This window comes from Pseudoneobacillus rhizosphaerae (genome assembly GCF_917563885.1).
GTDB classification, from domain to species: Bacteria; Bacillota; Bacilli; order Bacillales; family Cytobacillaceae; genus Pseudoneobacillus; species Pseudoneobacillus rhizosphaerae.
Map to the genome: position 1 here is coordinate 57,672 of NZ_CAKJTG010000011.1, position 57,348 is coordinate 115,019.

66 protein-coding genes (1 of these 66 cut by a window edge) are annotated in these 57,348 nt (G+C 35.1%); 48 read left to right on the forward strand and 18 right to left on the reverse strand.

Annotation, left to right across the window (positions count from 1 at the left end; genetic code table 11):
- Positions 1-279: 279 nt before the first annotated feature.
- The 5 genes from LRP83_RS11570 to LRP83_RS11590 all read left to right on the forward strand — a co-directional run bounded on the left by LRP83_RS11570 (position 280) and on the right by LRP83_RS11590 (position 3,054).
- Complete coding sequence (locus LRP83_RS11570) at positions 280-873, forward strand: cell wall hydrolase (protein ID WP_230496847.1); 594 nt, start codon at positions 280-282, stop codon at positions 871-873.
- A gap of 117 nt (positions 874-990) precedes the next feature.
- Entirely contained in the window at positions 991-1,356 is a 366-nt protein-coding gene (locus LRP83_RS11575; protein WP_230496931.1) for a cytochrome-c oxidase, read from the forward strand.
- Between the two features lie 120 nt (positions 1,357-1,476).
- Positions 1,477-1,743, forward strand: coding sequence for a phosphocarrier protein HPr (locus LRP83_RS11580; RefSeq protein WP_230496848.1), 267 nt, complete (start codon positions 1,477-1,479; stop codon positions 1,741-1,743).
- A gap of 165 nt (positions 1,744-1,908) precedes the next feature.
- Positions 1,909-2,781 carry an NAD(P)-dependent oxidoreductase gene (locus LRP83_RS11585; protein ID WP_230496849.1) on the forward strand — a complete coding sequence of 291 codons (873 nt, stop codon included), beginning with the start codon at positions 1,909-1,911 and terminating at the stop codon, positions 2,779-2,781.
- 96 nt (positions 2,782-2,877) lie between these two features.
- The gene (locus LRP83_RS11590; protein WP_230496850.1) at positions 2,878-3,054 is read left to right on the forward strand and encodes a hypothetical protein; all 177 of its coding nucleotides are present in this window, start codon (positions 2,878-2,880) and stop codon (positions 3,052-3,054) included.
- Between the two features lie 46 nt (positions 3,055-3,100).
- Here the strand turns inward: LRP83_RS11590 and LRP83_RS11595 are convergent, their stop codons facing one another.
- Complete coding sequence (locus tag LRP83_RS11595) at positions 3,101-4,252, reverse strand: aminotransferase A (protein ID WP_230496851.1); 1,152 nt, start codon at positions 4,250-4,252, stop codon at positions 3,101-3,103.
- 105 nt (positions 4,253-4,357) lie between these two features.
- Between LRP83_RS11595 and LRP83_RS11600 the strand changes: the two genes are divergently transcribed.
- Both LRP83_RS11600 and LRP83_RS11605 read left to right on the forward strand, forming a co-directional pair.
- Entirely contained in the window at positions 4,358-4,891 is a 534-nt protein-coding gene (locus tag LRP83_RS11600) for an RDD family protein (protein WP_230496852.1), read from the forward strand.
- Between the two features lie 87 nt (positions 4,892-4,978).
- Positions 4,979-5,443, forward strand: coding sequence for a DinB family protein (locus LRP83_RS11605; RefSeq protein WP_230496853.1), 465 nt, complete (start codon positions 4,979-4,981; stop codon positions 5,441-5,443).
- 57 nt (positions 5,444-5,500) lie between these two features.
- On the opposite strand, the gene LRP83_RS11610 is transcribed toward LRP83_RS11605, so the two are convergent.
- Together LRP83_RS11610 and LRP83_RS11615 are read right to left on the reverse strand one after the other, a co-directional pair.
- Complete coding sequence (locus LRP83_RS11610) at positions 5,501-5,680, reverse strand: H-type small acid-soluble spore protein (RefSeq protein WP_230496854.1); 180 nt, start codon at positions 5,678-5,680, stop codon at positions 5,501-5,503.
- Between the two features lie 105 nt (positions 5,681-5,785).
- Entirely contained in the window at positions 5,786-6,268 is a 483-nt protein-coding gene (locus tag LRP83_RS11615; RefSeq protein WP_230496855.1) for a YkyB family protein, read from the reverse strand.
- Between the two features lie 213 nt (positions 6,269-6,481).
- On the opposite strand from LRP83_RS11615, the gene LRP83_RS11620 reads away from it, so the two are divergent.
- Positions 6,482-8,584: a putative bifunctional diguanylate cyclase/phosphodiesterase gene (locus LRP83_RS11620; RefSeq protein ID WP_230496856.1), complete on the forward strand. Its 2,103-nt coding sequence runs from the start codon at positions 6,482-6,484 to the stop codon at positions 8,582-8,584.
- Positions 8,585-8,647: 63 nt separating this feature from the next.
- Here the strand turns inward: LRP83_RS11620 and LRP83_RS11625 are convergent, their stop codons facing one another.
- Positions 8,648-9,523, reverse strand: a complete 876-nt coding sequence (locus LRP83_RS11625; protein WP_230496857.1) for a metallophosphoesterase — start codon at positions 9,521-9,523, stop codon at positions 8,648-8,650.
- Between the two features lie 187 nt (positions 9,524-9,710).
- Between LRP83_RS11625 and fadH the strand changes: the two genes are divergently transcribed.
- Entirely contained in the window at positions 9,711-10,475 is a 765-nt protein-coding gene (gene fadH / locus LRP83_RS11630; protein ID WP_230496858.1) for a 2,4-dienoyl-CoA reductase, read from the forward strand.
- A 57-nt stretch (positions 10,476-10,532) separates the two neighbouring features.
- On the opposite strand, the gene LRP83_RS11635 is transcribed toward fadH, so the two are convergent.
- Entirely contained in the window at positions 10,533-11,333 is an 801-nt protein-coding gene (locus tag LRP83_RS11635) for a C39 family peptidase (RefSeq protein WP_230496859.1), read from the reverse strand.
- A 132-nt stretch (positions 11,334-11,465) separates the two neighbouring features.
- Here LRP83_RS11635 and LRP83_RS11640 point away from each other — a divergent pair, with 132 nt between their 5' ends.
- The 13 genes from LRP83_RS11640 (at position 11,466) to LRP83_RS11700 (ending at position 24,214) form a co-directional block, all read left to right on the forward strand.
- Positions 11,466-12,677: an EAL domain-containing protein gene (locus tag LRP83_RS11640; RefSeq protein WP_230496860.1), complete on the forward strand. Its 1,212-nt coding sequence runs from the start codon at positions 11,466-11,468 to the stop codon at positions 12,675-12,677.
- Between the two features lie 138 nt (positions 12,678-12,815).
- On the forward strand, positions 12,816-13,346 hold the full coding sequence (locus tag LRP83_RS11645; RefSeq protein WP_230496861.1) for a DUF3993 domain-containing protein: 531 nt from the start codon (positions 12,816-12,818) through the stop codon (positions 13,344-13,346).
- 178 nt (positions 13,347-13,524) lie between these two features.
- On the forward strand, positions 13,525-13,761 hold the full coding sequence (locus tag LRP83_RS11650) for a YkuJ family protein (protein WP_230496862.1): 237 nt from the start codon (positions 13,525-13,527) through the stop codon (positions 13,759-13,761).
- 150 nt (positions 13,762-13,911) lie between these two features.
- Complete coding sequence (gene cbpB, locus LRP83_RS11655; RefSeq protein WP_230496863.1) at positions 13,912-14,340, forward strand: cyclic-di-AMP-binding protein CbpB; 429 nt, start codon at positions 13,912-13,914, stop codon at positions 14,338-14,340.
- Between the two features lie 130 nt (positions 14,341-14,470).
- Positions 14,471-15,355: a transcriptional regulator CcpC gene (ccpC, locus tag LRP83_RS11660; RefSeq protein WP_230496864.1), complete on the forward strand. Its 885-nt coding sequence runs from the start codon at positions 14,471-14,473 to the stop codon at positions 15,353-15,355.
- A gap of 77 nt (positions 15,356-15,432) precedes the next feature.
- On the forward strand, positions 15,433-16,143 hold the full coding sequence (gene dapD, locus LRP83_RS11665) for a 2,3,4,5-tetrahydropyridine-2,6-dicarboxylate N-acetyltransferase (RefSeq protein WP_230496865.1): 711 nt from the start codon (positions 15,433-15,435) through the stop codon (positions 16,141-16,143).
- 59 nt (positions 16,144-16,202) lie between these two features.
- Positions 16,203-17,324, forward strand: a complete 1,122-nt coding sequence (locus LRP83_RS11670; protein WP_230496866.1) for an N-acetyldiaminopimelate deacetylase — start codon at positions 16,203-16,205, stop codon at positions 17,322-17,324.
- 262 nt (positions 17,325-17,586) lie between these two features.
- On the forward strand, positions 17,587-18,129 hold the full coding sequence (locus LRP83_RS11675; RefSeq protein WP_230496867.1) for a peroxiredoxin: 543 nt from the start codon (positions 17,587-17,589) through the stop codon (positions 18,127-18,129).
- Positions 18,130-18,201: 72 nt separating this feature from the next.
- The gene (locus tag LRP83_RS11680; protein ID WP_230496868.1) at positions 18,202-18,657 is read left to right on the forward strand and encodes a redoxin domain-containing protein; all 456 of its coding nucleotides are present in this window, start codon (positions 18,202-18,204) and stop codon (positions 18,655-18,657) included.
- Between the two features lie 151 nt (positions 18,658-18,808).
- A complete protein-coding gene (locus LRP83_RS11685; protein WP_230496869.1) occupies positions 18,809-20,563 on the forward strand; it encodes an ABC transporter ATP-binding protein in 1,755 nt (584 codons plus the stop codon).
- Positions 20,564-20,580: 17 nt separating this feature from the next.
- Positions 20,581-22,401 (forward strand): ABC transporter ATP-binding protein, encoded by a 1,821-nt coding sequence (locus LRP83_RS11690; RefSeq protein WP_230496870.1) that lies wholly within the window; start codon positions 20,581-20,583, stop codon positions 22,399-22,401.
- Positions 22,402-22,528: 127 nt separating this feature from the next.
- Positions 22,529-23,431 carry a DUF4349 domain-containing protein gene (locus LRP83_RS11695; RefSeq protein WP_230496871.1) on the forward strand — a complete coding sequence of 301 codons (903 nt, stop codon included), beginning with the start codon at positions 22,529-22,531 and terminating at the stop codon, positions 23,429-23,431.
- Positions 23,432-23,554: 123 nt separating this feature from the next.
- Complete coding sequence (locus LRP83_RS11700; RefSeq protein ID WP_230496872.1) at positions 23,555-24,214, forward strand: potassium channel family protein; 660 nt, start codon at positions 23,555-23,557, stop codon at positions 24,212-24,214.
- Between the two features lie 72 nt (positions 24,215-24,286).
- On the opposite strand, the gene rnjA is transcribed toward LRP83_RS11700, so the two are convergent.
- The 3 genes from rnjA to def form a co-directional block, all read right to left on the reverse strand.
- Entirely contained in the window at positions 24,287-25,957 is a 1,671-nt protein-coding gene (gene rnjA / locus LRP83_RS11705; RefSeq protein WP_230496873.1) for a ribonuclease J1, read from the reverse strand.
- A 3-nt stretch (positions 25,958-25,960) separates the two neighbouring features.
- On the reverse strand, positions 25,961-26,173 hold the full coding sequence (locus LRP83_RS11710; RefSeq protein ID WP_230496874.1) for a DNA-dependent RNA polymerase subunit epsilon: 213 nt from the start codon (positions 26,171-26,173) through the stop codon (positions 25,961-25,963).
- Between the two features lie 503 nt (positions 26,174-26,676).
- Positions 26,677-27,231, reverse strand: coding sequence for a peptide deformylase (gene def / locus LRP83_RS11715; protein ID WP_230496932.1), 555 nt, complete (start codon positions 27,229-27,231; stop codon positions 26,677-26,679).
- Between the two features lie 254 nt (positions 27,232-27,485).
- Between def and LRP83_RS11720 the strand changes: the two genes are divergently transcribed.
- The 5 genes from LRP83_RS11720 to lpdA all read left to right on the forward strand — a co-directional run bounded on the left by LRP83_RS11720 (position 27,486) and on the right by lpdA (position 33,494).
- Positions 27,486-28,154: a YkyA family protein gene (locus LRP83_RS11720; protein WP_230496875.1), complete on the forward strand. Its 669-nt coding sequence runs from the start codon at positions 27,486-27,488 to the stop codon at positions 28,152-28,154.
- Positions 28,155-28,556: 402 nt separating this feature from the next.
- Positions 28,557-29,672 (forward strand): pyruvate dehydrogenase (acetyl-transferring) E1 component subunit alpha, encoded by a 1,116-nt coding sequence (gene pdhA / locus LRP83_RS11725; RefSeq protein ID WP_230496876.1) that lies wholly within the window; start codon positions 28,557-28,559, stop codon positions 29,670-29,672.
- Positions 29,673-29,675: 3 nt separating this feature from the next.
- Positions 29,676-30,653: an alpha-ketoacid dehydrogenase subunit beta gene (locus LRP83_RS11730; protein WP_230496877.1), complete on the forward strand. Its 978-nt coding sequence runs from the start codon at positions 29,676-29,678 to the stop codon at positions 30,651-30,653.
- A gap of 82 nt (positions 30,654-30,735) precedes the next feature.
- The gene (locus LRP83_RS11735; RefSeq protein WP_230496878.1) at positions 30,736-32,079 is read left to right on the forward strand and encodes a dihydrolipoamide acetyltransferase family protein; all 1,344 of its coding nucleotides are present in this window, start codon (positions 30,736-30,738) and stop codon (positions 32,077-32,079) included.
- 5 nt (positions 32,080-32,084) lie between these two features.
- Positions 32,085-33,494, forward strand: coding sequence for a dihydrolipoyl dehydrogenase (gene lpdA, locus LRP83_RS11740; protein ID WP_230496879.1), 1,410 nt, complete (start codon positions 32,085-32,087; stop codon positions 33,492-33,494).
- A 44-nt stretch (positions 33,495-33,538) separates the two neighbouring features.
- On the opposite strand, the gene LRP83_RS11745 is transcribed toward lpdA, so the two are convergent.
- A complete protein-coding gene (locus LRP83_RS11745; protein ID WP_230496880.1) occupies positions 33,539-33,913 on the reverse strand; it encodes a small peptidoglycan-associated lipoprotein in 375 nt (124 codons plus the stop codon).
- Between the two features lie 176 nt (positions 33,914-34,089).
- Between LRP83_RS11745 and LRP83_RS11750 the strand changes: the two genes are divergently transcribed.
- The gene (locus tag LRP83_RS11750) at positions 34,090-34,329 is read left to right on the forward strand and encodes a hypothetical protein (protein WP_230496881.1); all 240 of its coding nucleotides are present in this window, start codon (positions 34,090-34,092) and stop codon (positions 34,327-34,329) included.
- Between the two features lie 28 nt (positions 34,330-34,357).
- Here LRP83_RS11750 and LRP83_RS11755 read toward each other — a convergent pair whose 3' ends face one another.
- Positions 34,358-34,792, reverse strand: a complete 435-nt coding sequence (locus tag LRP83_RS11755) for a DUF1885 family protein (protein ID WP_230496882.1) — start codon at positions 34,790-34,792, stop codon at positions 34,358-34,360.
- A gap of 162 nt (positions 34,793-34,954) precedes the next feature.
- On the opposite strand from LRP83_RS11755, the gene LRP83_RS11760 reads away from it, so the two are divergent.
- Both LRP83_RS11760 and LRP83_RS11765 read left to right on the forward strand, forming a co-directional pair.
- Positions 34,955-35,254 carry a DUF3055 domain-containing protein gene (locus LRP83_RS11760; RefSeq protein ID WP_230496883.1) on the forward strand — a complete coding sequence of 100 codons (300 nt, stop codon included), beginning with the start codon at positions 34,955-34,957 and terminating at the stop codon, positions 35,252-35,254.
- A gap of 222 nt (positions 35,255-35,476) precedes the next feature.
- Positions 35,477-35,599, forward strand: coding sequence for a GapA-binding peptide SR1P (locus LRP83_RS11765; protein WP_230496884.1), 123 nt, complete (start codon positions 35,477-35,479; stop codon positions 35,597-35,599).
- A 55-nt stretch (positions 35,600-35,654) separates the two neighbouring features.
- Here the strand turns inward: LRP83_RS11765 and LRP83_RS11770 are convergent, their stop codons facing one another.
- Positions 35,655-37,124: an aminotransferase class I/II-fold pyridoxal phosphate-dependent enzyme gene (locus LRP83_RS11770; RefSeq protein ID WP_230496885.1), complete on the reverse strand. Its 1,470-nt coding sequence runs from the start codon at positions 37,122-37,124 to the stop codon at positions 35,655-35,657.
- Between the two features lie 207 nt (positions 37,125-37,331).
- Here LRP83_RS11770 and LRP83_RS11775 point away from each other — a divergent pair, with 207 nt between their 5' ends.
- Positions 37,332-38,294: an NAD(P)H-dependent flavin oxidoreductase gene (locus tag LRP83_RS11775; protein ID WP_230496886.1), complete on the forward strand. Its 963-nt coding sequence runs from the start codon at positions 37,332-37,334 to the stop codon at positions 38,292-38,294.
- Positions 38,295-38,332: 38 nt separating this feature from the next.
- The gene (locus LRP83_RS11780) at positions 38,333-38,608 is read left to right on the forward strand and encodes a UPF0223 family protein (RefSeq protein ID WP_230496887.1); all 276 of its coding nucleotides are present in this window, start codon (positions 38,333-38,335) and stop codon (positions 38,606-38,608) included.
- A 69-nt stretch (positions 38,609-38,677) separates the two neighbouring features.
- Here the strand turns inward: LRP83_RS11780 and LRP83_RS11785 are convergent, their stop codons facing one another.
- A complete protein-coding gene (locus LRP83_RS11785; protein ID WP_230496888.1) occupies positions 38,678-39,298 on the reverse strand; it encodes a YktB family protein in 621 nt (206 codons plus the stop codon).
- A gap of 196 nt (positions 39,299-39,494) precedes the next feature.
- Here LRP83_RS11785 and LRP83_RS11790 point away from each other — a divergent pair, with 196 nt between their 5' ends.
- Both LRP83_RS11790 and LRP83_RS11795 read left to right on the forward strand, forming a co-directional pair.
- Positions 39,495-39,689 (forward strand): YkzI domain-containing protein, encoded by a 195-nt coding sequence (locus tag LRP83_RS11790; protein WP_230496889.1) that lies wholly within the window; start codon positions 39,495-39,497, stop codon positions 39,687-39,689.
- Positions 39,690-39,854: 165 nt separating this feature from the next.
- Entirely contained in the window at positions 39,855-40,643 is a 789-nt protein-coding gene (locus tag LRP83_RS11795) for an inositol monophosphatase family protein (RefSeq protein ID WP_230496890.1), read from the forward strand.
- 47 nt (positions 40,644-40,690) lie between these two features.
- Here the strand turns inward: LRP83_RS11795 and LRP83_RS11800 are convergent, their stop codons facing one another.
- Positions 40,691-40,876, reverse strand: a complete 186-nt coding sequence (locus LRP83_RS11800) for a YlaF family protein (RefSeq protein ID WP_230496891.1) — start codon at positions 40,874-40,876, stop codon at positions 40,691-40,693.
- A 164-nt stretch (positions 40,877-41,040) separates the two neighbouring features.
- Here LRP83_RS11800 and typA point away from each other — a divergent pair, with 164 nt between their 5' ends.
- From typA to LRP83_RS11815, 3 genes are read left to right on the forward strand one after another with little or no spacing between them, the layout of a single operon-like run.
- Positions 41,041-42,879 (forward strand): translational GTPase TypA, encoded by a 1,839-nt coding sequence (gene typA, locus LRP83_RS11805; protein WP_230496892.1) that lies wholly within the window; start codon positions 41,041-41,043, stop codon positions 42,877-42,879.
- Positions 42,880-42,900: 21 nt separating this feature from the next.
- On the forward strand, positions 42,901-43,233 hold the full coding sequence (locus tag LRP83_RS11810) for a YlaH-like family protein (RefSeq protein ID WP_435531349.1): 333 nt from the start codon (positions 42,901-42,903) through the stop codon (positions 43,231-43,233).
- Entirely contained in the window at positions 43,230-43,523 is a 294-nt protein-coding gene (locus LRP83_RS11815; RefSeq protein ID WP_230496894.1) for a hypothetical protein, read from the forward strand. The genes LRP83_RS11810 and LRP83_RS11815 overlap by 4 nt, the downstream gene beginning before the upstream one ends.
- A gap of 161 nt (positions 43,524-43,684) precedes the next feature.
- On the opposite strand, the gene LRP83_RS11820 is transcribed toward LRP83_RS11815, so the two are convergent.
- Positions 43,685-43,885, reverse strand: coding sequence for a YlaI family protein (locus LRP83_RS11820; protein ID WP_230496895.1), 201 nt, complete (start codon positions 43,883-43,885; stop codon positions 43,685-43,687).
- A gap of 187 nt (positions 43,886-44,072) precedes the next feature.
- On the opposite strand from LRP83_RS11820, the gene LRP83_RS11825 reads away from it, so the two are divergent.
- Positions 44,073-44,528 carry a pyridoxamine 5'-phosphate oxidase family protein gene (locus LRP83_RS11825; RefSeq protein WP_230496896.1) on the forward strand — a complete coding sequence of 152 codons (456 nt, stop codon included), beginning with the start codon at positions 44,073-44,075 and terminating at the stop codon, positions 44,526-44,528.
- 31 nt (positions 44,529-44,559) lie between these two features.
- Here the strand turns inward: LRP83_RS11825 and LRP83_RS11830 are convergent, their stop codons facing one another.
- A complete protein-coding gene (locus tag LRP83_RS11830; protein WP_230496897.1) occupies positions 44,560-45,153 on the reverse strand; it encodes a YhcN/YlaJ family sporulation lipoprotein in 594 nt (197 codons plus the stop codon).
- Positions 45,154-45,360: 207 nt separating this feature from the next.
- Here LRP83_RS11830 and LRP83_RS11835 point away from each other — a divergent pair, with 207 nt between their 5' ends.
- Positions 45,361-46,689: a PhoH family protein gene (locus LRP83_RS11835; protein ID WP_230496898.1), complete on the forward strand. Its 1,329-nt coding sequence runs from the start codon at positions 45,361-45,363 to the stop codon at positions 46,687-46,689.
- 45 nt (positions 46,690-46,734) lie between these two features.
- Here the strand turns inward: LRP83_RS11835 and LRP83_RS11840 are convergent, their stop codons facing one another.
- Positions 46,735-47,232, reverse strand: a complete 498-nt coding sequence (locus LRP83_RS11840; protein WP_230496899.1) for a peptidyl-prolyl cis-trans isomerase — start codon at positions 47,230-47,232, stop codon at positions 46,735-46,737.
- 154 nt (positions 47,233-47,386) lie between these two features.
- On the opposite strand from LRP83_RS11840, the gene LRP83_RS11845 reads away from it, so the two are divergent.
- Both LRP83_RS11845 and LRP83_RS11850 read left to right on the forward strand, forming a co-directional pair.
- Entirely contained in the window at positions 47,387-47,668 is a 282-nt protein-coding gene (locus LRP83_RS11845; RefSeq protein WP_230496900.1) for an Fpa/YlaN family protein, read from the forward strand.
- A gap of 124 nt (positions 47,669-47,792) precedes the next feature.
- Positions 47,793-49,001 (forward strand): FtsW/RodA/SpoVE family cell cycle protein, encoded by a 1,209-nt coding sequence (locus LRP83_RS11850; RefSeq protein ID WP_435531350.1) that lies wholly within the window; start codon positions 47,793-47,795, stop codon positions 48,999-49,001.
- A 41-nt stretch (positions 49,002-49,042) separates the two neighbouring features.
- Here the strand turns inward: LRP83_RS11850 and LRP83_RS11855 are convergent, their stop codons facing one another.
- Positions 49,043-49,948, reverse strand: a complete 906-nt coding sequence (locus LRP83_RS11855) for a COX15/CtaA family protein (protein WP_230496902.1) — start codon at positions 49,946-49,948, stop codon at positions 49,043-49,045.
- Positions 49,949-50,553: 605 nt separating this feature from the next.
- On the opposite strand from LRP83_RS11855, the gene cyoE reads away from it, so the two are divergent.
- From cyoE to LRP83_RS11890, 7 genes are all read left to right on the forward strand, one after another.
- Positions 50,554-51,492, forward strand: coding sequence for a heme o synthase (cyoE, locus tag LRP83_RS11860; protein ID WP_230496903.1), 939 nt, complete (start codon positions 50,554-50,556; stop codon positions 51,490-51,492).
- 143 nt (positions 51,493-51,635) lie between these two features.
- Positions 51,636-52,703, forward strand: coding sequence for a cytochrome c oxidase subunit II (coxB, locus tag LRP83_RS11865; RefSeq protein WP_230496904.1), 1,068 nt, complete (start codon positions 51,636-51,638; stop codon positions 52,701-52,703).
- Positions 52,704-52,736: 33 nt separating this feature from the next.
- The gene (gene ctaD / locus LRP83_RS11870) at positions 52,737-54,608 is read left to right on the forward strand and encodes a cytochrome c oxidase subunit I (protein WP_230496905.1); all 1,872 of its coding nucleotides are present in this window, start codon (positions 52,737-52,739) and stop codon (positions 54,606-54,608) included.
- Complete coding sequence (locus LRP83_RS11875) at positions 54,608-55,237, forward strand: cytochrome (ubi)quinol oxidase subunit III (RefSeq protein WP_230496906.1); 630 nt, start codon at positions 54,608-54,610, stop codon at positions 55,235-55,237. Before ctaD ends, LRP83_RS11875 begins: the two co-directional genes overlap by 1 nt.
- A 4-nt stretch (positions 55,238-55,241) precedes the next feature.
- Positions 55,242-55,574: a cytochrome c oxidase subunit IVB gene (gene ctaF / locus LRP83_RS11880; RefSeq protein WP_230496907.1), complete on the forward strand. Its 333-nt coding sequence runs from the start codon at positions 55,242-55,244 to the stop codon at positions 55,572-55,574.
- Between the two features lie 156 nt (positions 55,575-55,730).
- Positions 55,731-56,636, forward strand: coding sequence for a cytochrome c oxidase assembly factor CtaG (ctaG, locus tag LRP83_RS11885; protein ID WP_230496908.1), 906 nt, complete (start codon positions 55,731-55,733; stop codon positions 56,634-56,636).
- Between the two features lie 126 nt (positions 56,637-56,762).
- A complete protein-coding gene (locus LRP83_RS11890) occupies positions 56,763-57,224 on the forward strand; it encodes a DUF420 domain-containing protein (protein WP_230496909.1) in 462 nt (153 codons plus the stop codon).
- A 47-nt stretch (positions 57,225-57,271) separates the two neighbouring features.
- On the opposite strand, the gene ytvI is transcribed toward LRP83_RS11890, so the two are convergent.
- A protein-coding gene (gene ytvI / locus LRP83_RS11895; protein WP_230496910.1) for a sporulation integral membrane protein YtvI crosses the window boundary here: on the reverse strand, positions 57,272-57,348 show its 3' end. The gene runs 982 nt beyond the window's last position; the window shows 77 of its 1,059 coding nt (coding positions 983-1,059); its start codon lies beyond the right edge, outside the window; its stop codon occupies positions 57,272-57,274.

A 57,348-nucleotide genomic window follows, 5' to 3' on the forward strand; every position in this document is an offset into this window, starting at 1 on the left:
CTATTAGCAGTTTTTTTCTCCGGCTCTGGCAACCTAATCAAGGCGCTGCTTGAGCTTTTTTTGTTACATAAATGTAATATATCTGTTATACAATCCCCATCAAATGTCATTTTTTTGATGAAATTGGAAAGGGTTTCAAATGGATAATTTTTCCATTTGATAGATTAAACGTTTAATAGCCTGCTATTAGAAAGTATGCCATATTTTGGCTAGTGAAATGGAATATTACAACTGTTAGCCTTATAGTATAGCCAAAACGGCAGAATGGAGGCAATAAACATGAAAAAGCTTAAGAAAATGATTATTGGATCTGTACTTTCACTATCTTTATTTGGGTTTCATTCTCATGCAGATGCAGCAACAAACTATCAAGTGAAATCTGGTGATACTTTTTGGAAGATTGCTAGTAGGTTTGGTGTTACAGTAGGTACTTTGAAAAATACTAATGATCGTACTAGCAACATGCTTTATGCTGGAGAATCGATTTCAATTCCAGCAAGCACGATATCTTTCGCAGATAAGGATCTTATGGCCCGTCTTGTACAAGCAGAAGCAAAAGGCGAATCTTATGCTGGAAAGGTAGCAGTTGCGACAGTTATTTTAAATCGAATGGACCATCCTGATTTTCCTAATACAGTTAAAGGTGTTATTTATCAAATAGATGGAGGCTATTACGCTTTCACACCCGTTAAAAATGGTACGATTTATAACCCAGCCGGTTCAGAAGCAAAGCGTGCCGTAAATGAGGCGCTTGCATTAAGAGGAGTTGGTAAAGGTTCGATTTACTTTTATAACCCCAAAACAGCTGTAAGCAGTTGGATATTTTCTCGTCCTGTAACAACAAAAATTGGAAATCATGTCTTTGCAAGATAAAATGGATGCCGATTTTGTTCCTTTTTATTTCTACTTACCTGAGATAAAAGTTCTAGGTAGAAGGATATGTTCATATATTGTGAAAGAATGATGAACTTTATCCAAAGGAGTGATGAAATGGGAATCCGTTTATTAAAAATTTCCGTTGTCTATTTTGCCATTGGAATTTTGTTAGGATACTACATGTCGATTTCACATGCAGTTGAACTAACTGGTGTACACGTTCACGTCAATCTTTTAGGATGGGTATCTCTAGCTTTAGCTGGCCTTTTCTATCATCTATTTCCTACTTTAAGTTCAAACCGTTTAGCGACTGCTCATTTTTGGCTTCATAATATTGGACTTCCGATCATGATGATTGCTCTGGCATTATTTTTAAAAGGAAATGAAGGCGTTGTTCCAGGGATAGCAGTTGGCGGAACGCTTACAGTGTTAGGTATATTGCTTTTTGTTTGGAATGTCCTAACAAATTTAAAAGAATAACTTGAGAGAGTGACTGTTTTTACAGTCACTCTTTTTCTTTTAAATACATGAATAATGGAAAATGTGGAAAAAATAAAAACGTTAATAAAAATGCTTTTTCATAAAGGAGTTTTGTATACCATGGTAGAAAAACAATTTAAAGTGACAGCTGAAACAGGAATCCATGCTAGACCAGCAACATTGATAGTTCAAACAGCTAGTAGATTTGACTCTGAAATCCATTTAGAGTTTAAAGATAAAAAAGTTAATCTTAAATCCATTATGGGTGTTATGTCTCTTGGGGTTGGCCAAGGGGCAGATATTAAGATTTCTGCTGAAGGCTCTGATGAATCGGATGCCTTAAAAAGTCTTGAAGAAACATTGAAAAAAGAAGGACTGGCTGAATAATGGCGTTTTTTTATTAAGTAGGTTTAATTGAAAATCGATTAGGGTAATCTATACATACGCGTAAAATTGTGGGATGGAAAAGGGATTAGGTATAAAACCTAGTCTCTTTTTTTTTGTTTAGTGATAAAATAGGAGGGGAACTAGAAAAATATTGAGGTGAATAAAATGCAATCAAATAATGAAAAAGTGATTGGTTTCATCGGTTTAGGTGTAATGGGAAAAAGTATGGCGAGAAATCTTATTAATGAAGGTTTTAACTTAGTAATTTATACGAGAACGAAAGAAAAAGCTGCTGATTTAGTTGAAATGGGAGCGAAGTGGGTTGATTCACCTAGATATGTAGCACAAAAAGCCAATACCGTAATAACAATGGTAGGTTACCCTTCGGATGTGGAGGAAATTTATTTAGGTGAGGAAGGTTTAATTAATCATTGTAATAAAAATACATACTTAATCGATATGACAACCTCTACGCCAACGTTGGCGAAAAGAATTTTTGAAGTAGCAAATGAAAAGGGCTTACATGCATTGGATGCACCAGTTTCAGGTGGTGATATTGGGGCAAGGGAAGGCAAGCTAGCTATAATGGTTGGAGGTAACCCTCAAGCATTTGAAGCGTGTTCACCCGTTTTTGAGGCACTAGGTAAGAATATTGTCTATCAAGGAGAGGCAGGGTCAGGACAGCATACTAAAATGTGTAATCAAATTGCGATTGCTTCCAATATGGTTGGCATTTGTGAAGCTATTGTCTATGCAGAAAAGGCAGGTTTAAACCCTGAAACCGTCTTGCAATCTATTTCGACTGGTGCGGCTGGTAGTTGGTCATTATCTAATTTAGCACCGAGGATTCTTAAAGGTGATTTTGCGCCTGGCTTTTATATCAAGCATTTTATTAAGGATATGAAAATCGCACTTGAAGAAGCGGAAAACTTAGGGATCGAGGTTCCAGGATTATTCCTTGCTAAAAAGATGTATGAAAAGCTAGCTGAAAATGGTGAAGAAAATAGCGGAACACAAGCATTATATAAATATTGGTAAATAGTCATATTCTCACCATTTATGTAAAGTTTGTTCTAGCATATATAGTCGCCAATCTTTTCATAATAAGTTTGTAATGAAAAGGAGGGTAATACATTGGCAAAGAAAACAAAAAAACATGGGGCAGATCAAAAGAATAAACAAGGATTCGACTCTGCCGTTTTAAACGAAGAATTCGCGCATGAATTTGGCAGTGCTGCTACAAATAAAATAAAAAAGGATAAGGCTAAAAAAGAAAAAGCTTCAAAAAATAATGGTGAATTTAAAGGCTAGATTATATGGATAAAAAAATGCCCTTACTCAAAAGGGCATTTTTTCTTTATAAGTTTATGTAAGCCTCTAATCTATTTAGCCCTTCTTCTAATGTTTCCATTGAATAAGCATATGACAAACGGAAATAACCTTCCCCATAGGTAGAAAATGCACTTCCAGGTACAACAGCCAATTTTACTTTTTCAACAAGCTGAAGGCAAAACTCAAATGAGTTCAGTTCTTCGGTTAAAGCTGGTATTTTAACAAAAAAATAAAAGGCTCCATCAGGTTTAACTACTTCAAGACCCATCCTTTCTAGACGAGAATAGACAAAATCACGTCTATTTTTATATTCTTGTTTCATCGGGACCGCATCATCTAATCCATTTGTTAGAGCTTCTAAAGCTGCAGCCTGTGAGATTGTGGTAGCACAAGTGACATTATATTGGTGAACCTTCAAAATGTGCTGAGTTATTTCTTTCGGTGCAAATAACAGTCCTATTCTCCAACCAGTCATAGAATGTGACTTAGAAAGTCCATTAATAACAATCGTTTGTTCACGGATATTGGATGCAATTGAATAATGTTCCTGCTCAAAATTCAGCTCACTATATATTTCGTCAGCCATTATGAATATGCTACGTCCTCGAACAAGGTCTGCAATCTCCTCCAATTCTTTTTTTGTAAGGCTTACCCCAGTCGGATTTGATGGGTACGGTAATACAATACAGCGAGTGTTTTCGGTAATATAAGGTTTTATCACATCAGCTGTAAACCTAAATTGGGTTGGGCGAATATCAACATAAACGGGCTTGGCTCCGCATAGGCGGATAATCGGTTCGTAGCCGGGATAAACGGGGCCAGGGAGAATCACCTCAACATCCTCATTAAGAATGGTTCGAAAAGTAATATCTATAGCTTCACTAGCGCCTGTTGTCACAATAACCTCAGTTTCAGGATCAAAAGTAACCTGATATTTTTTATTAACAAAATCAGCAGCTGCACTTCTTAGTTCAATGGTTCCCGCATTATGCGTGTAAGATGTAAAATTTTCATCTATTGCCTTTTTTCCAGCTTCCTTTATATGTAGGGGGGTAGGAAAATCAGGTTGTCCAATCGTAAGGGAGACCATATTCTCTGTTCCTGCAACAAGGTTGAAAAATTTACGAATGCCTGAAATTTCAATATCTTTTACTCGCGGATTTATTAAATGTTCCACTTTATTAACTTCATCCTTCCGAAATATAATATCCCTATTCTAACATGACCAGTAATAAAATTTCATATAATTAACGTAAAAATGAATTGTTTAGGGGGAGAAAACATGGAGACAAATGGTGGTCCACATACAACTGAACAAGAGCTAAAATATGCTGGATTTTGGATAAGGTTTGTTGCCTATGTGTTAGATAGTTTTATCATAGGAATTCCAGCAACATTTCTCATCTTTGTTCTTTTGTTTTATTCGGTAGGCTCCACAATTGGTATGGAAGCATTAACTGATCCAGCCTTTTTAGATTCAACCTATGTTGAAGCAGAAATATCTGACCAAGAAGCACTTTCATTCCTAGTGGCATATCTTCTATCAATATTAATTAGTTTAATTTTAACGGTCATCTATTTTGCAGGAATGCATGCGTCTAAATGGCAGGCAACCATTGGTAAAAAAGCTCTTGGTCTTATCGTAACTGATTTAAAGGGGAACAGAATAACTTTTTGGAGAGGGCTAGGTCGTTACCTTGCAATGATTTTCCTTTCATCGATATTTATGATTGGATATATTATTACAGCCATTTCTGAAAAGAAACAATCTCTACATGATCTTATTGCTGGAACCTATGTTCTCCGGAAGTACTAACGTAGTTAATTGAAAACAGCATAAAATTAAAAGGGAAATGGAGGAATTTGTTGAATATTTATGTAGAAAACTAGGGGGTGAAAAAATTTGAAGAAAGATGAAATAAGAGAACATTATGTTAATTTTCAAGAATGGCTCTTTTCCCTACATGAATTAGACGATAAAGTTTGGTTTGCACCAATTGCAGAGGGGAAATGGTCGACAGCAGCTATCATATCGCATTTATTGTTTTGGGATAGATATTCGTTTAATGAACGATTCCCAGCATTCCAACAGGATGCACTTTTAGAGGGATTTCCAGATTTTCAAGAAGTAAATAAGGCTGCAAAAGAATATGCTCATAGTGGGGTTTCTAAAGAACAATTAATCGCAGAAATTTTGAGGGATAGGGAACAGTACTTTCATATAATTGAAAAGTTAAATGAAAAAGGTTTAGATATTTCCTTTTCAATTGGAACACATCGTTTAACTGTAGTTGAATATTTCAATGACTTTATCGGACATGACCTACATCATCAAAAGCAAATAATGGAAGTAATAAAAAAACAATAAAGTCAAAAATGACGTGTTTGAAACAAACACGTCATTTTTGACTTTACATGAACGATACTATTCCTCTACTAATTCAGCAACCTCGACAATTGTTCGTTCTTCTAATGGTCCTCTTAGATGAACCGTTGCAGTTCGTCCATCTTCATTTAGTTGATCAATCCATACTGATGTCCCATTATATTTAACCTCGATATCGGCAGTTGAAGATATGATCTGCTTTACACGTCTAATATCCATGAATATCACCTCAATTTTAATTTCAATTTTAGTTTGTTATTTCTTTCTCTTTTTATACTCTTGGATTTGCTTGAACAAAAAAGGCGTACCGGATTGGTACACCTTTTAATAGCTTTCCCCTAGCTTTTTAAAAACGGGTTTAGTGTAACTTTTTTGAGCATTAGTTAATGGAGATGTATGCTCTTTTAATCCAGTGTAGGACTGTAACAACAGCTTAGCTTGATTTAAAGAAAGCGTTGCTTTTGGATTTCGAATTTGATCATCTAACTTTCCTAGGTGAGGAAGTTCAGCGAAATCTGCTTTTGTAGGAGGAATGTGAAAGGTATATTGATCACATGCTACTAATACATCTGATCTTTGTTGACTTTTTCCTGGATTTTGAGAAAAATGTAATCCTACTTTTTTTGCTTTTCCCTCAACTAGCATTTTTTTTAATGCTTCATGCTTAAGTGTATACAGCTGTTTTGGATTTGGAGCAGTTTTGGCATGACGATTTACAGTGAAGATAGCCTGAGCGAGGTTACTTACAGTTGGTTCGATTACTTGAGGAGCTTTAGTTTTCCTATCCACAATGGTAACTCCTTTCATATGCAATGGTTATTTAGTTTATCTATCAATTCTATTATATCTTTAATATTGAAAAACCAAAACCTAAAACTAAAACATTTTTCTTTTCAATTACTAAAGAAAAGGTAAAATAGAGTTAGGAACTAATACAAATAAAAAATGATATAAAAGAAATGATACTTCTATCAATAAATATTTGTTAATAGATATCAAGATCTATTTGAGGATGGTTTAATGGATAAGAATGACATTATAATCGAATCTGAATTTATTAATACTTTTTCAAGTAATCATACTGAAAAGATAATTATTGATATAATTATTCGTCATGTAAAAGATATGGTATTTATTATGAAGGTAGAAAAGGGTCCTAAATTCAGATACGTATTCGCGAATGATTCAGGTTTAAAGAGAGCAGGAATTACTAGAGATTCAATCGGTATGTTAATTGAAGAGGTCATGCCTGAAGAAATTGCAATCTACTTGCAAAGAGAATATGAGAGCCTACTAAGCACAGGTGAAATGACCGTTTTTGAAGATGAATTATCATTAGAAAATAAAATGATTGCCTATGGTGAAACAATCTTAACACCAGTAAAAGATAAAGTAGGAGTCATCCAATATGTAGTAGCGGTAACGCGTGATGTAACCGATAATCTTAAGGAAAAAAATCGACTAGTCGAAAGTGAGCAACATTATCGTTCCATTATCGAACATAATATGGATGCGATATTGTCGATTAACATGGATGGAAAAATAGTAGAAACAAACCCAGCAACACACCTTTTAACTGGCTTTTCCGCAACACAAATGAAAGATAAGTTGATTTTTGAGTTTATTGCTAACAGTGATTTATACCATTTTAAAAAATTGTTAGAGCAATCGAAAGCGGGAATAGCATTAGAGTCATTAGAATGTCGGTTCGTTCATTACAATGGAAATGCCCTTACTTTACATATAAAGACTGTCCCAATTGTCATTTTTGAAGAAATCAAAGGGATATATGTTATATTACGGGATCTTTCTGAGCAGGCAAAGCATGCGGAAACTTTGAAATATATGGCCTTTCATGACCAATTAACGGGATTACTTAACCGTCGAGCATTAATCGATGATATGGAGGCAGCAATTAAAAATGCAAAAAAATTCAATGATGAGTTTGCCCTCATTTCAATTGATTTAGATCGGTTTAAATATTTAAATGATACTTTAGGTCATATTTCCGGAGATGAAATTCTAAAGAAGGTTGCTGAGAGGCTTTCTGAAATTCAAACAAGTAACATTCAAGTCTACCGCCAAGGCGGGGATGAATTTATGATATTGATATTTGACACAAGTCGTCATAAGGTTACTCGCTTTGCTGAAAGGATTCTATCCAAATTTACAAACACTTTTTATTTAAATTCAAAAGAATATTATATATCCCCTAGTATAGGAATTAGTATGTTTCCAACTGATGGACAGGATTCTGAAACGTTAATAAAAAATGCTGATGAAGCACTGTTTAGAGTTAAAGATAGAGGAAAAGCGCATTATCAGTTTTATCGACCTGAAATGAACTCCGAAATTCAAAACGTTGTATCATTGGAAATGCATTTACGTAAAGCTATAGAAAAGCAGGAGTTAATTCTCTTATTCCAACCGCAGATTGAATTATCAACTGTTAAGGTGAAAAGTTTTGAGGCATTAATACGTTGGAATTGCTCTGATCTTGGGATGATATCGCCTAGCGACTTTATCCCTTTAGCGGAAGAAACAGGTTTAATTATTCCTATTGGTAACTGGGTTATTGAAACCGCTTGCAAACAAATTAGGAATTGGAACGATAAAGGTTATGAAGACATTCGTATTGCGATAAATATTTCTCCAAAGCAGTTTCAACAAACGAATCTTGTGAATAAAATTAAAACTATGCTTGAGAAATTCCACATCGAACCATCTTCCTTAGAAATAGAAATAACAGAAGGAGCTATGGGTGATAAACAAGAAACCATTCCGATTCTTAAAAGTTTAAAGGAAATCGGTGTAACCATTTCAGTAGATGATTTTGGAACAGGATATTCTTCTTTAAGTTATTTGAAGCAATTTCCTATTGATGTCTTAAAAATTGACCAATCCTTTGTAAAAGATGTTTTGAATAATGAAAAGGATGCAGCCATTACAACAACGATTATTCATTTAGGGAGAAGTTTAGGATTAGAAGTTATAGCCGAAGGTGTAGAAAAGGCTGAACAAGCAGAGTTTCTACTAAATGCACAATGTCAAAAGGCACAGGGTTATTACTTTGCACGACCTTTGGTGGTAGAAGAAATAGAAAAACGTTTTTTACTTAAGTAAAATTATGATTAAAAGCTAATAAAAAGGGAGGTTGTTATGGATTTCGATAACAGACCTTCCTTTTTATTGTGAGGAGTTTAAAGTAAATAAAGTTATTTCTGGCTTTGAAAGGAACCGAAAGGGTAACCGGGTTGTACCGATTCCCCGATTAACATAAAGTGTTAATGGTGTCTCAGTTACATTTATTTCATAAAAACCTTCTCGATAGTTTTTTGCAAATGGTGGTGTGATTAAAGCACCAACAAATGGAATTTGAATTTGCCCCCCATGACTATGTCCACTTAACTGCAGTTGAATCCCGTAATCGACTGCATTGTCAGCAAGATCGGGAGCATGAGATAGCAATATTTTATAGTGGTTTTTAGGTACATTTTCTATAGCTGATTCAAAATTAGGTCTACCTAACATGGCATCATCAATCCCTAATACATAAATACTACTTCCATCTAAAAGCTGAATTTGATCAGAGGCATTTAATAATAATCTAAAATCTGCTAACTCCATAATGTTTTTATAAATATCCGAGCCATAGCCACCATGATCATGATTTCCGTAAATAGAATATTTTCCAAACGGTGCTTGTAAGTTCTTAAGAAGTGGCACAATTTCTTCTGTAAAAGGGTATTGGTTTGGAGCATCCATTAAGTCTCCTGTAAAGAAGATAATATCTGGTTTAAGGCTACTAATCTGCGTTAACATCTTTTTAAATTGATTCAAATCATAGTGAAAACCTAAGTGAGTGTCACTAAATTGAACGATTTTAAAACCGTCGAAGCTTTTGGGAATATCATCATGGGAAATGACATGTTTATTGATTTTTAATAATCTTGGTTCAATTTGATGGGCGTAGAAGTAACCGCCGTAACCAGCACCAACCATCGTTAAAACAGATCCAAAGGTTCGCTTGATAAACGATCTTCTTGAAAGCTTTTTTTTCATATTTCGATTACCAACCTATCTTCCAATTTACTTTTTAATACTAACAAAGATATCTCTGAAAAAGAAGTAAAATCTTTCATCTTCATGAAAGCGTGTATAACCACCTCTAATAGAATTATTCGAAAATTCAATGAATATGATACAATGGGTAGTGAATGGTCATTCATTTTTTAGGGAGGGGAATAAATTGAATGGGAAAGTTGTAATTATCACTGGTGGATCAAGTGGAATGGGGAAATATATGGCAATGGAATTTGCTAAACAAGGTGCTAAAGTGGTTATAACAGGAAGAAATATGGATAAATTAGAATCAACAAAAGCTGAAATCGAATTATCCCCAGATCAAATCCTTACCATTCCAATGGACGTACGTGAAATAGATGGTGTAAAGAGAATGGTGGAAGCGACAACAGAAAAATTTGGAACTATCGATTATTTAGTTAATAATGCAGCAGGTAATTTTATTAGTCCTGCTGAAAAGCTTAGCGTTAATGGATGGAAATCCGTAATTGATATCGTACTAAATGGGACATTTTATTGTAGTAGCGAGGTTGGAAAGTATTGGATAGAAAAAGGAATTAAAGGGAAAATAATTAATATCGTTGCGACATATGCATGGAATGCTGGTGCTGGTGTCATCCATTCAGCGGCTGCTAAGGCAGGGGTGTTATCCATGACACGTACATTAGCTGTAGAGTGGGGAAGAAAATATGGAATAACCGTTAATTCCATTGCACCTGGGCCAATTGAGCGTACAGGTGGGGCAGAAAAACTCTGGGAATCTGAGGCCGCTGCAAAACGAACATTAAATAGCGTTCCGCTTGGAAGATTAGGCACACCTGAGGAAATTGCTGGCCTAGCTTGCTACCTATTCTCTGAACAAGCCGCCTATATAAATGGAGAATGCATCACTATGGATGGCGGTCAGTGGTTAAATCAATTTCCATTTTAATTAATTACCAAAATAAAGAAGGAGACTATCTGATCAATTTGGTCTCCTTCTTTAACCTTATTCGTAACTAACTGCTCTTGATTTTAATGCATGCCATGAGTTGATAAAACGCTTTTTGTTTACTTTCACTTTTTTCCTTCCAGAAAGAGGATCGTTTAAGTAAACAAATTGTTGGTCATAGCCAACTAACACGACTGCATGAAGATCTAGTGGTGTTTTTATGACATGATTCCCATGTTTCCATGATTCCCATCGATCGGGTAATCGATAATCCCCTGTAGTCCAGACGACCACTGGATATCCTTTTGAAACATGCTGTAATACTTTATCAAATGATTGATTCGTTAAATTAACTGCTCTATCTGGTAAATATTCGTTTACTAATTGGGCAATTGGTTGGTCAAACACCGCATATCCTGCATTTCTTCCCGTCATATCTCCAACAAAACCATCATGAGGATTACCCCAACCGAGAATATCACCACTTGATGATCTCTTAATTGGGCGCGGATCTTTTTTAACTTTATTATATAGCTCCATTTTACTTACTTTAACTCCTGCATATTGAAGGACCATTGCTAAACTGGTTACCTCACATCCATATCTCAACTCGGGATTTTGCTTAATTAAAGGGACATGAATCATTTTTGTTTGTGAAATAGGTGTGACAAGTTTATCCTTAATACTATGGTTTTGCTGAAAAATATAGTCATTTATAGATTTATCAGATATAATCTGAACGGGTTGTTGTTGGGGTTGTTCATACGTCACTTTGTTAGGTGTTGGCAATTCAATTAATTGCGTATGACTAAAACCAAACAAAGGAATCATTAAAGCAAAAATATGGATTTTCATCATCAGATTCATCCTTTCTTTTTGCCTTATTAGTATGTGTTTGATGTTCGTTAGATTAGTTAGTCTTCTATTGGTAACGTATGAAGGAAGTGTTAAGCATATAGAATATAATGTAGAGAATAAGGAGGTTTTTGTATGGATGCATTGGATATCTTAACAGATTTAGATAATGTTTTTCCTTATTTTCAAGCGATATTTAGTGCTGATGAACATCGAATAATTGGGTACGAAGTATTTGGACGGTATCGAAGTGGGTTGGACGTAATCAGTATTGGATATTTCTTTGAAGACCAACAAATTCCTGAAGAGTACCGATTGTTGGTTGATAATACAGTTCTTAAAAAGGCATTGGATCAAGCGTTAAGCCTAGATAAAGATATCTTGTTATTTATTAATCGAAATGCAACTGTTTTACTTAATGACGAAGATGAAAGCTTTTTAAATATTTTACACGTTTATGAAAAATTAGGGATCGATTTAAATCGGTATGTATTGGAGATATCTGGTGGCTTAAACCTAGGTGAAGTCGATCGTTTAGATAACTTGTTGAATTATTACCGTACTTATGGCATTAAGATTGCTATGGATAAAATCGGTGATGAAAGTGGACAGCTAGACCGAATCGGTCAACTTGCCCCTGAAATCATTAAAGTGGATTTAAAAGCTTTAAGATCGACGGAAACATCACGATCTTTTCAAGATGTTCTATTCACATTATCGATGTTAGCTAGAAAAATTGGAGCCACGCTTTTATTTGAAAATATTGAGATGGTTCATCAGCTTCAGTTTGCATGGCGAAATGGTGGCCGATACTATCAAGGCTATTATTTACAAAAGCCCACAGAACAGTTTTTAGACCGTTCAATCTTAAAAGAACGCTTGAAGACGGAAATACATGAATTTATCATATATGAAAAAAAGAAACTTTCATCCTTAATGGATATGAGAAATGCTCTACAGCTCAAAATACAAAATGTACTTGTTAAAAATAAGAAGCTTGATTCGTATGATGACTGGTTAACGGTTCTTAGCAAGGAGTTTCAAGAGATGGCATTTCGCTTATATGTATGCGATGGGGAAGGCTTCCAAAAGTCAGCCAATTTTTTTAAGCATAATCAAAATTGGATCCTACAAAAAGAATATATAAACAAAAACTGGAGTTGGCGACCGTTTTTCTTGGAAAACATCATATACATGTTAAAAGAGCAAAAAGGAATTTTATCTGATCTTTATAGTGATATCGAAACTGGTGAGCAAATTCGAACTTTTTCATACCTTTTGAATGAACATGATTTTTTATTTGTGGATATTAGTCATGATTACCTATATGACCACTTGAAATTCTAGAGTCGATATTCGACTCTTTTTTTTATTTATTCTGTCTAATAGTGCCGGCTTTTTGCGAACGATTTGTTGATTCATTTGTCACGTTTGTTGCTAAAATGAATATACTATATGTTTAGACTCATAAAAGGGGGAAATTGCATGCGGAAAGTATACGTTCCAGTACTTATGTTCTTTGTTCTTATTATTTATATCCTACCAGATTCCCCTAAAGCAAGTGAGGACCAGCTTAATAGTCGTGAAAAAGTCTTTCAATTTTTAGAATCCGCTTTCCAGGCTCAAATATCATTAAGTGAAAAAGATCGGACGATGGAAGAGATTGATGCTTTATTGGATCCATTCTTTACAAAACAATATCAACAGCAGTTTTTAGAAGTGAATCTTCAAGAACAAAACGGAAAATTCTTTACGTATGGTACCGATTTTGGTCAATTGTATATACCGTTTTTTGCTTTTTCTGAAAACACAAAAGTAGTAATAGAGAAGAAAAAGATTTATGTTTTTGAATATTTCCCGAAAAATCAGCTAGGACCTGTTGGATATGATGCACATTATGAGGGGCTATTGATTGACAAAATGGAAGAACAATGGAAGGTATCTCAATACTTAGTCAATCAAGTTCCTGAAACAATTATTAGGCAAGCATTAGAAATGCAAGAAACTTCTGAATAGTAGAAACAACGCACCTAAAAAAACTTTCTCTTTTTTTTACTTGTACATATATACCTTGGTAATTTATTCTGTTAATATGGGAATGTTATTTTGGTAAATCTTGAAAAGGGCTTATTAGGATAAAAACAAGTTAACAGTTAAACCTAATAGTATTGTATGGTTTGAAAGGAGAGAGAATATGTCACAGCTACAAGGAATTTTAACACGATTAAAAAACTTGCAGGAACAAGCAAGTGGGGGCGAATCCTCCCAAAGATATTTTGAGGTAAATGGGGAAAGGAAATGCCAAGTGACATTTCACCCCAAAACGGTTACTTTTGAATTAGAAGTTTACAATGAGAAAGAAAAACCAAAGCGTTATCAATTTGATAATATTGACATGATAACGATTGAAATTTTTGATCTGATCCAATAACGAAGAGACCATGAGTGGTCTCTTTTTGTTTTATGATGATGAAATTTTTTCTTATGTTCAAATGATAATTCTGTCTATTTTACGACCAAATCATTAAATCTATGTTAAAATTAGCTGAACATATATATTCAATACTTAAGGAGCATTTGAATGATTAACCTTCATAGTGGTGAATTCATAGATATTAACATTCAAGATTTAATGATTCCGTCTGAAAGAGTAGCACACGTTCAGGTTGGTAATACGTTAGAACATGCCTTACTTGTTCTAACTAAAAGTGGTTATACCGCCATTCCTGTTTTAGACTTAGAGTATAAGCTGAAAGGCTTAATTAGCACCCCGGTTGTATTGGATTCAATTTTAGGACTGGAGAGAATTGAATTTGAGAAATTAGAAAAAAATCGCGTTGAAGATGTTATGAACCACTCTATTCCTAGAATTTCCTTAACTGATTCACTTTTGAAAGGATTAGGATTATTGGTTGATCATCCTTTTATATGCGTTGAAAATAAGGATGGATATTTTGAGGGGATTTTAACAAGAAGAGCAATATTGAAATTGCTTATTCCGAAAAACTAAATGTCAAATCAGTGTTATTATAGTCCCCTAAATTAGGGGGCTATTTTTGGTAGCTCGATTATCATTTAAGATAATGGAAATCTCCAAAAAATAAGATATACTATAAGAAAAACTTATTATGAGGTAGTATATGTCGTCGCTTACTGAATTCCAATTGTTAACCGTGCTTGCGCAAGAAATGAATATGAGAAAGGCAGCAGAGCGACTTTTTGTCTCACAACCAGCACTGTCCCAACGCCTCCAAAACATAGAAAAGGATTGGGGAACGAAACTGTTTATTCGGTCGCAAAAAGGATTGGCTTTAACGCCAGCTGGAGAGCATGTGATCAATTTCGTAAATGAAACTTTGCATCGAGAGGACGAAGTTCGTGAGGCACTTCATGCATTACAAAATGAAGTGCATGGTACGTTGAAAATTGCTGTTGCTTCTATCGTTGGTCAAAACTGGTTACCTCAAGTATTAAAGATGTTTATCCAACGGTATCCGCAAGCTAAAATTTCACTCATTACCGGCTGGAGTAGCGAAATTTTAAAAGCGATGTATGAGGACCAAGTACATATCGGCATTATAAGAGGGACCCCAGATTGGAAGGGGGTAAAAATTCACCTATTTAAAGATGGCCTTTACTTAGTTGATACGGAGATAACGAAACCAGAACAGGTATTGGAAACGGATCGTCCATTTATACAATTTAAAAGCGATTCAAATTATTATCAAGAAATTCAGGATTGGTGGCACAGGAAATTTCAAACAACACCTAAACGTACAGTGGTTGTGGATCAAATTGAAACATGTAAGCAAATGACATTTAATGGTATTGGTTACGCGATTCTCCCGTCGATAACTTTAAATGGAGCAGAAAAAGATATTTTTAAAGTACCTTTATTAGATGAAAATGGAGAACATTTAAGTCGGGATACATGGTTATTAGGTTATGAATCCGCATTTGAGCTTAAGCAAGTAAAAGCGTTCGTTGAACTTATTCAAGAATTTATTATTAAGACTGGTAAGTGAATAAATATTACTTGTCTTAAATAATGTTGTTTGTTAAAGTATGTTTTAGTAATTAAACTAAATAGGGGGAATTAGCGATGAAAATGATGGATGCTAACGAGATAATTTCTTTCATTCAAAACAGTAAAAAGGCTACACCTGTTAAAGTATACATAAAAGGTAATCTTGAAGGAATTGATTTTGGATCTAGTTCTAAAACGTTTATTACAGGAAATACTGGAGTTGTTTTTGGTGAATGGTCTGAAATCAGTGTAGCTCTTGAAGCAAACAAAAGCCAAATTGAAGATTATGTCGTTGAGAACGACCGCCGTAATTCAGCGATACCATTGCTAGACACAAAAAATATTAAAGCACGTATTGAGCCAGGCGTCATTATTCGTGATCAAGTAGAAATTGGCGATAATGCTGTCATTATGATGGGGGCATCCATTAATATTGGAGCTGTTATCGGAGAAGGTACGATGATTGATATGAATGTTGTTTTAGGTGGACGTGCAACTGTAGGAAAAAATTGTCATATCGGAGCAGGAACTGTGCTTGCTGGCGTAATTGAGCCACCTTCTGCTAAACCAGTAGTTGTTGAGGATGATGTAGTTATTGGGGCTAATGCGGTTGTTTTAGAAGGTGTTACAGTAGGAAAAGGCGCTGTTGTTGCAGCAGGAGCCGTTGTCATTGATGATGTACCACCTAATACAGTTGTTGCTGGTACTCCTGCACGTGTCATCAAGCAAATCGATGAAAAAACTAAATCAAAAACTGAAATTAAACAAGAATTACGACAATTATAGAAATGTTGAAGTAAAGCGTGGAGCAATCCACGCTTTTCTTTAAGGAGGAGAAATCATAAATGAATCCATTTGTTTCGATTCGGAGAGAGCTACATCAAATTCCTGAATTAGGGTTTCAAGAATTCAAAACTCAAGCATATTTGTTCAATTATCTTTCTACATTACCCGAAGGAAGAATGACAATTAAAAAATGGGAAACTGGTTTATTTGTAAAAGTTCATGGACTTAATCCGACCAAAACAATTGGTTATCGTGCAGACATAGATGGCTTACCGATTACGGAAGAAACAGATTTGCCCTTCTGTTCTACACATGAAGGTAGGATGCATGCATGTGGACATGATTTTCATATGAGCATTGCCTTAGGGGTTTTAACCTTTATCGTAAACAATCCTATCAATGATGACTTATTGTTTATTTTTCAACCAGCGGAAGAAGGTCCTGGCGGAGCAGAGCCCATGCTTAAATCTGAGGTAATGCAAGAATGGAAGCCTGATATGATTATTGCGCTTCATATTGCCCCTGAATATCCTGTTGGTACAATTGCCATCAAGGAAGGATTGTTGTTTGCAAATACATCCGAACTTTTTATTGATCTTAAAGGTAAAGGTGGACATGCGGCTTATCCGCATAAAACAAATGACATGATTGTTGCCGCCTGTGCCCTCGTTTCTCAATTGCAAACGGTTATCGCTAGAAATGTCGATCCACTTGATAGTGCCGTTATTACTATTGGGAAAATAACTAGTGGTACCGTTCAAAATATTATCGCTGAACGAGCACGCCTAGAAGGGACGATTAGAACCCTTTCTGCAGAGTCAATGGTAAACGTGAAAAAACGTGTAGAGGCGATTGTAAAGGGAATTGAAGTAGGCTTTGAATGTGAAGCCAACATTGATTTTGGTTGTATGTATCACCAGGTTTACAATCAAGAAACTTTGACAAGAGAGTTTATGAATTATATCGAAAAAAGTAGTGAAATGTCTCTTTATGAATGTAAGGAAGCGATGACTGGTGAAGATTTTGGGTATATGCTTAAGGAGATTCCTGGCTTTATGTTTTGGTTAGGAGTGTCTTCCGATTACGGACTACATCATTCGAAGCTTAACCCTAATGAGAATGCGATTGAACAAGCAATTCAGTTTATTACTAGCTACCTAGTATTTAAAGATAAGAAATAACAAATAAGTGCAAATTATTTTATTATTTTTAAACTAAGTGCTAAACTAAAGTTGTAGAAATATGGATTATTGGTTTATTTCTTTATGAAATAGGGAAAACCATGTAAGGGGATTGGACAACTTTTGTTAATAATAGATGTTCTTAAATTAAAATTATTATCATTTAATATTGACTAAAAAGTATATATCCGCTATAATAAAAAATGTCGAAGAAATGGGATTACATAAAACTCATTTTAAAATTAAAATTGGAGGGATTTACATGCCAGAACGTATGGTTGGAAAACAAGCTCCACGCTTTGAAATGGATGCTGTACTTGCAAACAAGGAGTTCGGAAAAGTAAGCCTAGAAGAAAATATTAAAAATGGTAAGTGGACGGTCCTTTTCTTTTATCCAATGGATTTCACTTTCGTGTGCCCAACTGAAATTACTGCGCTATCTGACCGTTATGATGAGTTTGAAGATTTAGATGCTGATGTAATTGGGGTTTCTACTGATACTATTCATACACACTTAGCATGGATCAATACTGATCGTAAAAACAATGGGCTAGGTAATTTAAATTATTCTTTAGCAGCTGATACGAATCATACTATTTCTAGAGAATATGGCGTTTTAATTGAAGAAGAAGGAATCGCTCTTCGTGGCTTATTTATTATTAGTCCAGAAGGTGAATTAATGTATTCTGTTGTTAACCATAACAACATTGGCCGTGATGTAGATGAAACATTACGTGTACTTCAGGCATTACAAACTGGTGGGTTATGCCCAGCTAACTGGAAACCTGGACAAGCTACTCTATAATTCTTAACTAGCCTAGACCTAACTTTTTTGGTTAGGTCTTTTTATAAGGACTATTAATGAGGAGGGATTATTTTGAAATTACGTCAACCGATGCCTGAGTTAACTGGTGCTACTGAATGGCTAAATAGTGAAGTGTCTAAAGAACAATTAGTGGGAGAGAGACCTACACTTATCCACTTTTGGTCAGTCAGTTGTTACCTGTGTAAGGAAGCAATGCCTCAAGTGAATCAATTCCGTGACCAATACAAAGATAAACTTAATGTAGTGGCAGTACATATGCCAAGATCGGAAGAAGATTTAAATATTGAAGAAATTAAGAAAAGTGCAGCTGAACACGGGATTAGTCAACCAATTTTTGTTGATAGCGAGCACAAATTGACGGAAGCCTTTGAAAATCAATATGTTCCTGCGTACTATGTATTTGATAAAGAGGGTAATCTCCGACATTTCCAAGCAGGCGGAAGCGGTATGAAGATGCTTGAAAAACGAGTTAACCGTGTTCTTGAGGAACTAGAAAAAGCTGAATAAATCCTTTAAAACCGACAAAAATGCTTGTCGGTTTTTTATTTTTTAAAATTTTTAAATAAAATACTGGAAAAATACTTCGAAACCCGATATATTAATAGTTATGTTCTTTATTTATAAAATTTAAAAAAATCAAACAAAGAGGAGGGCCTTCATGGAAACGTTTAAAAAATTAAGGCCATATTATTGGCCATATGTAAAATATTTTATTTGGTCCATTGTGTTTTTATTGCTAGTAACAGCGATTACAACTGTGTATCCTGTCATTTTACAATTAACCATCGATGAAGTGATGTTAGGAGAAAACTATAATTGGATTCCATACCTTGCCATTGGTTTTATTGTTTTAATGGCTTTTAAAGGAGTAGCAACATACATAAATCAATATTATGGAGATTTATTTGGAATCAAAACTGTATATAAACTTCGAAATTCATTATACGAGAAGCTACAGTTTTTACCGTTCCGCTATTATGATAATGCCAAAACTGGAGATTTAATGTCCCGTTTAACAGCAGATGTAGAAGGTTTTCGTTTTTTCTTATCGTTCGGAATCTCTGAACTTATTAGACTAGTACTTTTAATCGGAATTAGTTTTGCGGTTATGTTCTATTATTCCATTTCACTAACTCTAGTAACAATGGTGACTTTACCATTTTTAGCGATTGTTGTGTATAAATTTGATCGTGCAGTCCATCCTGCCTTTCGTGGAATACGTAAGTCCTTTGGGAAGTTAAACACAAAAGTACAGGAGAACATAAGTGGAATCAATACAGTAAAATCTTTATCCCGTGAAGAATTTGAAATTGGAAAGTTTAATGATTCTAATGGCGATTATAAAGAAAATTATTTAGCAACTTCCAAAATTTGGGCTAAATTTTTTCCTTTAATGGAGTTTTTAGGAAACTTGAGTGTCGTCTTTTTGTTATCATATGGTGGCTATTTAGTTATTGAGGGCAAGTTACAGCCTGGAGAATTGGTTGCCTTTTATAGTCTTGTCTGGTACATCATTTGGCCAATTGTGAATCTAGGGTTCGTTATCAATATGTTTTCACAGGCAAAAGCCTCTGGTGAAAGACTATTAGAAGTGCTTGAAGAAGAACAAGAAATCGTTGAGGTGGATCAGTCGATTGAAATTGTAAAACTTCGTGGAGAAGTTGAATTCCAAAATGTAACATTACGTTACGATGCTGAAGCTAAGGATGCCCTATATGATATTTCCTTTAAGGCTCATCAAGGAAAAGTAATCGGTCTTATTGGATCGACAGGCTCAGGTAAAACAAGTATGACACAATTGATGACTCGTTTTTATGAGCCTGTAGCTGGTGAAGTGTTTATCGATGGTCTAAAGGTTAATGAATACAGTTTGCAATCATTACGAAGAAATATTGGGTATGTGCTTCAAGAATCCTTTTTATTCTCCTCATCCATAAAAGCGAATATTTCTTATGGTAACCCGGATGCATCGATGGAACAAATTATTGATGCAGCTAGAAGGGCTCAAGCGCATGACTTTATTATGGAGCTACCAGACGGTTACGATACGATTCTTGGTGAACGTGGAATGGGTTTATCTGGAGGTCAAAAACAGCGGATTGCGATTGCGAGAGCCATCTGTGTGGATCCTAGCATTTTAGTTTTAGATGATGCAACAAGTGCTGTTGATATGGAAACAGAATTCAAAATTCAAAAGGCACTAGTTGAGGTTATGAAAAATAGAACAACCTTTATTATTGCTCACAGAATTTCTTCATTAAAACATGCAGACGAGATATTGGTTTTAGAGGAAGGGCGTATTGTTGAACGAGGAGTTCATAGTACTCTAGTAAACAATCAGGGTTTATATCAAAGAATATATGAAATTCAATATAAAGATCAATTAGTTAATATGCCAACACAAGCGGGTTGAATGAAGGAGGTGCAACGATGAATAAGAAAAAAGTGAACGAAAATGTATTGAAAAGGTTCCATTACTCGACAGACTCAGTGATTGATAAGCCTTTTAACTGGCATCAAATGCTTCGATTATTCAGTTATATGAAGCCATATCGTAAAAACTTATTACCACTTTCTATTGCAATGGTTATCATTACAACTCTTGTAAGGTTAGCGATTCCGATCTTAATCGGTAAATATACGATAGATAAAGCGATTGTTGAAAAGGATATGAGCTTGTTGACCATTTTGGTTACCATTATTGGTAGCCTCTATGTATTATCCTATGTCGCCAACATTTTTCGAATAAAATGGATGAACGACCTTGGTCAGAGTGTCATTTATGATTTGCGAAAGCATTTATTTACGCATGTTCAAAATTTATCGCATCGATTCTTTGACCAGCGCTCTGCTGGATCCATCTTGGTAAGAATTATGAATGATATTAATTCATTACAAGAATTATTTACAAATGGTGCGATTAATCTATTAATGGACCTAGTGTTATTATTTGGGATTATTATTATCCTATTTACATTAAGCCCGTCTCTAACGATTGCTGTACTTTTGATTTTACCAATTATGTTCTTCATTTCTACAAGCTTGAGAAGGAATATTCGACGTTCCTGGCAGCTTGTTCGATTAAAGCAAGCAAAAATGAATTCGCATTTAAATGAAAGTATTCAAGGGATTCGAGTGACTCAATCCTTCACTCAAGAAAAGGAGAATATGGCCTTTTTCGATGGAGTGAACTGGGAAACTTATGAAAGTTGGAGAGTAGCCTCCCAGAAGAATGCGATGTTTAGACCGATGGTTGAAATGACAAATGCACTTGGTACTGCTGTCCTTATATGGTATGGGACAAGTTTAATTCAAACTGGTCCATTAACAATCGGAGTATTTGTTTCTTTCGCCTTTTATTTAGGGATGTTCTGGGAACCGATTTCACGCCTTGGTCAAGTGTATAATCAGTTACTTATGGGGATGGCTTCCTCAGAGCGGATTTTTGAATTTTTAGATGAAAAACCTTTAGTAGCTGAAAAAGAGAATGCCATCGAAATTAAAGATTTGCAAGGACGTATCCAATTTGAAAAGGTAGTTTTTTCATATGATGAAAATCGAACAGCGTTAAATGGCATCGATCTTGAAATTCATGCAGGGCAAACCGTTGCTCTAGTTGGACATACAGGTTCAGGAAAAACAACGATTGCGAATCTTGTTAGCCGATTCTATGATGCGAGTAGTGGGGTTGTAAAGATAGATGGTATGGATATTAAAGATATCTCCCTTAAAAGCCTTCGTCATCAAATTAGTGTCGTATTACAAGATACGTTTATCTTCTCAGGAACAATCATGGATAACATCCGATTTGGTAGACCAGATGCAAAGGATGAAGAGGTAATGAGCGCTGCGGAAGCAGTCGGAGCGAACTTCTTTATCGAGAAGCTTTCTAATGGTTATCTAACAGAAGTAGAAGAGCGAGGAAATGTTTTATCTGTTGGGGAACGACAACTATTATCTTTTGCTCGTTCTTTATTAGCTAATCCCAAAATATTAATTTTAGACGAGGCTACAGCTAGTATTGATACGGAAACGGAATTAAAGATACAAAATGCATTAAAAACTCTTTTATCGGGACGAACAGCAATAATTATTGCCCATCGCCTTTCAACGATAAGAGAATCTGATTGTATTTTTGTTCTAGACCATGGACATATCATTGAAAGAGGTAATCACCAACAGTTAATGGAATTACAAGGCGAATACCATCACCTCGTGAAAGCTCAATTCCAAGTAAATAGTGCTAGTTAGTTTAAAAAAATCAAAAATGGTGTATGAAGCAAATATTGTTTCATACGCCTTTTTACGTTAAGTCTAAGATGTAACTTTGCTTAGAATAATCCCGTCTAATAAAAAAAGAAGTAGTGAGGTGACGTCAATGAAGAAGAGATGGGGGCATCTGTTAATTAGTTTGTTAGTTTTTCTATTAGCTGCTTGCAGTTCTCAATCCGAGGAGAAATCTAGTATGGATATGGCGCAATCGAATGAATCAGGCTCGATAGCTATAAGTGAGGATTCAACAGTAGCATCTGAAGAAAAAAGTGATTCTGATGAATCAGTTGATCGAATGGTCATCTATAAAGCCAATCTCCGAATGCGTGTAAAGAATTTTGAAAATGCCCAAAAAGAGATGGAAGCAAAAGCTAAAAAATATAACGGGTTTATGATTGGTTCTACTTCTTATCGTGATAGTAACGAACAAGTAAGTGGTTCAATTACACTTAGAGTTCCTCAGCAACACTTTCAAAGCTTTTTAAATGATGCAGAAGGGGTAGCCGAGGAAGTGCTAGAACGTAATGTGAACGGGCAGGATGTTACTGAGGAATACGTAGACCTTGAATCACGACTGCGTGCCAAGAGGGTTGTTGAGGAAAGATTATTAGAATTTATGAAAAATGCCCAAAAAACTGAGGATTTATTAAAAATCTCTAGTGACTTAAGCGTCGTTCAAGAAGAAATTGAACAAGTTATGGGAAGAATGAAATTTCTAGAAAATCAATCTGCCCTTTCCACGATCACGATTGACTTGTATGAAAAGAATGTAATCGTTCCTAATCTTGAAAAAGATGATCTCAATACTTGGGAAAAAACGAAGAAACAATTCGTAACAAGTACGAACTTCCTTCTAGGGGCATTCTCTGCAATATTTGTCTTTTTCATAGGGAATTTACCGGTTTTCCTTCTATTAGCTATTTTTATGGTTATCATATTTTATAGTATTAAAAAATCAAGTCGTCAGAAGCCTAGAGAATCATCTAACCGGGAAGACAAAAATGAGTGAATGTTCGAAGAATAAACTCTCTAAATGGAGGGTTTATTTTCTTTAAAGTATATTTTCTATAAGTGAAGGATTTATGCTAAAATAGGAGCATGATTTTTGTAATTTGTGGGTGGAGGAATAGTTGTGAAAAAAGAATTTGCTGTTATTGGTTTAGGACGTTTCGGGGGGAGTATTTGCCGAGCTTTATCTGAACAAGGCATGGAAGTCATGGCTATTGATAACAATGAAGAACGTGTAAACCAATTTGCAATGATTGTTTCACATGCCGTCGTTGGGGACACAACGGATGAAGCGGTATTAAAAAGTCTAGGTATTCGTAATTTTGATCACGTCATTGTTGCAATAGGTGATGATATTCAATCGAGTATTTTAACTACGCTTATTTTAAAAGAACTAGGCGTGAAAAATATAACCGTTAAAGCACAAAATGATTACCATGAAAAGGTACTATTAAAAATTGGAGCAGATCATGTTGTACACCCTGAACGAGACATGGGGAAACGAATTGCACACAATATTATTTCAAATAATGTTCTGGATTATTTAGAACTTTCTGAAGAACATAGTATCGTAGAGATTGTAGCTAGTAGTAAATTGGATGGTCATTCTTTAATCGATTTAGATATTCGAGCGAAGTATGGAATCAATATTGTTGCCATTAAGCGTCAGGATGACATTCTAGTGTCACCTCAGGCAAATGAAGTCATCCGCAAAGGTGATATACTTATTGTCATTGGTGCAGACTTAGATATTAACCGCTTTGAGAAGAAGGTTATTCAATAAAATAAAAAAGGGATACTTCGCTTAACAGCAAGTATCCCTTTTTATTTTAATTAAAGGTAGAGTTTATTTGTATTAAACCTCCATAATAATCGGTAGGATCATTGGGCGGCGTTTTGTTTTTTCGTATAAGAATGGTGCTAATGAATCAGTGATTTCGTTTTTGATTTCTGACCATTGCGTGGTTTTACGGTCAGCTATTACTTTAGTTAAATGCTTCGATAGTAAATTTTGAGCTTCATTAATTAAATCACCAGATTCACGCATATAGACAAATCCACGTGAAATGATATCTGGACCAGAAGCAATCTTTGATTCTTTCATATTGACACTAACGACAACAACGACTAACCCTTCTTCTGAGAGTATGCGTCTATCGCGAAGAACGATGTTACCAATATCACCAATACCACTACCATCGATATAAACTACCCCAGATGGAATTTTACCAGCTACTTGGGCAAAATCCTCAGATAGAGCTAATACTTCACCGTTATCCATAATAAAGCAGTTTTCTTCAGGGACTCCGCAATCAATCGCTAGTTTTGTATGCATTTTCTGCATACGATATTCACCGTGAATAGGCATGAAAAACTTTGGCTTGATTAATCGTAGCATTAGTTTCTGTTCTTCTTGTCCACCGTGTCCTGATGTATGGATATCACTTAGAGGGCCATGAATGACTTCTGCTCCTGCTTTAAACAACATATTAATGGTACGGCTTACACTAATCGTATTGCCCGGTATAGGTGAAGATGAGAATACTACCGTATCACCAGGAATAATTTGAATTTGACGATGTGTTCCATTAGCAATCCGTGAAAGGGCAGCCATTGGCTCTCCTTGGCTTCCTGTACAAAGAATGGTCACTTGATTAGCCGGAAGACGATTGATTTGATTTGCTTCAATAAAGGTATCCTTAGGAGCAACGATATAACCAAGGTCTTGTCCAATAGTTATTGCAGCTTCCATACTTCTTCCGAATACAGCTACTTTACGTCCATTTTGAACGGCAGCCTCTACAACCTGTTGCAAACGGTGAATATTTGAAGCGAATGTAGCAAAGATCACTCGTCCATCCACTTTACGAAAAATATCTTGAATACTCTCCCCAACGCGACGCTCAGACATCGTGAAATTTGGAATTTCACTATTTGTACTATCAGAAAGAAGACATAAGACACCTTCTTTACCGATTTCAGCCATCTTTGTTAAGTTTGCAGGCTCGCCAACTGGGGTGAAATCGAATTTAAAGTCACCTGTATGAACAATTTGACCATTCGGCGTTTTTACAACAATCCCATATGAATCTGGAATACTGTGAGTAGTTCTAAAGAAAGAAACAGAAGTTTTTCTGAATTTAATAATATCTTCTTCTTTGATTTCGATTAGCTTTGCATTTCTTAATAAGCCATGTTCTTCAAGTTTATTTCTGATAAAACCAAGAGCAAGCTTACCGCCATAAATCGGAATATTAATTTCTCTTAATAGGTAAGGGATTCCACCAATATGGTCCTCATGTCCATGGGTAACAAATAAACCTTTAATTTTATCCTCGTTCTTTACTAAATACGTATAATCAGGAATAACGTAATCGATACCTAAAAGCTCGTCTTCTGGAAATTTAATACCAGCATCAATCAATATGATTTCATCTTGAAATTGAACTGCATAAGTATTCTTACCGATTTCTCCTAGACCACCTAAGGCAAAAACAGCTGTTTGGTCATTTTTTACAAATTTCATAAATTATCTTATCTCCAATACTTTAAAATCTTCATTTTGTTTTTCGTAATTTAAATATGCTCCTGTTACGGGTTCTAAACGTTCAACATTATATCCCCGATCGGCTAGCTTTGTACGAACTTCTCTTTCATAATCTGCTTCGACATAAATTGTTTTTGTTTTTTCGCGAACAGGCACTTCTGTAATGGTTTCTTGAAAGTATACTTTAAAAATCATTTTTTTTCGCCCCTTATTCCAATTCAACTTTTTCTATTATATATAATTCTAACAGTTTTTTCATGTATTTTCTTTTTAAGGTCTATTTTCCATTTATAGGTGCAGGGTAAATTTAGTAGGACTGATTAAATTTACAATAAGGAAGGAGCCCTTCGCAAGTTTGAAGGGCTCAAATCTAAGCAATTGTTTTTTTACGTAATAATTCTTTCCACTGTTTTAAAAGCTTTTCTCTTAGCTTTTTTAACATGGTGGATCATCTCCTTACTTCCTATTTTAAACAATCCTTGTCCAATGTAAAGAAGGGGAGGCTAGATAAATTGAAAATAGTTTTGAATTAACCTTCTCTCTTTACTTTTATTATATGATAAAATTGCATAATTTTTCATGTGAATCTTTGGAATTAACTGGAATGTTAAAAAAAAGACATATTTTTTGGGGGATAGCAATACAAATTTTCATTAAAAAAGTAAATAAAGGTTGACCCATTTAAGATGGGCCAACCTTTATTTTTCTATCGGAATCGCATTTTCGATTATTTTAAAGTTATCAGCTTTATCAATATGGTCATAGAACATGACACCGTTTAGATGATCAATTTCATGTTGGAATACAATTGCAGGCAGTCCTTTTAGTCTTAGCTTTATTTCATTCCCGTCGACATCATAGCCCTTGACCGATATTCTAGCATAACGTGGGACATACCCAGGGAAAGGTTGATCCACAGAAAGACAGCCTTCACCAGAAGTTAAATATGATTTCTCGACTGAATGACTGATGATTTTAGGATTAATAAGAGCATAGCTATATAGTTGATCCTTTTCGTCTTTAACATGAACAGCAATCATCCGTTTTAATACATTAATTTGTGGTGCTGCTAATCCTATCCCAGGACGTAGTCCATACTCTAAAGAAAATTCAGGGTTTTGACTATTTTTAACATAATCTAAAAGGCTCAAGAGTATTTGCTTGTCTTCTTCTGTTGGGGGGAGAATAACTTCTTTTGCAACACTACGCAGGGTTGGATGTCCGTCACGAATGATATCGTTCATTGTTATCATGTTTGTAATCACTCCAAACTTCTTATTCATATAAAATGTATGACATTAGTCTATCAAACAATACAGAAAAAGTTAACCTTCATGTGCTTTTTTCTTCAGTTTAATGTCATTTATTAGAGGGTAATAAAAATAAGAAATATAAATATAATTAGGTTGGTTAGGTTCGTTTATTTTGTACCGAGTTGACAGTATTATATTGTCAAATATAGATTCAACTGATATCGTATAAGTTGTTACAAAAAGGGGGTAAAAAGGTGTATTGTAAGAAAAAAACTTTTTTGTTTTTATTACTTTTAGTAGTGGCTTTAATAGCTCTAAGTGGCTGTTTAAATCAAAAAACAACACCAGAACAAATGTACGAGGTTATGGAAAAGGTTGTTTTAGAAGAAACCACATTTGAAAATCAACAAAGCCCGCTAGTTCAGGCAGAAAAAAAAGAAAAGCTATTATATGATCAAATTATTTCCTTAGGAATGAAAGAACACGAACAAATTGTAAAATTGGCTGATGAAGCCTTATTACTTGTTGAAGACAGAAAAACGTTAATGGCTTCTGAAACTGCTAGTATTGAAAAATCTGAAGTTCAATTTGAAAAGCTATTGCCTTATATTGAGAAATTAGAAGAGCCATCCTTGAAGAAGGAGGCAAAAAAATTATATGAGGTTATGATCAAACGGTATAGACTTCACGAGGACTTGAATCTAGCCTATTTGCAAGCAATTCAATTTGACAAAGAGCTTTATCAATTGTTTAAGAGAAATGATCTGAGTATGGATGAACTTGAAAACCAAATCAATCAAATTAATGAAATATATGAAAAAATATATGATATCAATAAACAATTTAATGTTAACACAGAAAAATACAACGATTTAAAATTAGTTTTTTATCAAAAAGCTGGATTTAAAATTGAAAATAAATAATAACCAAAAGAACAGATGATAATCTGTTCTTTTTTATTTGTATTTTTATGATACAGATTTGTCTGTTGTATTAATACAGTAGTATTTTGATAAGCAATTAATTATTAACTTATCTATGATGTTAAATTATAATACTTAGTAATTGACGAAGTTAATTTAGGTGTTGTAAACTAAAAAATGTTGAAAGTAATTGTATTATTTTTATCTCAAAAATCATTAGTACAGAATATGATATACTTAAATCCATTAGATTGTGTTTGATAATCATCTTCTGTGGAAAACTATTCAAAACTGCGTAATAGCTTTATTGATCTGTTTTCTAATAAAACGGTTTTTTGGGTATTCTATGTAAAGGTATTTACTAATTTTATTTTTTTATAAGAAAGGAAGAGGTGACTTTTAATGGCTTCTAATGTAAAAAAAGCATTATTCGATTCAGCTTCACAATTCGAAAATGTCGAGAAGCAATTCCAAACAGTTCAAATCTTGAATGAAGAGGGCGAAATCGTTAATGAAGCAGCAATGCCAGATTTAAGTGATGAGCAACTACAAGAATTAATGCGACGTATGGTTTATACACGTATTTTGGATCAAAGATCCATTTCATTAAACCGTCAAGGTCGATTAGGATTTTATGCTCCTACTGCAGGGCAAGAGGCTTCTCAATTGGCTTCTCAATATGCTCTTGAAAAAGAAGATTTCATTCTACCAGGCTACCGAGATGTACCACAAATGATTTGGCACGGTTTACCTCTATCTCAAGCATTCCTATGGTCTAGAGGGCATTTCCAAGGTGGAAATATTCCAGAAGGCGTAAATGTTATTGCTCCGCAAATTATTATTGGTGCTCAAATCATTCAAGCAGCTGGTGTAGCGCTTGGAATGAAGAAACGTGGACAAAAATCCGTTGCGATTACTTACACTGGTGATGGTGGATCCTCTCAAGGTGATTTCTATGAAGGATTAAACTTTGCAGGCGCTTATAAAGCTCCAGCCATCTTTATTGTTCAAAATAACCGTTTTGCGATTTCTACACCTGTTGAAAAGCAATCGGCTGCTAAAACCATTGCTCAAAAAGCAGTTGCTGCAGGTATTCCAGGAATTCAAGTAGATGGAATGGATCCATTAGCTGTTTACGCTGCAGTACGTGAAGCACGTGAACGTGCAATTAATGGTGAAGGTCCAACATTAATAGAAACATTAACGTATCGCTACGGTCCTCATACAATGGCTGGCGATGACCCAACTCGTTACCGTACAGCTGATTTAGATAATGAGCGGGAAAAGAAAGATCCACTTGTTCGATTCCGTAAATTCTTAGAGAAAAAGGGATTATGGAACGAAGAGAAGGAAAATGAAGTGATTGAAAAAGCAAAAGAAGATATTAAAGAAGCGATTGCGACAGCAGACAAAGCACCTAAACAAAAGGTAACCGACCTTATTTCAATAATGTATGAGGAAATGCCTTATAACTTAAAAGAACAATATGAGATTTATAAAGAGAAGGAGTCGAAGTAAGCCATGGCGCAAATGACAATGATTCAAGCAATCACGGATGCGTTACGTACAGAACTGCGAAATGATCCGAATGTATTGATTTTCGGAGAAGACGTAGGGGTGAACGGCGGGGTATTCCGTGCTACTGAAGGCCTTCAAAAGGAATTTGGCGAAGAGCGTGTATTTGATACACCTCTTGCAGAGTCTGGAATTGGTGGTTTAGCGGTAGGTCTTACATTACAAGGCTACCGCCCAGTACCTGAAATTCAGTTTTTTGGATTTGTTTATGAAGTAATGGATTCTATTTCAGGACAATTAGCACGTATGAGATATCGTTCTGGTGGACGCTACAACTCACCTGTAACGATTCGTTCCCCATTTGGTGGTGGAGTACATACACCTGAAATGCATGCAGATAGCTTAGAAGGCTTGATGGCACAACAACCAGGTTTAAAAGTTGTTATTCCCTCAACACCTTATGATGCAAAAGGATTATTAATTTCTGCGATTCGTGACAACGATCCAGTCATTTTCTTGGAGCATATGAAATTATACCGTTCATTCCGTCAAGAAGTACCAGAAGAAGAATATACAATTCCATTAGGAAAAGCAGAAGTTAAACGTGAAGGATCAGATTTAACCATTGTAACTTATGGCGCAATGGTCCATGAGTCATTAAAAGCTGCTGATGAGCTTCAAAAAGAAGGACACTCCGTAGAGGTAATTGATTTACGTACAGTAAGTCCGATTGATATTGAAACAATTATTGCATCTGTAGAGAAAACAGGTCGTGCCATTGTAGTTCAAGAAGCTCAAAAGCAAGCAGGTATCGCTGCGAATGTAGTGGCTGAAATTAATGACCGTGCAGTACTAAGTTTAGAAGCACCAGTATTACGTGTGGCAGCTCCTGATACCGTATTTGCATTCCCGCAAGCTGAAACAGTTTGGTTACCAAATTATAAAGACGTAATGGAAACAGCGTTGAAAGTGTTGACATTTTAATTAAAGGGAAGGGGGCAATTCCTGCCCTTTTTCGTGTAGGTTACACATTGTAGATGAGTGAAAAATAGGAGGATGAAAAACCGTGTCATTCCAATTTAAATTACCAGATATCGGTGAAGGTATCCATGAAGGTGAAATCGTCAAATGGTTTGTAAAAAAAGGCGATAAAGTTCAAGAAGACGATGTACTATGTGAAGTGCAAAATGATAAAGCGGTAGTGGAAATTCCTTCGCCTGTAGCTGGAACTGTAGAAGAAGTTCTTGTTGCAGAAGGAACGGTGGCAACTGTTGGACAAACGCTAATTACCTTCGATGCTCCTGGATATGAGCATATGAAATTCAAAGGCGATGAGCATGAAGATGAGGCGCCTAAACAAGAAGAAACTAAACAAGTTGCTGTTTCTGCAGCGGCTGCTAATAATGAGAGCACAACGAACAATGCGGTTGCTGAAACGCAAGCTGCAGTAGATCCTAACCGTCGAGTTATTGCAATGCCATCAGTACGTAAATATGCTCGTGAAAAGAGTGTTGACTTAATCCGAGTTCAAGGATCAGGGAAGAACGGTCGCATTTTGAAGGAAGATGTTGATAACTTCCTAAGTGGCGGTGGTACTGCACAAGTCGTTGCAGAAATGCAACCAGTAAACCAAGAAAATGTAACAGCAACAGAAACTGCAGCACCTACTGAGAAGAAGCAAGCTGTTGCAGCTATTCCGCAAGGTCAATATCCTGAAACACGTGAAAAGATGAGTGGAATTCGTAAGGCAATTGCAAAAGCGATGGTTAATTCCAAACATACTGCACCACATGTTACTTTAATGGATGAGATTGATGTTACGAAGCTTGTTGCACACCGTAAGAAATTTAAAGAAGTTGCTTCTGCTAAAGGTATTAAGCTTACCTTCTTACCTTATGTTGTAAAAGCACTAACTAGTGCATTACGTGAATATCCAGCACTAAACACATCACTTGATGATGCTGCTGGTGAAATCATTCAAAAGCATTATTACAATATCGGAATTGCTGCTGATACAGAAAAAGGGTTATTAGTACCAGTAGTTAAGGATGCTGATCGTAAATCAGTATTCAACATTTCAAACGAAATCAATGAGTTAGCTGTAAAAGCTCGTGATGGGAAGTTAGCTCCAGATGAAATGAAAGGCGCTTCTTGTACGATCTCTAATATTGGATCTGCAGGTGGACAATGGTTCACACCAGTGATAAATCATCCTGAAGTAGCAATCTTAGGTATCGGGCGTATTGCTGAGAAACCAGTAGTTCGTGATGGAGAAATTGTTGCGGCTCCAGTTTTAGCTTTATCTTTAAGCTTTGATCATAGAATGATTGATGGTGCTACTGCTCAGAATGCACTTAACCATATTAAACGTTTATTGAACGATCCAGAACTATTGTTAATGGAGGCGTAATTGAAATGGTAGTTGGAGATTTCCCTATTGAAACAGATACTCTTGTCATTGGTGCAGGTCCTGGTGGGTATGTAGCAGCTATTCGTGCAGCACAATTAGGGCAAAAGGTAACGATTGTCGAAAAAGGAACCCTTGGTGGAGTTTGTCTAAATGTTGGATGTATTCCTTCCAAGGCTCTAATTGCGGCTGGACATCGTTATGAAGTTGCTAAACACTCAGATGACATTGGTATAACAGCTGAAAACGTGAAAGTAGATTTCACAAAGGTTCAAGAATGGAAAGCGGGAGTTGTAAAAAAATTAACGGGTGGGGTAGAAGGCCTGTTAAAAGGAAATAAAGTCGATATTGTTCGTGGTGAAGCATACTTTGTTGACGCAAACACATTACGTGTGATGGATGAGAATTCCGCGCAAACGTACACTTTTAAACATGCAATTATTGCAACAGGTTCTCGTCCAATCGAACTACCTGCTTTTAAATACACGAAAAGAGTTCTTGACTCAACAGGAGCATTAGCTTTAACTGAAATTCCGAAGAAAATTGTCGTTATTGGTGGCGGTTATATCGGGACTGAATTAAGTGGAGCATATGCTAACTTTGGTACTCAAGTGACAATTTTAGAAGGTACGGATGAAATTTTAAATGGTTTTGAAAAACAAATGTCAGCACTTGTCAAACGTAATCTGAAGAAAAAGGGCGCTGAAATCATTACAAAAGCTCTTGCGAAAAGCGTTCAAGAAACTGAAGATAGCGTCACTGTTACTTATGAAGTAAAAGGCGAAGTAAAAACAGTGGAAGCGGATTATGTTTTCGTTATGGTTGGACGTAAGCCAAATACCGATGAACTAGGATTAGAACAAGTAGGTATTGAAATGGCTGAACGTGGCATTATCAAGATTGATAAACAATGTCGTACAAGTGTAAGTAATATTTTTGCTATCGGGGATGTTGTTGAAGGCCCACCATTAGCACATAAAGCTTCCTATGAAGGGAAAATTGCAGCAGAAGTTATTGCAGGTCATCCTGCACAAATAGATTACCTGGCAATTCCAGCTGTTGTCTTCTCTGACCCAGAACTAGCTTCTGTTGGTTATTCAGAGGCTCAGGCTAAAGCTGAAGGAATTGAAGTTATAGCGGCAAAATTCCCGTTTGCAGCAAACGGTCGTGCCCTTGCGTTAAACACAACAGATGGTTTCGTAAAATTAGTAACACGGAAAGAAGATGGATTAGTTATTGGGGCACAAATTGCCGGACCAAGTGCATCAGATATGATTGCTGAGCTAGGGTTAGCGATTGAAGCTGGAATGACTGCGGAGGACTTAGCTATGACCATACATGCTCACCCAACACTTGGTGAGATAACAATGGAAGCAGCAGAAGTAGCTATGGGAAGTCCAATTCATATCATTAAATAGTAAATAAAAGCTCGGGTGCTATGTTACTGCACTCGAGCTTTTATTTACTTTAACAGGACTTTTGATATAGGCTGCATAATTTGATCTTTGGAAGCAATCCCATTGATATTTGCAACAATTTCATTGTTATAAATAACAATGATGGCAGGAGAATTTTCTATTTGTAAAGATTCTATATACTTTTTTCCCTCATCTTTAGAGAACACCATCATATTTTCTACTTCGTTAGGAAAGTCTCTTCGTAGCTCTATTATGGCATCATAGTAGGCAGCTTCTTGCTGAACATTTGTTTCATCAGAGAAAAAAATAATTTGTTTCACATTATCCTTTAAAGATAATGAATCAATGGAGTGACGATTATTACATGAGGCTGTAAAAAAAAGTAAGGATAACATAGATACCACAGCCAAAGCCTTCATTTCGCATGCCTCGCTTTTTTAATTAAGTGTCGAAAAAACTACTCAAATTTACCTATATCTTAGCATAGAAATTGTAAGAAAATTGGCTTGTCACTTAAATGTTACATAAATGAAAAATATCTTCATGGGTACCGTCATATATTAATTGAAAAGACAAGTATAAGCGAGGGTATGGAATGAAAGTATATGTGGTTGTATTATTACAATTAATCATTTGGAGCGGTTATACCCTTTTAGAATGGCTTTCACAACATGATCAACTCATTTTTAATGTTTTAATGTTTTTTGTATTCTTTTATTTAGCCATTCAAATTGGAAATATGATAATGAAATCAGCCAAAATGACTATTTTCATCACAACACTTAGTTTGTCTTTATACGCTTCCGTTCATTTTGCCTTAAATATCATAAAATAAGAGACCACATTGTGGTCTCTTATTTTAATTATTTTCTTGGATTGAAGTACATAATTCTACCATTAAATAGATGAAGCTCGGCCTGGAATTTTTTTGCTAAAAACTTACAAAATTCATTTGCCTTACCCTTGTCTCCAAAAGTAGAGATTTCAGGTAGTGTTACTTGTATGTACGTTTGTGATTTGGTTGAGCCGTCCTCTAACTCGATTGTCTCCTCATCAACTCCAATAAGGATAGCTTTATAACGATCGTTTGTGGAGTACAGATAAAACCATTTCCCTTTTCCAGTAGGATCTTCTTTTATTTCATAAGGAAAAGCTACTTCAGAGTATGGAAAACTAGTTTGATCTCCTGTTTTTGAAGTAATTTCCTTATAATAGAAAAAAAGGTCTTTCAATTCGTCTGTACTAATGGCTTGTTTTGCAGCTGTTGGCACAAATTTTATATAAGCATTACTTGACATCGCAATATCCCCCTAAAATACCATGTTCTTTATTATTCTAGCATTGAATAAAATCTAATGACAACTCTTCTTGTGAAGAATTTGTAAAATCGTATTGAAAAGAAGTGAAATTTAGATTATAATAATATTCTAAATATTCAATTAAATAAAAGGAGGAGTCTTATGGAAATATTCGACAAACTATATGATGAGCATGAAAAGGTGACAGTACGTTTCGTAGGGTTTACTACAGAGAGTACTCGGTATGATTTTGGAGTTATTTATACGAACATGTTTTTCGGTAAACCCCTAGTCGTTTGTATGCAAACTGGCCGTTCAACCCTCCTCGACTCAAATGATATTGAAGACATTGATCATTTGCAACAAGTATTCCGAATTCCCAACAAAGAACAAGCCACTGACCTAGCAGACTTTTTTAGAGAATCCATTCCGGTTATTCCTTTTGAAACTCAATATGAATAAATGAAGGAACAGACCGAAATTAGGTCTGTTCTTTTTGTTTATTCAAAAGGAACTACTACTTTTTATTAATCATCCAATTAGGAGTACTATTACATAAAAAAATACATATATGTTATACAAAATAGGCTTGATATTTTAAATGTGTTATATTATTATTTACTTAAGGGATGTTAAAGCGCTTTCAAATGATGTCATTACTAATTTAAAAGGGGAATGAGAACTATGGGTACTATCGTATGTCAAGCTTGTAACTCTACTATTGATCATTTTGAAGATGAAAAGGTAACAGTCCTTTATTCAAAATGTGATGATGGCTGCGCCCATGATCATATAGCTGAAGAATAAGATTAAATATTAAACATAAAAACAGCATTCTAAACTGAATGCTGTTTCTTTTTGCTTATTGTATAGCCCTATGCTCTTTAATAACTCTAAGGAATTTGATCTCATCATCCTCAGGACCTTGTACTGGAAGACCAACTTCCATATTTTTTTGAATATAACTCAAATTATCTTTCGTGATAATCTCGCCTGGAATAAATATTGGAATACCGGGTGGATAAACCATTACAAATTCTGCGATAATTCTTCCGACTGCTTCTTCCACTGGGACCACTTCAGTCTTAGAATAAAAAGCATCCCTAGGTGTTAAAGCTAATTTAGGAATATCAGGTAGTAATACTTGAGCTGCTACTTTACCAGAAAGATAATGGAATTCCTTTGAAAGTTCTTTCAATGCAGTAATCAGAATGTCTGCTTCTTTTTGAGTGTCTCCTGGTGTAATAATACACAAGATATTATATAAATCAGACATTTCAACTTCTATATTATATTTCTCCCTTAGCCACTTTTCTACATCGTATCCAGTTAAACCAAGGTCTTTAATCGATATAATTAGTTTTGTTGGGTCATAGCCAAAGGTTGCCTTTGTACCTAATATTTCTTCACCAACACAATATAAATGTTCAATTTGGTTAATTTCATTTCTAATGTATTGTGACAATTGAATCGTTTTATCAATTAGTTCTCTTCCTTCTGTTGCAAGTCTTTTTCTTGCAACGTCTAATGAAGCAAGTAGAAGATAAGAAGTGGACGTAGTTGTAAGCATACTTAATATGGCTTGAACGCGCCCTGCTGAAACTAGACCTTCACGAACATTTAGTATTGAGCTTTGTGTCATAGAGCCCCCTAATTTATGGACACTAGTGGCAGCCATATCAGCACCTGCTTGCATTGCTGAAATCGGTAAATCTTCATGGAAATGAATGTGCACACCATGTGCTTCATCGACAAGAACAGGCACATGATAAGAGTGGGCAATTTCAACAATCTTCTTTAAGTCTGCAACAATCCCGAAGTAAGTAGGGTTAATAACTAGAACACCTTTTGCATCAGGGTGCTGCTGTAATGCTCTCTCTACCGAATCATTCGTTATTCCATGGGAGATCCCAAGATTAGGGTCTACTTCAGGATGAATAAAAATCGGAGTAGCTCCTGAGAACACAATAGCCGACATAACGGATTTATGGACATTTCGCGGAACAATGATCTTATCACCAGGCCCACAAACAGCCATGATCATCGTAATAATAGCACCGCTAGTACCTTGAACAGAGAAATAAGTATGATCGGCACCAAAGGCTTCTGCCGCTAAATCTTGAGCTTTTTTAATCATTCCTTTAGGACTATGAAGATCATCAAGTGGACCAATATTGATTAAGTCAATGGAAAGGGCATTATCACCAATAAAATTACGAAATTCGGTATCAATTCCTGCACCTTTTTTATGTCCAGGTATATGAAATTGTACAGGGTTCTTTTTTGCATGCTCAACTAAACCACTGAAAAGTGGTGTTTCTTTTTGGGACAATTTTATCTCACACCTCTTTAAAAGAATTACTTTATAAGTTACTTGGTACAAAAAGTCATAAAACAAATGAATTATAGCATTTATCTTTTTTTTTGCATAGAAAAAATACTCCTTTGCCCAGTGGTTCAATTTAGTTTTTGTTTCAAAAAGGAAAATAACCCATTAAAATTGAACTAATTAACATGATTACATAAGGGGGTATAAAAAATGCGTTGGCAAACAAAAATTACAAGCATGTTAAATATTGATTATCCTATCATTCAAGGAGGGTTAGCTCATTTAGCCTATTCTGATTTAGCTGCAGCAGTGTCAAATGCTGGTGGCTTAGGACAAATTACGGCAATGTCACTAGAAAATCCAGAACTATTGAGAACTGAAATAAAAAAGGTGAAAAGTAAGACTAATAAGCCTTTTGGTGTGAATTTTGCCATAGGACAACATGGAAGACCATTTGAAAAATTTTTAGAGATAGCGATAGAGGAAAAAGTTCCAGTTATTTCAATGACAGGGGGAAATCCTGCGCCGTTATTTAAACAATTGAATGGGGTAAATACAAAAAAGCTGGTTCTTGTAGCGGCTAAACGTCAAGCACAAAAGGCAGAAGAATTAGGTGCAGATGCCGTAATGGTGGTCGGTCAAGAGGGTGGCGGACATCTTGGTAAAAATGATATTGGTACCCTTGTATTAATTCCTCAAGTAGTTGATGCAATCAAGATTCCTGTTATTGCTTCTGGTGGAATTGGGGACGGCAGGGGATTAATGGCCGCTCTAAGCTTAGGTGCGGAAGGAATTGAGATGGGGACGAGATTTATCGCCACGAAAGAATGTATACATGCTTCAGAAAGCTATAAACAAAAGCTTATTGAGGGTACTGAAAATGACACAGTCGTGATTAAACGAACTCTTGGCGCCCCTGCAAGGGCTATCCTAAATTCTTGGACTGAAAAAATACTTCAGCTTGAAGCCGAGAAGGCCGATTATGAACAGCTAAAGGATTATATTAGTGGTAAAGCTAATAAAAAGTTTATTTACGATGGAAACTTCGAAGAAGGCTTTGCTTGGGCTGGGCAAATAATGGGGATGATTAAAGATGTACCAACTGTTGATGAATTAATCAGCAGAATGGTGACAGAAGCAAGCGAAATTAGACAAAATTGGGCAAAATGTTAATATAATAGCAATGAAAGGAAAAAGGAGAGAACAAATAAATGGAATACCAATATCCGATTGACCACACATGGTCAACAGATGAAATCGTCGATGTAATAAAATTTTATGAATGTATTGAAAATGCCTATGAAAAAGGTATGGATCGTGATGTATTATTAAATGTTTATCGTAGGTTTAAAGAAATTGTGACAAGCAAAGCGCAAGAAAAAACATTATGTGGAGAATTTGAGGAAATGAGTGGTTATTCTGCATACCGTACTATCCAGAAAGTAAAGGATGCCGCATCAGGAGATCGAATTAGGATGCGTAAATAACCCATACATAAACGACAAAAGGAGTCCTAAATGGGCTCCTTTTGCAATAAAAGTCATGAAATATGAAGTTTAAGTAATTTTATATAGGGGTAATAATGTTCTTAATGTTTGATCTATCGTTTCAATTAAATCTTGAGGTGCCATTTTAATTGCCTCCTCTTTACTAATATGAAAACCACATAAAAGCTCTGCCTTTTTTACATTTTGTACTTTTTGAAACAATTCAAGTAATCCTTTTTTTCCTAATTGACTTTGTTTAATTGCTTCAGGCTTCATATGATCAGCTGACCAAACAAACTGAGAAGGTATTTGCTTTTGAATCGAATTGATCTTTTTTTCAAACCTTTTTGCGATTTCAGCTTTTTGTGGAGCTTCATAAATAACCGCGTACCAAATAAAAAGATGTGATTCCCACATGCCGATTTGAAAGTGAGGCAACATCTTATAACCCCTTGGATTACTAGAAAAAGCAACCCAAGTATCCTTTGGTGGGTTTACAGACCTTCTAGCATGCTTTGCTACATGAGGAAACATTTCATCCCCAGTAATCGTAGTAAGTGTTGGAACAAAATGATTTCCTAGTAGCTCAAGCTTAGGCCTAATTGTAGACTTAAGTGCTCCCATGCGTTCTTCAAAACCATCTATCGTGAAAACGTCAAAATCTTCTTTTGTAAAACCACTAAATTCCATAATATATCCCCCTGTTACCTTTGGTAATTATTTTAACATATTGTCGAAATAGCAACAAAATTTATGAACAGAACCTTATAGGTAAATGTCCAATTTTGTTACGCTTAACAGATTTACACATAAGATAATAGTAATAATAATCAGAAAATTTAACTAACGATGAAAAATAAATTACATTCGAAAGGGGTGTTGACCCATGAAGCAATTAATGAATCAAAGCAAAAAAAAGGCCGCATTAAAAGAAAGAACTGCAGTTTTAAGGCTAGAGATGGATTATGAATTAGCTACTTTATATGATGCTATGTTAGAAAAAAATGAAGAACAAAAAATAAAAAGTAAAAACAAATTGGAGAAAATTCGCCAAGAATTAGTTAGTATACAATCATTATAAATAGTATGTTTTCGTGAGAACGAATTTCTTTTCACAGGAATTCGTTCATTTTGTTTGATTTATGCTTGTATTAAAGTAAAGCGGGAATTATATACTTGAATACAAAACGTAGAAGAAATAAGCTTATTAATAATGAATACTAAAATGTACAATGGAGGAAAATTGATGGAATGGGAAAATATTAATACATATGCCAAACAATGGGTGAAGGAGGCAGGTGTGAAAATTCGTTCCTCCTTTTCGACTGCTTTAAATATTTCTTCAAAGTCCAATGCCAATGATCTTGTAACTAATATAGATCGTGATGTCGAAAAATTTTTTATTGAAAAAATAAGAAAAACATTTCCGCAGCATAGGATTTTAGGAGAAGAAGGTTTTGGAGACGAACTAGACCATACAAATGGTGTAGTTTGGTTGATTGACCCGATAGATGGAACGCTCAATTTCATTCATCAACAACGTAACTTTGCCATTTCAGTAGGAATATATGAGAATGGAATCGGTATGATTGGAATCATCTACGATGTAGTTCATAATGAACTATACTGTGCTATGAAGGGTAAGGGTGCTTTTATTAATGAGCAACACATACCATCGCTAAATGAAACTAATGTCCATAAGGCAATAATTGGAATAAATGCAACATGGGCAACAGAAAATAAGCGAATCGATTATCGTAAAATTGTTCCACTTATCCAGAATGCACGTGGTACCAGATCTTATGGTTCGGCAGCATTAGAATTAGTTTATGTCGCAACAGGTAGAATTGATGCTTATATAAGTATGAGATTATCTCCATGGGACTTTGCGGCTGGTGTGATTATCGTCGAAGAATTAGGTGGGGTTGCCTCAAATATTTTAGGTGAAAAATTAAATATTCTAGAAAAAAGCTCTGTGTTCGTTGCAAAACCAGGCTTACACCAGGAAATCTTAAATCAATATTTACTTAAATAACAAAAAGCAGATTCAGTCTTCAAGACTAAATCTGCTTTTTTATTATGTCACAACTTTCCAGCTTCACGCATCTTCTTTTTAGTTTTAAAACCAAACCCCATGACAAAAACTAAAGCAACTATACATGCTAAAATGCCAATCCAGCTTCTTTCTGCGATGGAGATACCGATTCCCATAATGGATGCTGCTGCTAATAATGCAATAAAGAATAATGGCCATTTAATTTGTTTCAATATTTATACCTCCATACATTTAACTGTTCTATATTTCAAATTAAAATTAACATATCATTTATATTACACAAAAAGCTTGCAGGATTCTACATTATTTGTGTTATAATGTTTTAGTTGTAAAAGTGAATATTTTATGAACTTATCTCATTGGGAGTTGAACATATTTGAAAATCAGAGAAAATATACGTAATATCGCTATTATTGCCCACGTTGACCATGGGAAAACGACTTTAGTTGACCAATTGTTAAAGCAATCCGGAACTTTCCGTTCTAATGAACACGTTGAGGAAAGAGCGATGGACTCAGGTGATATCGAAAGAGAACGTGGAATTACGATCTTAGCCAAGAATACGGCTATTCAATATAAAGATACGAAAATTAATATTCTTGATACACCAGGACATGCTGATTTCGGTGGTGAAGTTGAACGTATCATGAAAATGGTAGACGGAGTATTACTAGTTGTTGATGCTTATGAAGGTTGTATGCCTCAAACTAGATTTGTTTTAAAGAAAGCATTAGAACAAGAACTAACGCCAATCGTGGTTGTTAATAAAATTGACCGTGATGCCGCAAGACCTGCAGAAGTAGTAGACGAAGTGATTGATTTGTTCATTGAACTTGGTGCAAATGAAGATCAATTAGAATTCCCAGTTGTTTATGCTTCTGGCATTAACGGAACAGCTAGTTTGACACCTGAAAAACAAGATGAAAATATGCAGGTTCTATATGAAACAGTAGTTGAACATATTCCAGCTCCAATCGATAACCGTGAAGAGCCATTGCAGTTCCAAGTATCTTTATTAGATTATAATGATTATGTTGGACGTATTGGTATTGGACGTGTTTTCCGCGGTACTATGCAAGTTGGTCAACAAGTTTCACTAATGAAATTAGACGGATCTGTAAAACAATTCCGTGTAACGAAAATGTTTGGTTTCTTTGGTCTAAAACGACAAGAAATCCAGGAAGCTTTCCCAGGTGACTTAATTGCAGTTTCAGGTATGGACGATATCAACGTTGGTGAAACAGTATGTCCTACTGAACATCCAGAGGCATTGCCGATCCTTAGAATCGATGAGCCAACATTACAAATGACTTTCCTAGTAAATAACAGTCCATTTGCGGGTAAAGAAGGAAAGTATGTTACTGCTCGTAAAATTGAAGAGCGTCTTCGCTCTCAATTAGAAACTGATGTAAGTTTACGTGTAGAAAACACTGATTCACCGGATGAATGGATTGTCTCTGGTCGTGGTGAGCTTCATTTATCTATTCTAATTGAGAATATGCGTCGCGAAGGTTTTGAGCTACAAGTATCTAAGCCAGAAGTAATCGTACGTGAAATTGATGGTGTTCGTTGTGAACCAATTGAACGAGTTCAAATCGACATTCCAGAAGAAAATACTGGGGGGGTTATGGAGTCTATTGGTGAACGTAAAGGTGAAATGGTAGACATGGTCAATAATGGAAGTGGTCAAGTGCGTCTAACCTTCATGGTACCTGCACGTGGTTTAATTGGATACACAACCGAATTCTTAACGTTAACACGTGGATATGGAATCATAAATCATACATTTGATAGCTACCAACCGATGGCTCAAGGTCAAGTTGGTGGACGTCGTCAAGGTGTTCTAGTGTCTATGGAAACTGGTAAAGCTTCTACCTATGGAATTTTAGGTGTTGAAGATCGAGGAACAATTTTTGTTGAGCCAGGAACAGATATATATGAAGGTATGATTGTTGGAGAGCATTCACGTGAGAATGACTTAACTGTTAATATCGCGAAAGTTAAGGCAGCTACAAACATCCGTTCAGCAAATAAGGATCAGACTACATCAATGAAGAAACCAAGAATCATGTCATTAGAGCAGTCATTAGAATATTTAAATGATGATGAGTATTGTGAAATCACGCCTGAATCCATTCGTTTGCGTAAAAAGATTCTTGATAAAAACGAACGTGAAAGAGTGACAAAAAAGAAAAAGTATGCTGAAACGAACTAATGAAAGGAGGATAAGATGAATATGGATGTTAGCCAACGTTTGTCTTTTTTTGCTGCATTATTTCGTGTAGATGAGCAGCCTGGAACTGGTATGTGGTTACTTTATATTACAACAATCGTCTTATCCATCATTGTTTATAAATTAGGTTTTGCTAAAAAACTACGGATTGCTCAGTCTATTTTGATTTATATTTTTTTAATTTTAGGTTGTACGATATTAACTTTTTTTGGGGTTTTCCTGCCTGTAGCCGAAGGGTTAGTAGTCGCAGCCTTAATCTTGATTATTTATAAAATACGCCTAAAGCAATCTAAAAAAATTGAGGCAAGTGCGAATTCTTCGGAGGGGAAGCTTTGAAATCTTTACAAGATGCCCTATATAATTGGCTAACGATCAAGGTCGTAAGTGATGAACGTCCCGATGATAAGGCAGCAGTTGAAACGACGGAATTATTTAATGATATTCTTCAAAAGGATCATGGTGTATCAGATATAAACGTCACTACAGATGCTGTTATGTATTATGTGGAATATAAGCATCAAAATGAGGTTAAAAAGGCAAGATATCCAAGAGAACTCATTGAAATTATGCTTAATCAAATTAATCAGGATCCAAAGAAGTACGAAAACTATCCTGATGAGGAATAAAAAAGAACTCGTTGCGAAAAGCAACGAGTTCTTTTTTGTCCAGCTGCAGCGCCTAGCCCCTCGAGGTCATAAGCCACTCCATGAATGAAGGCAAAGAACGCCTTCTTTCATGGAGCGTCTTATGCTTGTCGGGGCTGAACAAGGCGCTTCCGCATTTCTAATTACCACTCATCATCATTAGTTTTCGGACGATTAAATTGAAATTTTCCTGAAGCTAATCTTTTTTGTGTTCGTTCCGCTATGCGACTTTCACATTCTTTACACATAAATGTATGGATTGGTCGATTTCGTAACCGTTTAGCTTGTAAAGATTCATTTTCAATTGATTGGACTTTATCGCATATTACACATTTTACTTTCATACTACACCTCGACTAATAGGTAAAATCCTGAATAATTCATTACATTATGGTATAGTATATCATTGTTACCCATTTGATTGAAAAAAATAAGAAAAATCAGTCATATTTCTTTTTTCTTGATTCGTGTAAGTTGATGAATGAAAACATTATATGTATGATAAAGGTATTAAATAAGGAGGAAATCTTTATGCCGAACCAAGTAGAACCTAAACTAATAAAAGCTTTATATGAAGAGCTACAAAAAGAACGATTTGTGACATTGGCTACGATTGATTTTGAAAATGGTGGACCTAATGTAAGTGCGATTTCTTGGGTATTAGCTAAAAATGAAGAAACCATTTATTTTGCAGTAGATAATCGCTCTAGAATTATTCAAAACATTAAACATAATTCTTCTGTAGTGATCAATCTTATCGCTAATGAATCTACATACTCAATTAGTGGAAACGCATCACTTAAGGAAGAAAAATTAAATGAAGTGCCTTTAAAGTTAGCATTAGTTGAAGTTAAAATTAATGAAGTGAGAGACGTCATGTTCTATGGATCAAAAATCACGGTAGGACCACAATATGATAAAACATATGATAAAGATGCAGCAGCCCGACTTGATAAACAAGTTATGGATGCAATGAGAAAAGCTTAGTCAGTCTTGACTAAGCTTTTCATTTTGTTTTTTAATCTTTTAGGTGATTAGATTGTTCATCTTGTTTATTTTCTAATTTTTTACCCTCTGACTTATTTAATTGCTTTTTAGGGTCTTGCACTGCATCCTTTCTTGATTTAGGTTCAACAATATCTGCGGGGATTTCTGGCATTAATCTACCAGAAATATCAGCAAGTTCATTTGCTATCCCTTGAATTGGTGCGCCATTTTTGATATCCTCTGAAATCTCTTTTAACCTCGCTGTAATATCAGGGTCAGCTATGACCACTGCCCTTGCGCCATGTGGATCTTTTTTTAGACTTTCTGCAACTGTATATTTTAATGAGCCAACCTCAGAGCGTTCCATCTTAGAATCAACATCTATTCCTACGAATGCAAACGGACCGAGAACAACAGCGGTTGCATCTTTTACATTTGGAATACTCGTAGTAAGATTAACTAAATGTTGGGCAATATCTTGGCCAGTACTTCTGTCTACTTTAGGGATATTTGTATTTTTAACTTGAACTACATTCTGATTCTGGTTTTCTGCAACCTGTTTATTATTATTGTTACAGCCAGCAATCAAAAACAAAGAAATAACGATTAAATACAAGATTCTCATGTTTTTGCCTCCTCCTAATGAAATTTACCTATTTCTGAATAGTAAAATATATCTGCTAATTTGTTTAACTATTTAGAAATTAGCAATTTCCTTTCCATTATTAATTATTGTGTAAAATTTCTTCTATCTTTATTCGACTAAACATATATTTTAGCAAAGTCCCACCTTAGCAATTATCATAAAATGAACAGATCAGGAGGCGGAGGATTGGACAAAATTTATGTTCTTGATACTAACGTTTTATTGCAGGACCCTTATTCAATCTTTTCATTTGAGGATAATGAAGTAGTAATACCAGCTGTTGTTCTTGAAGAAGTGGACTCAAAGAAGCGATATATGGACGAGGTAGGCAGGAACGCAAGAAAAGTATCTAAGCTCATTGATGGGTTACGTGAAACAGGAAGACTACATGAAAAAATAGAATTGGAAAATGGCGGATTTTTGAGAATAGAATTAAATCATCGTTCTTTTCAACAACTCCAAGAAATTTTTGTGGAAAAAACGAATGACAATCGTATCCTTGCTGTAGCTAAAAATCTTTCGCTTGAGGAAGAGACAAAAGAAGATGGAAAAAGAGTTATACTCGTTAGTAAGGATACGCTTGTCAGAGTAAAAGCTGATGCGATTGGACTTTATGCGGAAGACTTTTTAAGTGACCGTGTCATTGAAGACGATTCTATTTATACAGGCTTTCTAGAGGTTTATATACCGTTAGAGGTTTTGGGGCGTTTTTATGAAAAGGGAGAATTGCCCTTATCAGAAATTGTCAATCATCCATTTTATCCTAATCAATTTCTTATAATGAAGGATGCATTAGGAGGTTCTGCTTCTGCGGTTGGTATGGTAGATAAGACAGGTAAAAAGGTCAAGAAACTCGTTACAAATCATGAACATGTTTGGGGAATTCATCCGAGAAATGTCCAACAAATCATGGCAATCGAATTATTATTAAGAAAAGATATCCCTCTGATTACCTTAATTGGAAAAGCAGGAACGGGGAAAACGTTACTTGCATTGGCTTCAGGTTTAATGCAAACAGAGGATTATGGTCAATATAAAAAGCTATTAGTTGCTAGACCAATTATTCCAGTAGGAAAGGACCTAGGATATTTACCTGGAGAAAAACAAGAAAAGCTTCGTCCTTGGATGCAACCGATTTACGATAACTTAGAATATCTATTTAATACTAAAAAACCTGGTGAATTAGATGCGATTTTAGCTGGGATGGGTTCTATTGAGGTGGAAGCTTTAACTTATATTCGCGGTCGGAGTATTCCTGATCAATTTATTATTATCGATGAAGCTCAGAATCTTACGAAACATGAGGTTAAGACAATCCTTACTAGGGTTGGTGAAGGTAGTAAGATTGTGTTAATGGGAGATCCAGAGCAAATTGACCATCCTTATTTGGACGCCTTTAACAACGGTCTTACGTACGTTGTAGAAAGGTTTAAAGAACAGGCAATGGCAGGTCATGTTAAGCTTTTAAAAGGGGAGCGTTCAGGGTTAGCAAGACTAGCGGCAGAATTACTTTAATTAACACCAAAGAGGCGAATCGTTTTTCGCCTCTTTGTAAGAGAATTATTTTATGATAAATTCTTTAACGTTTTTTATAGGATGGGTTTGATTAGAACCATCACCAAAATAAATATGGATAGGCCCATCCTCTTTTAGTGGTTTGCCGTTATCAGAAAATCCTAGGATAAAATCGTAACTAGTTGAAAGGTCAAATACTAGTTCATCTTTGTTAGTCACAACAACCAATTGACTTGCCTCATCAAAAGGAGATGCATTTTGCAAAAAAGGTTTGAGTGGGATACCAAATTTACCTAATAATAGCTTTTCTTTCTTATATTTTTTCTCTGTTTTTATTGTAGGAGGTACTATTGCCCCCTCGGTAATCTCTCGGTCCCAATGTGATGATATTTCCTTCGTATAATCTTCTAATTCATTTTTCTCTACTATTGGTTTTTGAAAAAAGGTCTTTAAATCCACTTTTCGGTCATCAAAAATCCAAACCCCTGGGTCTAAAGTAATCGTATAATTTATTTTTCCTTTTATGATTATGATATTTTCCATAGAGTATTATTCCTCCTATACATTTCATTTATGAGTATACCTATTCTTTTTTTAAAAGTCATTTATCTAGTAAAGAATGGTTGCTTTTTTTTAGATTTGAAGTTAAACTTTAAAGATAAGATAGTGTAATCGCTCTGAAATGGGGGGATCTAGGTTGGCGTCTGAAATGATGATAAATCACCAAGAAAAAGCTTTTTCCATTTTAAAGGCTGACGCTGATAAAATACTAAAGTTGATCAAAGTGCAGATGGAAAATTTAACAATGCCACAATGTCCTCTTTATGAAGAGGTGTTGGATACACAAATGTTTGGTTTATCAAGAGAAATTGATTTCGCTGTTCGTCTGGGCTTAGTAGATGAAAAGGAAGGAAAAGCTCTTTTAGGTAAGCTTGAACAAGAGTTATCTGTGCTCCATGAGGCTTCTTTAAAAAAATAACATTCAAAACTCAAACGATTTTTAAATTGTTTGAGTTTTTTTGTAAAGGCTATTTTACGATTCTTTTATTACATAACAAATGATTTTTGTAGAAACAGATAATGTAGATAAGGTAGATGGTTTTATGGAAAAAAAGAAGTGGAAATCTTATGATTATTCTCTTATTATAACGATTGTTCTTCTCTCTTTATTTGGTTTGGTTATGGTCTTTAGTGCCAGTATGGTATCAGCTATTCAGTGGTACGAAGTTGAAAGTGATTATTTTTTTAAAAAACAGAGATTTATTATGATAACTTCTCTAGTTATATTTGTTTTCTTTGCTATGGCACCTTATAGATGGTGGTCTCAAAAATTTATTTTAATCCCCATAATGTTGTGTTCAATCGGTGTACTTGGGGGATTATTGGTTTATGGACATGTAGCGGGAAATGCTCAAAGTTGGATCAATATTGGACCGATTAGAATTCAGCCTTCTGAATTTGTTAAAACGATTGTTATTATCTATCTTTCAGCGACATATGCGAAAAAACAATCGTATATAAATGATTTTAATCGTGCTATTGCTCCTCCCCTAGTCTATTTGGTAATTGTCCTCGTTCTAATTATTAAGCAACCTGATTTTGGTACGGCTGCAATAATTGGCCTCATAGCAATGATGATTATTTTTGCATCTGGAGTTAGCTATAAAATGATAGCTAGGTTTATTGGTATCGGTGTTATTGCTATTGTTTTAATGGTCCTGTTTAAAAATCTCTTCTTTACTGATGAGCAATTAAGTCGTTTTTCAACCCGAAGTAATCCTTTTGAGGAAATGCAAGACTCGGGATATCATCTAGTTAATTCTTATATTGCGATTGGTTCTGGTGGGGTAAATGGATTGGGTATAGGCAAAGGGGTTCAGAAGTTAGGGTATTTACCAGAATCTCATACTGACTTTATTATGGCTGTTATCGCTGAGGAATTAGGTTTATGGGGAGTTGCGTTCGTTATTCTATCATTAGCTTTTATTGTATTTAGAGGACTTATGATAGGAATGAGGTCAACCGATGCATTCGGTAGTTTGATGGCAATTGGGATATCTAGTATGATTGGTATTCAAGCCTTTATCAATCTAGGTGGTATTTCCGGGGTTATTCCATTAACTGGGGTGCCACTCCCATTTGTAAGCTATGGCGGCTCTTCCTTTTTGCAACTATCGGTTGCAGTAGGTATACTTGTTAATATTTCTAAATATGCCTACTCTGAATCGATAAATAATACTAAAGAGTCCAAAACAGACATTTCAAATAAACGATCAACGGTATCTAATAAAACTGTACCATTTCGAATGTAACAAAATGAATTAACATAAAAATAAGCTGTAAGCCAATGGGCCTACAGCTTATTTTTTGATCTTGATACTAATAGGATTAAATAACTTAAAACTCCGAAAAGACAAGAGATGAAAAAGGCATGGGCTAAGGCAATATATAAATTTAATCTTGTAAAAATAATAAGCATTCCTGAGATAACTTGTAAAGAAACTAGAATAAAAGAGGTAAGCCATCCCCAATAGATTACTTTTTGCGATTTATATTTCTTAATTGCTAAGTACAAACAATAGCCTATCCAAATAAATATGATGGCGGCTGCAGCTCTGTGCCCCATTTGAACCCACTCATAAAGATTAGTAGGTAAGGAGAAGTCATCGTTAGAACATAATGGCCAATCTAAACATATAAGACTTGCATTAGTGTGTCTAACAAGAGCACCTGTGTAAATGACAAGATAGCTATAAATGGATACTCCTAAAATATGTTTCTTCATCCTAGCATCAATAACAACCTTTTCAGCATCGAATTTTTTATCTACTTCAAAAATTAATAAGGTAAGTAGAAAAACGGCTGCAAATGAAATTAATGAAATACCGAAGTGAAGGGCAAGGACGAAATCAGATTGACTCCAGATAACAGCTGCTGCACCTATCAAAGCCTGCAATAACAGAAAGGAGAACGAGAGGATAGATAGAAATTTCGTCTCTCTAATATGGCCAAGGGCTTTCCAGGACCATATGGATAAAATTAATACCATAAAGCCTACAGAACCTGATACCAACCTATGAGCTAGCTCAATAACTAATTCAAATGTAATTTCAGTCGGAATGAATTCACCGTTACAAAGTGGCCATGATCTACCACAGCCCATTCCTGAATCCGTTTTTGTTACAAGTGCTCCCCCTAATAAAACTAGTAGCATGCCTATGGAAGTTAAAACGGCAAACCACTTTAATAGTCGATACATACCTTCACCTTCTTAAGCAATAAGTTAAAAATAATTGTCTATTAATAAAAATGACATGTATAATAGAAATGTCATTGAAAAAAATAAGGAAGCTACCTAATCCATAATAGCTGAAAAGTTTCAAAATGAACAGAAATGAATACATAAAGTATAAAATTTACAAAATTAGAATAATTCGTAACTAGTTAACACTATTATTATATTAAAAAGTATTGAAACTTTTCATTCTATCTGTTAGAAAAGAATTATGGAGATTATAGTATTAAAATTATTCTATAAATCGACAAAAACTACATACAAAATACTTATAAATTCAGAAGGTTTTAGAATTAGCAAGGCTTATATTCCTTTACAATACTAATAAAATCGAATCAGACACAAAAAAGTCAAAAAATGTACAAAAAAAGTTCACAAAAAAACCTAAAAGTGTGATTTAATTAATTGAGAATGAAAATGTTTTTCTACACTAATGATTATTACTATCGAGATAGTGGAAACTTACCTTTCCATTCTATTTTTATGTCTCAACGTGTTTGATTAATTTGTCTTTAAATAATAGTATGGTTAGTGTATCAAACTGTAATGTGTGATAAAGGAGGTTTATTATGTCTAATTCAAAGCCAATCGGTGAATTGGCTTTAAAGCAAGGGAATAATGACATTGGGTCAAGTCATTCTCAAACTAGTTTCTCAAAGGATTTTTTAGCTACCATTAAAATTGGAATTGTTAATTCTAATCTAATTACTACGTTTACAGGCTTGTGGTTAGCGTTATATTTTTCAAACCATCGTTTTCTCGAAAATTTAGATATTGTATTTTTTACACTATTAGGTTCTTCATTAATAATCGCTGGTTCTTGTAGTATTAATAACTATATCGATCGTGATATTGACCATTTAATGGAGAGAACTAAAGAAAGACCCACTGTTACTGGTAATTTTAATCCTTCGAAAGTATTGATTTTAGGACTATTTTTAGTTCTAGTCGGAACCTTATTATTAGCCTTAACAACTTGGACGGCTATGGTGATTGGGATAATTGGTGTATTTAGTTACATAGTGTTGTATACTCTTTGGTCTAAACGTCAATATGTATCCAATACGATTGTAGGTAGTGTTTCCGGGGCAGTGCCACCATTAATTGGATGGGCAGCTATTGATGGAAACCTTAGTATGGTAGCTTGGGCATTGTTTATTATTATGTTCGCATGGCAGCCACCACATTTCTATGCATTAGCTATGAGAAGAGTTGAGGAATATCGGGCAGCTGGTGTGCCAATGTTACCAGTTGTAAAAGGTTTTAGAACAACGAAGAACCACATAAATTTATGGGTTGTTGTCTTGTTACCGCTTCCATTCTTGTTAACTTCATTAGGTGTTCCTTTTGTAGTATTGGCTTCAATATTAAACATTGGGTGGTTAGTAATAGGTTTATACGGTTACAAAATGAAAGATGATATTAAATGGGCAAAGCTGATGTTTGTATACTCACTTCAATATTTGACTATTATGTTTGTAGCTATGGTGATTGTTACATTGATTTAATTTAGTTAATCAAATTCCTTTTAATTATTAGCATTTCGCAAGCTTAATGCGAGCCTTGTTGACTTTAGAAAAGGGAATTTATTTATATTTTTTTGATCAAACATTTCAAAAGAAATTAAACGAAAGAGGGGTTTGATTAAGCTATGAAAAGGCTTATGAATTGGCGTCTATATTCATTATTAATAATGTTGACGCTTATCCTTGCTGGTTGTGGTAAACCGTATCTATCTACGTTAACTCCGGCGGGTGAAGTTGCACAAATTCAGTATGATTTAATGAAATTAAGTACATTGATTATGGTGGGAGTAATTGCTGTAGTAACAATAATATTTGTTATTGTAGTAATGAAGTTCCGCAGGAAGGATGATCGCATCCCTAAGCAAGTCGAAGGAAGCCATACACTGGAGATTATCTGGACAACGATTCCTATTCTCCTTCTTCTCATTTTAGCGATTCCAACAGTTGCTGCTACATTTAAATTAGCAGATGTATCTGAAATGGATCAAGTAAATGAAGACGGAAAGCGGGACGCACTTGTAGTAAATGTTAGAGCAAATCTTTATTGGTGGGAATTTGAGTATCCTGACTTAGGAATTATTACTGGTCAAGAGCTTGTTGTTCCTACGGATCAGAAAGTTTATTTCAATTTAAAAGCTTCTGATGTAAAGCATTCATTCTGGATTCCTGCTGTTGGTGGGAAGCTTGATACAAACACAGACAACATTAATAAGTTTTGGCTAAAGTTTGATTCAGATAAATCAGAAGAAGCAGGCGGTTTATTTTATGGTAAATGTGCTGAACTTTGTGGACCATCCCATGCTTTTATGGATTTTAAAGTAAAAGCGGTATCAAAAGATGAATTTAAGCAATGGTCAACCGCAATGCAAAATGCTGATGAACAACAGCCAACAACCGATTTAGCTCAAGCAGGTCAAGATATTTTTAACAAGAGCTGTATTGGTTGCCATGCTGTGACACCTATTGATGGAAGACCAGAAGCTGCTAGAACTGCACCAAACCTTGCAACTTTCGGTGAAAGATCACGTATCGCTGGGATCTTAGAACATAGTGAAAAGGACTTAAAAAATTGGTTAGCAAATCCTGAAACGTATAAGCCTGGTAATAAAATGACTGGGACTTACAACGAGTTAAAACCAGAACAATTAGATGCCTTAACGGAATATTTAATGAGTCTTAAAGTAATGGAATAAAATGGGGATTAAGTTTAAAAGGGAGGTAAAAAGGTGAGTACCTTAGCTCAAAAAAAGGGGTTTGGCGCAACTTTATGGGATTACTTAACAACAGTAGACCATAAGAAAATCGCAATCCTTTACCTTATAGCTGGAGGCTTCTTCTTCTTAGTCGGTGGACTAGAAGCAATGGTCATCCGTATACAACTTGCAATACCTAACAATGACTTTGTTAGTGCTGGATTTTATAATGAAGTATTAACGATGCACGGTACGACCATGATTTTCCTGGCAGCCATGCCATTAGTTTTTGCATTTATGAATGCGGTCATGCCTTTACAAATTGGAGCACGTGACGTTGCATTTCCATTTGTTAATGCATTAGGTTTTTGGTTATTCTTCTTCGGAGGAGTTTTCTTAAATATGTCATGGTTCCTAGGTGGAGCACCTGATGCAGGATGGACTTCGTATGCATCACTAGCGCTTGAGTCTCCAACAAATGGAATTGATTTTTATGCTTTAGGATTACAGATTTCAGGTGCGGGGACGTTAATGGGAGGGATTAACTTCCTAGTAACAATCATTAATATGCGTGCCCCTGGTATGACATATATGCGTATGCCGATGTTTACCTGGTCAACTTTTGTAACATCTGCACTAATTTTATTTGCTTTCCCTCCACTTACGGTTGGTCTGTTTTTAATGATTTTTGATCGTATGTTTGGTTCGAATTTCTTTGATGCAAGTGCAGGTGGTAACACGATTATCTGGGAACATTTATTCTGGATATTTGGTCACCCTGAGGTATATATTCTAATACTTCCTGCATTTGGTATTTTCTCGGAAATATTTGCTATTTTCTCCCGTAAACGCTTATTCGGATATTCTTCTATGGTGTTTGCAACGGTATTAATCGGATTTTTAGGATTCATGGTTTGGGCTCACCATATGTTTACAACTGGTTTAGGACCAATTGCAAATGCTATTTTTGCAGTAGCTACAATGGCTATTGGTGTTCCAACTGGAATTAAAATATTCAACTGGTTATTCACAATGTGGGGTGGAAGTATTACGTTTACGACACCTATGCTTTATGCTATCGCATTTATTCCATCATTCGTAATGGGTGGAGTTACTGGAATCATGGTTGCTTCTGCTGCTGCAGATTACCAGTTCCATGACACATATTTCGTTGTTGCCCATTTCCATTATGTAATTGTTGGTGGGGTAGTATTTGCCATTTTAGCAGGTACTCACCTATACTGGCCAAAAATGTTTGGAACTATGTTAAATGAATTTTTAGGAAAAATTACATTCTGGTTATTTTTAATTGGTTTCCATTTAACGTTCTTTATTCAGCATTTCTTAGGTGTATGGGGAATGCCACGTCGTATCTTCACATTCTTACCTGATCAAGGATTTGAAACTAGTAACATGGTAAGTACGATTGGTGCCTTCTTTATGGCTGTTGCTGTTATTGTCATGTTAATTAACGTAATTATGACATCGATTAAAAATGAAAGAGTTGGGAACGATCCTTGGGGAGATGGACGTACATTAGAGTGGTCGATTCCTTCACCACCACCGTTCTATAACTTTAAGCAGTTACCATTAGTACGTGGATTAGATGCCTATTGGATTGAAAAGATGGATGGTAAAAAAGGTATGACACCAGCAGAACCACTTGGTGATATCCATATGCCAAACTCATCCTTCGTTCCAGTTGTGATTTCGTTTGGATTGTTTGTTGCAGCCTTTGGAGCTGTTGGTATCGGCGACAAGGAAGCTTATGGAATTCCTGTATTGGTTATTGGATTCCTAATCACTTTCGGATCCATGTTCTTCCGTTCTGTTAAGGATGACCATGGTTTCCATATTCATAAAGAAGACTTAATGAATGATGATGATAAAGGAGGGAAAGCATAATGCACGCAGATGAAAAAATGACCTATGAAACTTGGCCAGCTGCGCCAGAAAAAGCTACCCTCGAAGCTAAAAATAAATTTCTAGGATTTTGGTTATTCTTAGGGGGAGAGACAGTGCTTTTCGCTTCTCTCTTTGCAACCTATCTTGCACTTAAGGATAAAGTTCCAAACTCAGAACATTACTTAGCAAAAGATTTATTTGATCTTCCGCTTGTATTTATGGCAACGATGTTACTTTTAACAAGTTCACTAACAAGTGTATATGCTATGTATCATATGAAAAACTTTGATTTCAAAAAGATGCAACTATGGTTAGGTATTACTGTATTATTAGGTGCAGGCTTCTTAGGACTTGAAATTTATGAGTTTAATCATTATGTACATGAATATCATCATACTTTTACAAGTAGTGCTTTCGGTTCCGCCTTTTACACGCTTACAGGCTTCCATGGTGCCCACGTTGCATTCGGATTAGCTTGGATTATCACTTTAATGGTACGAAACTCAGGTCGAGGTTTAGACCTTTACAATGCTCCTAAGTTCTATGTAGCTAGTCTATATTGGCACTTTATCGACGTTGTTTGGGTGTTTATCTTTACAGTAGTATATTTAATGGGAATGGTGGGATAAACTGATGGCAAATCATCAACCAACTTCAGGTAACCCAAGAGTTGACATTGAATACCGTCGTAAGAAGAATAAAGAGGAAATGAAACATCAAGTAACTTCATTTTCCTTAATGATTTTCCTAACTCTTATTGCATTTTTTGCAGTAGGGTATGGCTACTCACATTGGTTTATTGCTCCATTTATTATTCTTTTAGCTGTTATTCAAGTTATTTTTCAGCTATATTATTTCATGCATATGAGTCATAAAGGTCATGAAGCACCTTCCTTGTTCTTGTATTCAGGAGTAACGGTCGGAGCGATAACTGTATTAGCTTTTTCGACTATAATTTGGTGGTAAACCGTAAATTTTTCAACAAAAAGGAAATCAGTTTATCTGATTTCCTTTTTACATGTTAATACCTAGCATATATAGGAAATCTCGTTTCATTGAACTTAAAAGCTAGCACGAGTATAATAGTGTAGATAGCTTTAATAAAAATTGAGGTGATTGAATATGCTTTCACTAGAGATATTTGGATTTCGCGCCCTTTGGAGTCCGTTTTTCTTTTTGTTCTTACTACTAGTTCTTTGTTTATTCTTCGTATTGACTGTTTTCAAACGAGAGCAATTTACGGCTAGCGAACCATTGAAACGATCAGAAGCGTTTTTTTTTACTTTTACAATAATATTATTGTATTTAACTAAAGGTAGTCCCCTTGATTTAATGGGTCATTTGATGTTTTATGCACATATGATTCAAATGGCTGTTCTATTTTTAGTGATACCTCCATTGTTGATTATTGGTATACCAAGTTGGATTTGGCGAAAAGTATTACATTTACCGATTATTAAACCGCTTTTCTCCCTTTTTTCAAAACCATTAATTGCATTGATTGTATTTAATGGAATGTTTTCGTTTTATCATATTCCATTAATATTTGATGCGATAAAAATGGATATGTGGCTGCATGCTAGTTATACGATTCTATTATTTTTCACCGCAATTTTAATGTGGTGGCCTTTAGTTAATAAATTGCCAGAATATGAATCCTTAACTGGTTTAAAAAAGATTGGTTATGTCTTTGCAGATGGAATATTGTTAACACCAGCTTGTGCCTTAATAATCTTTGCTGATACTCCTATGTACGCAACATTCTCAGATCCAACTGCTTGGATGGAGGCATTGAAGCTTTGTGTTCCTGGTTCTACATTAGCCAATTTAAATTTAAGTGGACCAGAAGTTTTTAATTCAATGTCTTTAATCCACGACCAACAGCTTGGTGGAGTACTAATGAAAATTATCCAGGAGATTGTTTATGGGGTAGTATTGGGTCATATTTTCTTTAGCTGGTACCGAAAGGAACAAGCGGAATCTGAAGAAAGTAGTTCTAATTTAATGAATCCTCGATTTGTAGAATAATTTGAAAGCTCCCAATGTGTGTATTGGGAGCTTTTTATTGAAAACCTATAATAAGTAGAATAAAATATATAGTGAAAGAAAAATAAAAATAGATATTATTATGATTTTCTTGAGAGGACGTTTTGAATGTCATTACCAATATTACCAACTATTAGTACAACCTTTATCATTCTTAGTGCCATTTCGGTTGCGATTGGTTGGGCGCAAATTAAACAAAGAAAAGTTGAAGCCCACAAAAAAACTATGACAACTGCAGCTATTTTTGCGATTATCTTTTTCATTATCTATGCTTCAAGAACAATATTTATAGGAAATACATCCTTTGGTGGTCCAGATAATATAAAAATTTATTATACTTCTTTTCTTATTTTTCATATCACTTTAGCAACTACTGGGGCAGGATTAGGAATTATTTCAATGGTTTCTGGGTATAAAAATAAATTGTCAATTCACCGTAAATTAGGGCCAGTCACTAGTCTAGTCTGGTTTTTTACAGCTATAACAGGGGTAGCAGTTTATCTTTTACTATATGTTTTTTACAAAGGTGGAGAAACTACATCTGTTATTAAAGCCATTTTAGGTCTATAAATTTCCTAACCATACTGATTAAAAAGAAGAGGCATTTAGCCTCTTCTTTATATTTTTAAATTATTTCTAATGATACCTGCTTCTTTTGCTGAATTAAAGGCAATTAAGATAAGTGGACCAATAA

Bases quoted from the DNA above. Each gene is read 5' to 3' on its own strand.
- LRP83_RS11635 (WP_230496859.1), bottom strand. From the start codon at position 11,333: ATGATGAAAATCCATATTTTTGCTTTAATGATTCCTTTGTTTGGTTTT.
- def (WP_230496932.1), bottom strand. From the start codon at position 27,231: ATGATAACAATGAACGATATCATTCGTGACGGACATCCAACCCTGCGT.
- LRP83_RS11830 (WP_230496897.1), bottom strand. From the start codon at position 45,153: ATGAGAATCTTGTATTTAATCGTTATTTCTTTGTTTTTGATTGCTGGC.
- lpdA (WP_230496879.1), top strand. From the start codon at position 32,085: ATGGTAGTTGGAGATTTCCCTATTGAAACAGATACTCTTGTCATTGGT.
- cbpB (WP_230496863.1), top strand. From the start codon at position 13,912: ATGATTAACCTTCATAGTGGTGAATTCATAGATATTAACATTCAAGAT.
- LRP83_RS11585 (WP_230496849.1), top strand. From the start codon at position 1,909: ATGCAATCAAATAATGAAAAAGTGATTGGTTTCATCGGTTTAGGTGTA.
- LRP83_RS11670 (WP_230496866.1), top strand. From the start codon at position 16,203: ATGAATCCATTTGTTTCGATTCGGAGAGAGCTACATCAAATTCCTGAA.
- LRP83_RS11780 (WP_230496887.1), top strand. From the start codon at position 38,333: ATGGAATACCAATATCCGATTGACCACACATGGTCAACAGATGAAATC.
- LRP83_RS11855 (WP_230496902.1), bottom strand. From the start codon at position 49,948: ATGTATCGACTATTAAAGTGGTTTGCCGTTTTAACTTCCATAGGCATG.
- pdhA (WP_230496876.1), top strand. From the start codon at position 28,557: ATGGCTTCTAATGTAAAAAAAGCATTATTCGATTCAGCTTCACAATTC.
- LRP83_RS11820 (WP_230496895.1), bottom strand. From the start codon at position 43,885: ATGAAAGTAAAATGTGTAATATGCGATAAAGTCCAATCAATTGAAAAT.
- LRP83_RS11765 (WP_230496884.1), top strand. From the start codon at position 35,477: ATGGGTACTATCGTATGTCAAGCTTGTAACTCTACTATTGATCATTTT.
- cyoE (WP_230496903.1), top strand. From the start codon at position 50,554: ATGTCTAATTCAAAGCCAATCGGTGAATTGGCTTTAAAGCAAGGGAAT.
- LRP83_RS11810 (WP_435531349.1), top strand. From the start codon at position 42,901: ATGGATGTTAGCCAACGTTTGTCTTTTTTTGCTGCATTATTTCGTGTA.
- LRP83_RS11730 (WP_230496877.1), top strand. From the start codon at position 29,676: ATGGCGCAAATGACAATGATTCAAGCAATCACGGATGCGTTACGTACA.
- LRP83_RS11650 (WP_230496862.1), top strand. From the start codon at position 13,525: ATGTCACAGCTACAAGGAATTTTAACACGATTAAAAAACTTGCAGGAA.
- LRP83_RS11645 (WP_230496861.1), top strand. From the start codon at position 12,816: ATGCGGAAAGTATACGTTCCAGTACTTATGTTCTTTGTTCTTATTATT.
- LRP83_RS11850 (WP_435531350.1), top strand. From the start codon at position 47,793: ATGGAAAAAAAGAAGTGGAAATCTTATGATTATTCTCTTATTATAACG.
- LRP83_RS11675 (WP_230496867.1), top strand. From the start codon at position 17,587: ATGCCAGAACGTATGGTTGGAAAACAAGCTCCACGCTTTGAAATGGAT.
- LRP83_RS11790 (WP_230496889.1), top strand. From the start codon at position 39,495: ATGAAGCAATTAATGAATCAAAGCAAAAAAAAGGCCGCATTAAAAGAA.
- LRP83_RS11775 (WP_230496886.1), top strand. From the start codon at position 37,332: ATGCGTTGGCAAACAAAAATTACAAGCATGTTAAATATTGATTATCCT.
- LRP83_RS11840 (WP_230496899.1), bottom strand. From the start codon at position 47,232: ATGGAAAATATCATAATCATAAAAGGAAAAATAAATTATACGATTACT.
- LRP83_RS11695 (WP_230496871.1), top strand. From the start codon at position 22,529: ATGAAGAAGAGATGGGGGCATCTGTTAATTAGTTTGTTAGTTTTTCTA.
- LRP83_RS11750 (WP_230496881.1), top strand. From the start codon at position 34,090: ATGAAAGTATATGTGGTTGTATTATTACAATTAATCATTTGGAGCGGT.
- rnjA (WP_230496873.1), bottom strand. From the start codon at position 25,957: ATGAAATTTGTAAAAAATGACCAAACAGCTGTTTTTGCCTTAGGTGGT.
- ctaG (WP_230496908.1), top strand. From the start codon at position 55,731: ATGCTTTCACTAGAGATATTTGGATTTCGCGCCCTTTGGAGTCCGTTT.
- LRP83_RS11615 (WP_230496855.1), bottom strand. From the start codon at position 6,268: ATGAAAGGAGTTACCATTGTGGATAGGAAAACTAAAGCTCCTCAAGTA.
- LRP83_RS11890 (WP_230496909.1), top strand. From the start codon at position 56,763: ATGTCATTACCAATATTACCAACTATTAGTACAACCTTTATCATTCTT.
- LRP83_RS11620 (WP_230496856.1), top strand. From the start codon at position 6,482: ATGGATAAGAATGACATTATAATCGAATCTGAATTTATTAATACTTTT.
- ccpC (WP_230496864.1), top strand. From the start codon at position 14,471: ATGTCGTCGCTTACTGAATTCCAATTGTTAACCGTGCTTGCGCAAGAA.
- LRP83_RS11755 (WP_230496882.1), bottom strand. From the start codon at position 34,792: ATGTCAAGTAATGCTTATATAAAATTTGTGCCAACAGCTGCAAAACAA.
- LRP83_RS11825 (WP_230496896.1), top strand. From the start codon at position 44,073: ATGCCGAACCAAGTAGAACCTAAACTAATAAAAGCTTTATATGAAGAG.
- LRP83_RS11570 (WP_230496847.1), top strand. From the start codon at position 280: ATGAAAAAGCTTAAGAAAATGATTATTGGATCTGTACTTTCACTATCT.
- coxB (WP_230496904.1), top strand. From the start codon at position 51,636: ATGAAAAGGCTTATGAATTGGCGTCTATATTCATTATTAATAATGTTG.
- LRP83_RS11710 (WP_230496874.1), bottom strand. From the start codon at position 26,173: ATGATTTTTAAAGTATACTTTCAAGAAACCATTACAGAAGTGCCTGTT.
- ctaF (WP_230496907.1), top strand. From the start codon at position 55,242: ATGGCAAATCATCAACCAACTTCAGGTAACCCAAGAGTTGACATTGAA.
- LRP83_RS11575 (WP_230496931.1), top strand. From the start codon at position 991: ATGGGAATCCGTTTATTAAAAATTTCCGTTGTCTATTTTGCCATTGGA.
- LRP83_RS11795 (WP_230496890.1), top strand. From the start codon at position 39,855: ATGGAATGGGAAAATATTAATACATATGCCAAACAATGGGTGAAGGAG.
- LRP83_RS11580 (WP_230496848.1), top strand. From the start codon at position 1,477: ATGGTAGAAAAACAATTTAAAGTGACAGCTGAAACAGGAATCCATGCT.
- LRP83_RS11745 (WP_230496880.1), bottom strand. From the start codon at position 33,913: ATGAAGGCTTTGGCTGTGGTATCTATGTTATCCTTACTTTTTTTTACA.
- LRP83_RS11600 (WP_230496852.1), top strand. From the start codon at position 4,358: ATGGAGACAAATGGTGGTCCACATACAACTGAACAAGAGCTAAAATAT.
- LRP83_RS11760 (WP_230496883.1), top strand. From the start codon at position 34,955: ATGGAAATATTCGACAAACTATATGATGAGCATGAAAAGGTGACAGTA.
- dapD (WP_230496865.1), top strand. From the start codon at position 15,433: ATGAAAATGATGGATGCTAACGAGATAATTTCTTTCATTCAAAACAGT.
- LRP83_RS11685 (WP_230496869.1), top strand. From the start codon at position 18,809: ATGGAAACGTTTAAAAAATTAAGGCCATATTATTGGCCATATGTAAAA.
- LRP83_RS11640 (WP_230496860.1), top strand. From the start codon at position 11,466: ATGGATGCATTGGATATCTTAACAGATTTAGATAATGTTTTTCCTTAT.
- LRP83_RS11625 (WP_230496857.1), bottom strand. From the start codon at position 9,523: ATGAAAAAAAAGCTTTCAAGAAGATCGTTTATCAAGCGAACCTTTGGA.
- LRP83_RS11875 (WP_230496906.1), top strand. From the start codon at position 54,608: ATGCACGCAGATGAAAAAATGACCTATGAAACTTGGCCAGCTGCGCCA.
- LRP83_RS11785 (WP_230496888.1), bottom strand. From the start codon at position 39,298: ATGGAATTTAGTGGTTTTACAAAAGAAGATTTTGACGTTTTCACGATA.
- LRP83_RS11690 (WP_230496870.1), top strand. From the start codon at position 20,581: ATGAATAAGAAAAAAGTGAACGAAAATGTATTGAAAAGGTTCCATTAC.
- LRP83_RS11610 (WP_230496854.1), bottom strand. From the start codon at position 5,680: ATGGATATTAGACGTGTAAAGCAGATCATATCTTCAACTGCCGATATC.